The organism is Amycolatopsis thailandensis, from assembly GCF_002234405.1.
Lineage (GTDB): Bacteria > Actinomycetota > Actinomycetes > Mycobacteriales > Pseudonocardiaceae > Amycolatopsis > Amycolatopsis thailandensis.
In genome coordinates this window covers 1-56771 of sequence record NZ_NMQT01000024.1, presented here as the reverse complement: position 1 = coordinate 56771, position 56771 = coordinate 1, and the positions used below count along the sequence as shown (strand labels likewise).

Sequence of the window (56771 nt, the reverse complement as noted above, 5' to 3'; positions counted from 1 at the left end):
ATCCGCGCGGGGGTGTGGCCGTGGACGAAGTCGGTGACCCTGGCCCAGGCCTGTTCCTGTGCCGGGGTGTACATGCCGCCGCAGCCAGGGGTGATCCGGCCGGTCTCGGAGACGCAGACCATCTCCGTCATCACCAGCCCGGCGCCGCCGAGCGCCTTGCTTCCCAGGTGCACCAGGTGGAAATCGGTCGGGACGCCGTCCTCGGCGGAGTACATGTCCATCGGCGAGACGACGACCCGGTTCGGCAGCTCCAGGTTCCCGATCCGGAACGGCTGGAACATCGGCGGCCGGACCTCGCCGTCCACAGTGGACGCCAGCCAGCCGTCCAGTTCCGCGGTGAATTCGGGATCGCGCAGCCGGAGGTTGTCGTAGGTGACGCGGCGGCTGCGGGTGAGGATGTTGAACGCGAACTGCGCCGGGTCCTGATGGGTGTACTGGCCCATGTTCTCGAACCATTCCAGGCTCGCCTGGGCGGCGCGCTGGGTCGAGGTGACGACGGGGCGGCGCTCTGCTTCGTAGGCCTCCAGCGCACTGTCCATATCGGACTGTTCGTGCAGGCAGGCGGCGAGCGCGAGCGCGTCCTCCATGGCGAGTTTCGTGCCGGAGCCGATGGAGAAGTGCGCGGTGTGCGCGGCGTCGCCGAGCAGGACGACGTTCTCGTGCCGCCAGCTCGCGCAGCGCACGGTGGCGAACGCGGTCCACTTCGAGTTGTTGGCGAACACCTGGTGGCCGCCGAGGACGTCCGCGCACAGCTCGCGGATGACCTCGATGGACTTCTCGTCGCTCTCGCCAGGCGCGAGCGAGGTGGCGGCGATCTCGCCGAACGCGCGCTGCCAGACGTCCTCGTGCAGTTCGAGGATGAACGTGCTCGCCGTGTCGCTGTACGGGTAGCCGTGGATCTGCATGATCCCGTGCGGTGTTTCGAGGACGTGGAACTTGAAGGCGTCGAACACCAGGTCCGTGCCGAGCCAGATGTACTTGCAGCGGCGGGTCTGCGTGCTGGGCCGGAAGCTCTCGGCGAGAGCGGCGCGGGTCGGCGAGTTGACGCCGTCCGCCGCGACCACCAGGTCGTACCCGGCGCTCGCCTCGGCCACGCTCGGCGCCTCGGTGCGGAATCGCACGTCCACGCCGAGTTCCGCGCAGCGTTCCTGGAGGAGGCCGAGCAGCCGTTTCCGGCTCATCGCGGCGAACCCGTGCCCGCCGGAGGTGTGCACCGTGTCGCGGAAGTGGACGTCGATGTCGTCCCAGCGCGCGAACTCGCGCCGCATGGCCGCGTGGATCACCGGATCGGCGTGTTCGATCCCGCCGAGGGTCTCGTCGGAGAACACCACCCCGAACCCGAAGGTGTCGTCGGGCGCGTTGCGCTCCCAGACGGTGATCTCGTGATCGGGATGGAGCTGTTTCGCCAGCGTGGCGAAGTAGAGCCCCGCCGGGCCGCCGCCTAACACCGCGATACGCACTCGCTCAGGGTATGTCGCGGTATGTACGACCGTCAACGATGCGGGATATGCTGACCCGTATGGAGCGCATCAACCCGCCAGGACTCGGCCGCCCGTCCGGCTTCTCGCACGCCGTCGCGGCGAGTGGACGGTTCGTCTTCCTCGCCGGTCAGACGGCGTTGAACGAGGAAAACCGCATCGTCGGCGATGGCGTGGTCGAGCAGTTCGAACGCGCGCTGTCCAATCTGCTCACCGCGTTGCGCGCGGCGGGCGGGGAGCCTGCCGATCTGTGCAGCGTGACCATCTACATCGTCGACATGGACGACTACAAGGCGCACGGGCGCGAGATCGGCGCGGTATGGAAGCGGCTGGCGGGGAGCGAGTACCCCGCGATGGCGGGCATCGGCGTCAGCCGGCTCTGGGACGTCGAAGCCCTCGTGGAGGTGCAGGGCTTCGCGGTCGTTTAGAGGGTGCGCGAGACGTGCGCGGCCGCGGCCTCGCCCAGCCGCGAGTGCAGCGTGAAGAACAGGTCCGCGGCCCGGATCCCGGCCCAGCCGGACGGCAGCAGCTCGGCGGGCAGGCCCGGGTCGAGGTAGGGCAGGCGCCGCCAGTCGGTCAGCACCCGGACGTAGTCGGCGAACGCCTCGGCCTCGTCCGTGGTCTTGCGCCGCTGCCAGCGCCGGAGCGCGGCCGCGTGCTCGTCGAGGAAAGCGGTGTACAGCGTTTCCAGCTGGTCGAGGTCCCACCAGTCGCGGATCTTCGCCCGCACGTCGCCGAACGCGAGGTGCTCGGCGTGGAAGAGATCGGCGTAGCCCTCCAGTTCGAGCCGCCGGAGCATGTCGGAGGTCGCGTCGCGCAGATGCGCCGGCGCGATCCAGACGCCGGACGACGCGGTCCCGAAGCCCAGCCGGGCGAGCTGGGTGCGAAGAACGTGCCTTTTGTGCCGTTCGGCTTCCGGGACGGAGAACACCGCGAGCAGCCAGCCGTCGCCGGGGGTGGCGCGTTCCCGGCGGAAGATCCGCTCGTCGCCCTCGCGCAGGATCGCCAGCGCCGTTTCGGAAAGCTCGTATCCGGCCGCCCCGTTCCGGCGTACCGCGGAAAGGATGCCGCGCCGCTTCAGCCGGGAGATGGACGAGCGGACGGCGGGTTCCTCGATGGCCACGCCCGCCAGCAGGTCGATCAGGGAACGGACCGAGAGCCAGCCGCCCTCACCGCGTGAATAGAGGCCGTACACGGTCACGATCAACTGGCGCGGTTGCGCCGTCCGCCCCGCGCCGTCGACTTCGGTTGCCTCCGACACGACCGTCACCCGGTCACCATAACAACGACGGCGGGCCGACGTTTCGGTCGTGACCGAAGCGTTCCGCACTTAGCGTCACGGTATGGAGAATCCGCTCGCCGAAGCCCCCGTCCCGCCGGTGCCCCAGGACGTCGAACCGGGTGGTGTCCGGTGGCTGAGGGCGAACGTCGCCCGGTTCAGCCGCCCGGAGGACCACGCGCGCCGGCGGGCGCTCGTGGTCGCCGAACTCACGCCGATGACCGCCTTGCGGGAAAAGGCTTTCGAGCTCACCCGGGAATTGCGGGACGGGCCGGTGGAACGGATCCTGTGGACGGTCCCGGTCGCCGTCCTGGCCGCGGAACTCGGATTACCGGACGTTTCCCGCGACATCGCGACGGTTTCCGCCGCCTATCACCCGCACACCGAAACCGGGCCCGACGCCGAAAAGGCCATGCGGCGCTTGATCGAGGGCTGCGGTGGTGACGTCGACGAGCGGACGGCCGCGCGGATCGGGCTCCTGGTGCAGGCCTGCGACGCGACGGCGAAGCTGGTCGGCAAGGCACTGGAGGCCCATCGGCCCGGCGAAGACGCCGCCGGTCTGCTCGACCGGGTCCTGCGTGAGGACCCGCCCGTCCGCGTCACCCGGCGGTGGATCAACGGCGCCGTGGTCGAGGTGGACCTGACGGAACGCCCGTTCGGCGCAGGACCGAAGCGATGCCCGGGACAGGCGCACGCGATGGACGTGGCCAAGGGAATTCTCGACGTCCTCCTGTGCTAAGAATTACCCCGGCAATCCGGAACTGGGGAGATTTTCGATGCTGTATTTCAATGGTCTTTTCGGCGTTCTCACCCTCGGCCTGTGGATCTTCTGCATCGTCGACGTGATCACCACCGACGAGGGCTCATGCCGCAACATGCCCAAGACGATGTGGCTGCTGCTGGTGTTGATCGTGCCGCTGGTCGGCTCGATCGTCTGGCTCGTCGCCGGCCGTCCGCAGCACGCCGCCCGGGCCCCGCGCGGCCGCTACGAGCGCGAGTCGCCGTCGTTCCCGGAGTACGACCGGCCCGGTCGCTTCGCCGCGACGAGCGCTGAAGACGACGAGGAATTTCTGCGCAAGTGCCGGGAGCGCGCCGAGGCGCAGCGCCGCAAAGCCCGTGAGGTCTGAGTAGCCTCGGCGGCAGGGAGATCGACACTGGAGGAACAGATGTCCGAAATGCTCGACTGGAACAAGAACATCATCAAGGAGTTCCGCGAGAACGAGGGGAAGGTGGGCGGCCCGTTCGAGGGCGGTTCCCTGCTGCTCCTCACCACCACGGGGGCGAAGAGCGGCGAACCGCGCACCTCGCCGCTCGCGTACACGGAGGACGACGGCAAGTACGTCATCGCCGCGTCGTACGCCGGGGCGGACAAGAACCCGGCCTGGTACCACAACATCGTGGCGAACCCGAAGGTCACCATCGAGGTCGGCACGGAGAAGTTCGAAGCGACCGCGACGGTCGTCCTCGAAGACCGCGCCGAGCGTGACCGTCTCTACGCGAAGATGATCAGCACGATGCCGGGCTTCGCCGACTACGAGAAGAAGACCGATCGGGTGATCCCGGTCGTCACGATCTCGCGCTGATCGCCGCAATTAGTCCTCTGAATGCGGTACTTGCGTGGGCAACTACCGCATTCAGAGGACGAAACGCGAGGGATCAGCGCGCGCCGCTGGGAGCCTCGACGGAGTTCGGCGCCTCGAGTTCGGCTTCGGCCGCACGCAGCGCCTTGCGTTCCTGGCGGCGCGCGATCAGCTTCTTGCCGGTGAGGATCATCGGCTGCTCCACCCAGCGGTGGATCAGGTCCGCGATCCCGAGCCCGACGGCGAACACGGTCAGCGCGCTGATCATCCGGTTCTCGCCCAGCGGCGGGACGGCCTCGACGACGACGAAGTGCACCGGGCCTTGCAGCAGGTAGAGCGAGTAGGAGCGCTCACCGACGAACCGCATCGCCTTGGTCGCCAGCAGCCATCGCAGCGGACCCGGCGAGACCAGCACGACCAGTAGCAGCGCCGAGAGCACGCCGTAGGCGATCAGCAGGCCCAGGTTGGTGCCCGGCCGCCGCCACAGGCTCTCCATGTTGACGTGCAGCAGGGCGAACGCGCCGAACACCGGGATGGCGGCGAGCGGGTGGGTCAGCGGTTTGAGCACCGCGTAGGACCGGCGGTAGTGCATCGCGACCGCCAGCACACAGCCGATCAGCAGGATCGCGTAGTGCACCGTCGAGCGGTAGATCGGCACGTGCGGCCCGTCGAGCACCCAGCCGCCGGTGACCCCGACCAGCCCGGCCATCAGCGCGAACGCGGCGAACGCCAGTGCGAGCTTGCGCCAGGCCGCGGCCAGGCCCACGGCACCGGCGATCACCAGGAGGAACGGCCAGACCAGGTAGAACTTCTCCTCGATGCCCAGCGTCCACGAGCCGGTGAAGAAGTTGTCCTGGCCGCTCGTGTCGGACTCGCTGCCGGGCAGGAACTCGTTGAAGAAGGTCAGGTAGTACTTCAGCGCGTGCGGGAAGTCGCGGGCGAGGAATTCGCCGCGCAGCAGCACGAACACGACGATGCCGCCGAGGATCACCAGATACGGCGGCAGGATCCGGAACGCCCGGCGCAGGTAGAACGCCGAAAGCGAGATCCGGCCGGTCCGGTCCTGCTCACGAAGCAGCAGCGTCGTGATCAGGAAACCGGACAGCACGAAGAAGATGTAGACCCCGACCCAGCCGGAAAGCCAGCTCCACTTCGGACCCGCGAAGTGGAAGAGGATCACGATGGTGGCCGCGATCGCGCGCAGCCCGTCGAGCGCGGGGAACCGACGCATGGCGAGGAACTCGTCATGGTCCAAAGTGCGCACAAATGCTCCCAACGGCGGTGTCGGCCCGGAAGTATAGGCATGCCGTTCGCTACGTCTTCGCGCGGAGGGGAGCTTCGGTTCGGCGCTTTTCGTAGTTCACCCAGCGTCACGCGCGGGTTTGACGTTGTGGGTCAACCGGAACCGGTTCGCCGGGTCGACGGCCGCCTTGACCTGGGCGAGCCGGCGCAGATCGGCCGCGGAATACACCTTGGACGCTTCTTCGGCCGCGTCGCTTTCGCCGTAGACGAAGGTCAGCAGTTTGCCGGTCGACCAGGGCTTCAGCACGTCGAACAGCTTCCCGTGGGCGGCCTTGATCTCGGCGGGCGAGGCATCGTCCACTACGGACAGTGCACGGACGGTGAAGGCGGCTTCCCGGTCCCAGTCGACCCCGGGGTGTTCGGGCTGGTCGGACAGCGCGCCGCCCAGCAGGTCCAGCAGGACGACGGTCGGCACCGGGGCGCCCGGTCCGGCGTGTTCGAGGATCGCGTCGAGCATGGTGTCGTTGAGTTCGGACACGGTGACGTTGTCGGCGCGGTAGCCGTGCGGGAACGGCGGCTCGTTCGCGATCTTGCCCGATTCGGTGAACGGGATCTCGGCGAGCGTGTCCCCCAGCGGCTCGGCGGCGGCGCGCAGCGGGGCGACCAGGCGTTCGCCCTCGGCGGCGTCACCGAGGTAGGCGATCCGGATCTGCGCGACGTGCTGCCCGCGCAGCGGCTCGGGCACCATCGGCAGGTCCGGCATCGGGACCATGCCCAGCGACGACGTCATCCCGCGCGGCATCTCCGCCGCCCAGTCGCGCCAGGCGCGGAGCACCGTGGCCAGCGATCCGGTGCCGAATTGCAGGCTGCCGCCGTACAACCGGGTGACCGGGACGAGCCGGAACTCCAGCGCGGTGACGATCCCGAAGTTGTCGCGGCCGCCGCGCAGCGCCCAGAACAGGTCTTGCTCGGTGTCGGGGGTGGCGCGGCGGAGTTCGCCGTCGGCGGTCACGACCTCGATCGCGGTCACCTGGTCGGCGGCCAGGCCGTACTCGCGGCCGAGCAGGCTGAACCCGCCGCCGAGGGTGTAGCCGACGACGCCGACCCCGGGGAAGGACCCGCTCAGCGGGGCCAGCCCGTGCTCGGCCGCCGCTTCGATGACCGCACCCCAGCGCACGCCCGCGTCGACCCGTGCGATGCCGTCGTCGATCCGGATCCCGGTCATCAGGTGGGTGGTGACGAGGACACCGCCCTCGAAGGGGACGCCCACGCCGTGCCCGGTCGAGTGCACGGCGATCGGGAGGTCGTGCTCGGCGGCGTAGCGGACGGCTTCGACGACGTCGGCGGCCGAGGTGGCGGCCATGATGACGTCGGGGCGGCGGGAGACGGCGGTCTGGAAGCCGGCGAGTTCCTGGTCGTATCCGGAGTCGCCGGAGCGGAGCAGTGTGGTCATGACACCAGCTTGATCCCCCTTCGATCATAAGTCCAAGATCTGGTTTGTCTGGCAACTAGAATCATCAGTTATGGAACTGCGTCAGCTCGAATACTTCGTCGCGGTGGCCGACGAGGCGAATTTCACCCGGGCCGCCGAGCGGCTGCACGTCGCCCAGCCCGGCGTCAGCGCCCAGATCCGCCGCCTCGAACGCGAACTCGGCCAGCCGCTGCTCGACCGGTCGGCCAGGGCGGTGCGGCTGACCGAGGTCGGCGCCGCCGCGCTCCCGCACGCCCGGGCCGCGCTCGCCGCCGTCGCCGGGGTGCGGCAAGCGGTCGACGATCTCACCGGGCTGGTCCGCGGCCAGGTCGCGATGGGCATGGTGTCCTCGCGTGGCCCGGTCAACCTGCCGGATCTGCTCGCGCGTTTCCACGAGCGCCATCCCGCCGTCGACATCACGCTCGCCGAGGCGACCTCCGACATCCTGCTCGCCGGCGTCGCCGACGGCCGGTTCGACGTCGCGCTGATCGGGGTGTCCGGTGAACCGCCGCCGGGGATCGGTCTCGAGGTCGTCCTCGACGAGCCGCTCGTCGCCGTCTCCGGGCCGGAGGATCCGCTCACCGCGCGCGCCACGATCACGCTGTCGGAGCTGGAAAGCCGTTCGCTGGTCAGCCTGCCGAAGGGCACCGGCATGCGGGCGATCGTCGACGCGGCCTTCCTCGCCGACAGCGCCCAGCCGCGGGTGACGCTGGAAGCGGGCGACCCGAACGTCGTCGCCCAACTCGTCGGACGCGGGCTCGGCGTCGCCGTGGTGCCGATGTCGCTGGCGACGCACTACACGGAACTGCACGCCATGGAGATCACGCGCCCGGCCGGGCTGCGGGCGAAACTGGCGCTGGCCTGGCGGACGGAGGGGCCGGTCAGCCCCGCCGCCCGCGTGTTCATCAGTCAGGCGCGGGCGCTGCTCGGACTGTGAGCCGCCACAGCGAAGTCATCTCCTTCGAACGGGCGGCGTGCAGCGGATCGCCCGGATCCGTGGCCTTGGGATGCCTCGGCCGGACGTCCTCCCTGCCGCGTACTTCGAGCCCGGAACGCTCGAACGCTCCGAGGAGTCGCTCGCGCGTGCGCAGGCCCAGCAGTTCGGCGAGGTCGGACAGGATCAGCCAAGCCTCCCCGCCGGGCGTGAGATGCCGGGGCAACCGGTCCAGGAACGCTTGGAGCATCCGGCTTCCCGGGTCGTAGACGGCGCGTTCGAGCGGGGTGTGCGCCCTGGACGGCAGCCAGGGCGGATTGCAGACGACCAGCGGCGCGCGACCGGGCGGGAACAGATCCGCCTCGAGGACTTCGAGCCCTCGGAGACCGAGCCGGTCGAAGTTGTCGCGTGCGCAGGCGATGGCGCGTGGCTCGTTGTCGGTCGCCACCACGTGCTCGACGCCGCGACGGGCGAGGACCGCGGCGAGCACGCCGGTCCCGGTGCCGATGTCGAACGCCAGTTCCTTCGCGGGTAACGGAGTTCTCGCCACCAGGTCGACGTACTCGCCGCGGATGGGGGAGAAGACTCCGTGGTGCGGATGGATCTTCGCGCCGAGCGCCGGGATTTCGACGCCCTTCACGCGCCATTCGTGCGCGCCGACGACGCCGAGCAGTTCGCGCAGCGACACCAGCGACGCGGTTTCGGAAGGTCCGTAGACCTCCGTGCAGGCCACCCGGACGTCCGGTCCGCGTCGCAGCGGCAGGACGTGGCCAGGATCCAGCGGAACCAGCAGCCTGCCGAGGATCCGCGCTCGGCGTGCCTGATGGTTCCGCTGGTCCTGAAAGGGTTTCCCGGCCGCCGTGCCGCAGCGACGGGACAGCGCGGCGAGAAGGTTCCGCGCGTTCGGGAAGTCGCCGTGCCAGGCGAGGCCGGTGCCGGACAAGGCGAGCCGGAACGCCTCGTCGGCGGTGGTCCCGTCGTCGACGGCCACGACGTTCCGAGGTGGTTTCGAGCCGACGGTGGTCAGCCAGCGCCGACCACCGTCCTTTGTGGACTGGGGGTTCATGGTTTCCGTTCCTGTTTCCGCCCGCGGCGAAGAGACCCCGCGGACGTTGCTCCGTGGAGGGCGTTTTCAGGAACGGCGGCTAGTGGACCGCCGCGGCATGAACCGGTGTCGACACGAGCCCGAGTTTAGCGGAACGCGGCGGCGTGCTCGGCGGCCCAGACCTCGAAGTCCAGGCCCGGCCTGCCGGTGATGTCCTGGACGGTCGAGGTGACCGGACCCGGTTCCGTCAACAGGCCCCGCAGCCCGCCCAGCATGGTGTCGACGACGAAGTCCGGCATCTTCGCGAGCATGGCCGCCCGCGCTTCTTCGGGCGGGATCTCCTCCCAGCGCGCCGGGCGGCCCGCGGCCTCGCCGATGATCCGGACCTGCTCGATCTGCGTCATCGGCCGCGTGCCGGTGAGCGAGTACTTCGCCCCCGCGTGCCCGTCGCCGGTCAGCGCCTCGACGGCCACTGCCGCCATGTCCTTCTCGTGGATCAGCGGCATCGACGCCTCACCGTACGCGCCGCGGACGACGCCGTCCGCGCGGATCGACGCCGCCCAGCCGAGCGTGTTGGTCGCGAAGGCGTGCGGCCGAAGGAAAGTCCACTCCACGCCCGCGGCTTCGATCGCCTCCTCGACGACGCGATGCCAGGCGCCGATGGGATTGACCTGCTCCGTCAGGGAATCGTCGACGGCGCCCGAGGACAGGAACACCACGCGCTTCACGCGCTCGCCGAGCAGCGAAACGGTGGGGATCAGGGCTTCGGCGGATCCGGAGAGCATCAGGAACACCGTGTCGACGCCGTCGATCGCCGGCGCGATCGTTTCGGGTTTCGCCAGGTCACCGCGGGCACCGTCCGGCGGCGGGTTCCGGCTCAGCGGCCGGACCGGGACGTCCCTCGCCCGCAACTGGGCGACCACCTGCGATCCGACGTTGCCCGTCGCGCCGGCGACCAGGATCGGCTTCATGCCGCCACCTCCGCTTCTGTCGTCGACGACAGGATCGGGCGGTACCGCTTGACCGAACCGCCCGACATCCCCGGGTAGGTCTGCACTTTCTTCCACACGTCCGTCGTGCCGATGCCGTCGGCGCCGGGGGTCGCGAGCGCGGCGAGGTGGGCTTCGACGCTGGCCCATTCGGCGTAGTTCAGTACCCGGGTCCCGTCGGTGCTCACGTGGAAGTAGCCCGAGATCCCGCCGTCCGGCCGTGCCGGTTCCGAAGCCATCGCTTCGAAGACGAGGTCGATCCAGTCGCGTTGCCGCCGCTCGTCGGGGCCTTCGAACTCGACCGAGACGATCACGAGGCAGCCGGGCGTCCCCTCGCCGCGCTGCCCGCGGTAAAGGTGGAACACGGGAGCGCCGTCCAGGTCCTGGATGGCGTCTTCGCTGGTCCACTGCTCGTAGGTGAAGGCGCCGTCGTGGTCGATGCCTTCGTAGGCGGTGAAGGAGACGAGCCCTTCGTGACTCTTGAGCGCCGCCCGCGCCGCGTCGGCGTCCGGCCACTCCCGCGCCACCACGGCCGTCTCCCCGTTCGGTGTCGGCCAATGTCCCTTGTGGATGGTCGATTCGGAGGTCCCCTGTGCTGTCATGCCTCCAGCCTGAAACTTGAACAAGGGTTCAAGTCAAGGGAGGATCGTGTCCATGACCGAGCCGTCCGCCGAACTCACCATCGGGGAGCTGTCCCGGCGCAGTGGCGTCGCCACCTCCGCCCTGCGGTTCTACGAGCGCCAGGGCCTCATCAGCAGCAGGCGGACCAGCGGAAACCAGCGCCGCTACCCCCGCGCGACACTCCGTTTGGTCGCGTTCATCCGCGCGTCGCACCATCTCGGCATCCCGCTGGAGGTGATCGGCGGCGTGCTCGACCTGTTGCCGGAAGGCGCCGCGCCGGATCACGATTTCTGGCAGCGCGCCTCCGCCTGCTGGAGCGCGGAGCTCAACAAGCGCATCGAGCAGCTGGAGTGCATGCGCGACCGGTTCACCGAATGCATCGGCTGCGGTTGCCTTTCCTTCGAGCAGTGCGTGCTGGTCAACCCCGGCGACTTCCTCGCGGCGAAGGGGCCCGGCCCGGCACGGCTGATCACGGACTGACGGCGGCCAGCTTCCGCTCCAGCAACCGGCGTTCGGCGTCGTTCTCCGCCAGCCGGATCGCGGTTTCGTACGCCCGCGCCGATTCGGCCGAGCGGCCCAGCCGGTGCAGAAGATCGGCTCGGATGGCGTGGTACAGGTGGTATTCGGCCAGTTCCAAGCCGTCGATCACGTCGAGCGCGGCCCGTGGTCCGTCGACTTCAGCGACCGCCACCGCGCGGTTGAGCGCGACGATCGGCGTCGGATTCGTCGCCAGCAGCAGGTCGTACAGCTGGACGATCTGCGACCAGTCCGTGCTCCCCGCGTCGGCCGCGTCGCTGTGGACGGCGTTGATCGCCGCCTGGATCTGGTACGGCCCGGGCTGGTTCCGCCGCAGGCAGGCGCGGACCAGCGCTTGCCCTTCGGTGATCAGCTCCCGGTCCCATCGCGACCGGTCCTGGTGCGCCAGCAGGACGACGTCGCCGTCCGCGCCGGTGCGGGCGGCCCGCCGCGACTCGGTGAGCAGCATCAGCGCCAGCAGCCCGGTGGCCTCCGGTTCGTCGGGCATGAGATCGGTCAGCAGCCTGCCGAGCCGGATCGCTTCGGCGCACAGGTCTTCCCGCACCAGCCGTTCGCCCGAACTGGCCGTGTGTCCCTCGTTGAACACGAGGTAGATCACGGCGAGCACCGAACGCAGCCGGTCCGGCAGATCGGCGTCCTCCGGGATCCGGTACGGGATCTTCGCGTCGCGGATCTTGCCCTTCGCCCGGACAAGCCGTTGCGCCATCGTCGTTTCGGGGACGAAGAACGCGTGCGCGATCTCGCCGGTGGTCAGCCCGCCCAGCAGTTTCAGCGTCAGCGCGACCTGCGCGGTGACGGCCAGCGCGGGGTGGCAGCAGGTGAAGATCAGGCGTAAGCGATCGTCGCGCACAGGTCCCTCCTCGGCTGGTTCGTTGGTGGCACCGAGTAGCGCGGCCTCGGCGTGTTTGTCTTCGCGCGCGGCTTCCCGGCGCATCCGGTCGATGCCCTTGTTGCGGGCGGTCGTGATGATCCAGCCCGCCGGGCTCGGCGGCAGACCGGTGGACGGCCACCGGTCGACCGCCGTGGCGAAGGCTTCCTGGACCGCGTCTTCGGCGAGATCGATGCTGCCGAAGACGCGGACCAGGACGGCCACCGCGCGGCCGTACTCCTCGGTGAAGACCCGGCCGATCTCGTCGGCGGTCAGACGCACGAAGGGCCTTCCTCGCCCTGGAACGGCCGGACCTCGACGGGCAGGTAGGTGATCTCGGTGACCCGGCAGCCCCATTCGAGTGCGGCGTCCAGATCCGGTGCCTCGACGACGGTGAATCCGCCGAGGTGTTCCTTGCCCTCGACGTACGGGCCGTCCGTCATCGCGATCGCGCCGTTCTCCTTGGCCTGCAGCACGGTCGACGTGGTCGGCGGGTGCAGCCCGCCGGCGAACACCCAGGCGCCCGCGGCCTTCATCTCGTCGTTGAGCGCCTGGATCTTGCGCGCGATCGGCTCGAGGAACTCCGGCGGCGGGACGGGGCCGTCGGGCTGGTACAGGCTGATCAGGTACTGGGTCATGGCGTCCTCCTTGGTGTCACTGCCTATACGAAGGGCGTCCCGCCGATTCGACACTGGCTTGGAAATTTTTCCGGCGAACGCATCTTCGCAGGTCAGATCGACTTCAGCAGCCGCGTTGTTGCGGTGTGGAGGCGCTCTGCCTCTTTACTGTCGGCGTCGACCGTGAGCCGCTTGTCGCGCTGGTAAGCGCTCAGGGGCGCCTCCGGCCGGTTCGCGATGAGGTCGAGCATCGGCCGGATCGCCTTCTCCGGCGGCGTGCCCAGGAGCTTCGCGAGCACGCCGACCATCTTTCGTGAGGTCTTGCCGAGGGCGCCTTGGTGGCTGGTGCGGACGAAGCCCGGGTTGTAGAGGACGTACCGGACGTGGTCCGAAGCGAGCCGGGCCGCGGAAAGCAACCCCATCCGGCGGCTCTGCTGATTAGCCGCCTTCCAGGTGAAGCCTTGTGACAGCTGGAAGTCGTCCCAGCGGATGGCGTCCTTCGGCGCGCCGGGAACGGTGGTGTCGAGGATCAGCGGCTGCTCGGCGGCCCCGAGCACGCCTTGGAGTTCCGAGGCGAAGATGTAGCGGCTCAGGTAGTACAGCGCGAAGGTGTGCTCGAAGCCTTCGCTGGTCAACTGCCTGTCCCGGTGCACATACGCGGCCCCTAGGACCAGCGTGTCGACGACAGGGAAGTGCTCGGCGATCTCCCTGGTGGCGCGGAAGTTCTCCGACACTTCGCGCAGGTCGGCCTTGATGAAATGCGCGTCGCCCGTCAACGAACGGAACTTCGCCTCGCTCCGGCCGACCACGACGACGGTGTGGCCTTCGCGAAGTCTGTCGGCGGCCAGCGCGCGGCCGAGGCCGTCGGTTCCCCCGGTGATCACGATCGTGGACATGCTTTCCCTCCAGTTCCGGAACACGTGTTCCGGAACATCATCGTATCCGAAACGCTTGTTCCGGAAAAGGTAGGATTTCGGCATGACCACTTCGCGACGTCAACGCTGGGACGCTGCGCGGAACCGCGGCCAAGTGCTGGAAGCCGCGCGAGAGTCTTTCGCCGAACGCGGGCTCGCGACCGACGTCCGCGAGGTCGCCCGGCGAGCCGGTGTCGGCGTCGCCACCGTGTACCGGCATTTCCCGACGAAAGAAGACCTGGTCAAGGCCGTCTTGGCAGACGACGTCGCCGAGTGGGAGGCCGTCTCCGAAAGCGCGAAAGCGGCGGAGGACGCCTGGGAGGGGATCAGTCTCATCGTCGAGCGGACGCTGGCGATGATGGCCCGGCACCGGGCGTTCCTCGACGGGCTCACGGTCACCGAAGGCGCTCTCGAAGCCTGTCGCGCGCATCTCGCCGAGAGTCTCGACGGCTTGGTCGAACGCGCGCGGCGGCAAGGGCGGCTGCGGGACGACATCACCTCCTCGGACATCGGCCTGCAGATCCTCGCGCTCGGCCGGATCGTGGAGCTGACCGCCGGCCAGGGCGACGACGTCTGGCGCAAGCACGCCGGTCTCGTCCTCGGCGCGTTCGAGGCCTGACTGGTACCGCCGGACCCAGGTTGAGCAGGCCGTGCCATCTCTCCGCGCGAGCCGGTTACCTGGACTCCGGAACGAGAGTCCACAGAGGAGAGACAAATGACGAACACTTCGGCGCCGCACTCGGGCAGGGTCGCCGTCATCACCGGCGCGTCCAGCGGGATCGGCGAAGCGACCGCGCGGCGGCTCGCCGCCTCCGGTGCGGCGGTCGCGCTCGTCGCCCGCCGCGCGGACCGGCTGGAAACGCTCGCCAAGGAGATCGACCAGGACGGCGGTACCGCGCTCGTGCTCGCGGCCGACGTCGCCGACGCCGAGGCGATGCGCGCCGCGGCGGCGGAGGTCGAGGCGAAACTGGGTCGTGCGGACCTGCTGTTCAACAACGCGGGCGTGATGCTGGCCGCGCCGATCGACGAACTCGCGACCGGCGACTGGCAGCGCATGATCGACGTCAACATGACGGGCCTGATGAACACGATCGGCGCGTTCGTCCCGCATCTGGTCGCTTCGGCGGCCGAGAAGGGCGTCGCGGACCTGGTGAACACGTCGTCCATCGGCGCTCAGGCGATCTTCCCGTCCTTCGCCGTGTACGTCGCTTCGAAGGCGTACGTGACGCATCTGTCGAAGAACCTTCGCGCCGACCTCGGCCCGAAGAACGTGCGGGTCGCGGCGATCGAGCCCGGTCTCGTCGAAACCGAGCTGCAGGGCCACGTCACCGACGCGGGCGCGCTGGAGTGGCTCGACGGCGTGCGCGAAACGCTGACCTGGCTGAAGCCGGACGACATCGCCGCGACCGTGGCGTTCCTGACCTCGCTCCCGGCGCGGGTGAACCTCCAGCAGGTCACCGTCATGCCCACCGCGCAGGTCTGATCAGGGCCCGGGGAACAGAATCCGGGCGATCGCGCGGGCGGCGGTGTCCGGATCCTCGAGGTGCTCGGTGCGCAGGGCGCCGGTGAGCCACAGGTTGGCGAACCCGTGCATCAGCGACCACGCGGCGACTCCCGCCATCTCGTCGTCGCTGACCGACGACGCGCCGCTGGTCAGCAGGAGCCCCGCGCGATCGCGGGCGGCGACCAGCGCGGGGTCGTCCTGGCGCTGGAGTTCGGGGCGGAACATCACCTCGAAATGCGCGCGATGCTCGATCGCGAACCGCACGTAAGCCACGCCGACCTCGACGAAGTCCCGCTCGCCCTCGGCGGCCAGGGAGTCGGCGAGCAGGTCGAACCCCTCGGCGGCCAGCGCGGTGAGCACCCCGGCCTTGTCGCCGAAATGGTGCACCGGCCCGGCGTGCGAGACCCCCGCGCGCCGGGCGAGGTCGCGGAGGCTGATCCCAGCCGGGCCGTGTTCGGTGACGGCCGCGACGGCGGCGTCGAGCACGGCCCGGCGGAGGTCGCCGTGGTGGTACGGACTCATGAGCTCGAATCTAGTCATTGACAAGATGGCCTGCAAGCGCGCATCTTGTCAGTGGAAAGTTTCGCTGCTCGGAGGGCATGGTCATGGATCCCGGTCTCGTACCCGTACTGATGCTGGTCGCCGTCACGGTGACGTTGTTCCTGCTGGGCGCCGCCGGCGTCCAGCGGCTGAAACCCTGGCCGGTGGCCGTGCGCGGCGGCGTCGCGGCACTGTTCGTCACGACCGGGCTCGCGCACTTCATCGGCATGCGCGAGGAACTCGTCGCGATGGTGCCGCCCGCCCTGCCCGCGCCCGGGCTGCTGGTCACCGTCACCGGTGTCCTCGAACTGGCGGGTGCCGCGGGAGTGCTGTGGTCGCGCACGGCGCCGTGGGCGGCAGGCGGGCTGACGCTTCTGCTGCTGGCGATGTTCCCGGCGAATGTCCACAAGGCGCTGCACGGGCCGGTGGATTCGGTGATGGACGAACTGGTGCCGCGGAGCCTCATGCAGGTGGTCTTCCTGGCCGCGACCGGGTCGCTGGTGGCGTATTACGCGCGTACGCCGAACAGACCCTTTGCCCAAAGGAGACCTTAAGTCTTCCCCAAGTCCGGGCTCGGCCGTTGAAACGGGCCCTACGATCTGAGAATGAAGATCTCATTGTGGATCGGATTCTGTGGGCTGTGCATCCTCGCCGGGCACATGCTTCTCGGTGCTGTCGGTGTCGTACTGCTGATGAGCTGCCTCCCGGCGGGACGCGATCACGAATCCGTTGACAGAGCAGGGAAAGAGTCCGCGCGGCTGGCCTGAAGAAAGGGTCAGCCGAGGGTGCTCGCGAAAGCGAGCGCGCCCAGAACCGGAACGCTGATCGCCGCGAACAGTACCGATCGGCGGCTCGGTTTGGGACTTTCCAGTAATGCGCGAACACCGGCCGGAAGCAACGCGACACAAAGTCCGGCGGTACCGATGATCGACACGATTTCGGTACCCTTCAGCACTCCGAGTGGAAGAAGTCCCATCGTCGCCAGCCCGATCGACCCGACGATGCCCAGCGCTTTCGCGCGATAGGCGGCGAAGGCGAGCGCGTACCAGCCGAACATGATGGTGAACGACAGGAAACTGAACAGGTGCAGGTCCTGGTACGTCTCGCTGACGACGCTCTCGGCGAATCCGGCGCCGCGTCGCCCGGCGAGTCCCAGGGCGGCCTGGTCGATGCCGGCGTGAAAAGTCCGCTCGAAGAGTCCGATAAGGACGGACACGCCCGCCCAGGCGGCCAACGCCGGTCTGGTGCGGCCGATCTTCGTGGCGAGCCCGACGATCGCGGGCCACAGCAGGACGTTGCCTGCCAGGAAACATGTGTACGCGGCGGTCATCAGCGCCGGATGATCGCTCATCGCCTTGAGCTGGTCCGGGAAGAAGAAGTTGAACTGCGACCGCAAGAGCGTTCCGGTGAGTAAGAGGACCGGGCCGAGGATCATCGAGACCGCGGTGACGCGGCGGCCGGGGAAGACGTAGTCGGTTTCCATGCCGAGGAGCCTGCCGATCCTGACGCGTGCCCGGATCGGCTCACGGGCTGTACTTCCGGCTCAGCCCTCGGGTGGACTTCGGCCCGGTGTCTAAGCCTGTCGCCGGTTTTCGGTAGTGGGTCTGGGTTGCCGGTGGTGTGTGGCAGCCGAGGGGTGCCGTTTTCGACGACAGGGCATGGCGCGCCCTGAGGGCGCGTGGTTGCTGTGTCGCCGGTTTTCGGCAACGGGGCTCAGAACGGTGGCGGCTTGCTGGTGGGTGTGCAGCGATCGACGCCCGCTGGGCGTTGCGATATTTCGGCGATAGGGCACGGCGTGCCTGTGGGCGCGTGGTTGTTGGGGCGCGAGGACGGTGGCCGCAGGTCGGGGATCCGGGGCGAGGTCGGTTCGCGTGAGTGGGTCGCCGTTTTTCGGCAATGGCTTGCCGGTGGAGCGCGGGCGGGCTGACGCGTGCTGGTCGTAGCCGTTTTTCGGCAATAGTGCTCAGAACGGTGGTTCTTCTGGAGGGGTGCGAGGTGGGTGAAGTGGTGGTGGGGTGCTGCCGTAGGTCTGGCCGGTGGGGGTGGTGATGGTGAGGGCGCCGTCGGGGGTGAGGTGGTAGGTCCAGCCGGGTTCGTCTTTGAGGCGATGGTCCCGGCGGCAGAGGTCGATGAGGTCGTCGGCGCTGGTGTGGCCACCGTGTTGCCAGGGCACCGCATGATCAAGGTCGCAGGCCTGTGCCGGGCGGTGGCAACCGGGTCTTCGGCATTCGCGGTCCCGGACCCGGACGAACTCGGCGACACCCGCGGTGGGCCGGTACCGCTCCCGCCCCAGGTCCAGCACCTGCCCGGAGAGAGGGTCGGTGATGATCCGACGCAGCACGGTGTCCGGGCCACTCGCGATATGCCGGGCCAACGCGGCCGGGAGATGGCCATGCCCGGCCATCTCCGCCGGGTCGTTGTTGAGGCCGAGGTAGGTGTCCAGGTCCATGTAGAGGAACACCTCGGCGCGCTCACTCGTGCCGCCCTGCCCTCCGAGCAGGAGGTCGAGGGCGATGTCCGCCCGCAGCTGATCCAGGGTGCGGGTCTCGCCACCGGTTCTGAGGGCTCTGGCTTCGCGGTCGATGCGCTGGTAGGCGGCGGTGACCTTCTCGGCGGGGCCGTCCTCGACCTCGATCGACGCGACCCCGGTCTCCCCCTGCCGCAGGCTGAGACGACGGCCCTCGCGAGAATGCTCGGCACGCTTGTCGGCGCCCTCGCGGTCGACCGAGATCGCCGCATTACTCGCCGCTTTCCGCACCTGGGTCGAGTTTCTGTCCGGCAGGCGGTCTTCCAGCAGCGCATCGGCGGCGAGCGCGTTCTCATCCGACAGCCATGCCGTCGCAGCGGCGACTTTCTGCGCGTTGAAACCGGCTAACTTCCCCTCGTCCATCAGGTTCAGCGTGCGGGGCAGGCGGGTGGTCAACGCCTCCGCGGCGGCGACCATCGCCCCCGCATGATTGTCCACAAGGGACAACGCGAGCGCGACCTCCTGGACCACGCTCCGCGCACCCTCACGATGGCGGCTCAGCTGAGCCAGCGCCCTGAACCGGACCGCCTCCAACCGCGCGATCCCCGCCGACGCCGCCTGCGCCAGAGCGACACAATCGTTGTCCTCCAACGACAAGACAGCGGCATTCACCGAACCCAAGACAACCGGATCGGCGAGCTCTTCCAAAAGTGCCACAGCGGTGGCCGTAGATGTGTTCACCCGACGACCATACGACCGGCCACCGACAATTCCGGATCATCAGACGCCACAAAGCATTGCCGTTTTTCGGCAACGGTCTGGGCTGTCTCTGGTTCGTATCGCCATCGTGCCCTGCCTGCCGCTCCAGTTCTTCCAGATGTTGCCGTTTTTCGGCAATAAAGCCAAGGAGTGGGCCTGAGGTCTTCCGTATGGCGCTAGCCCGCAAGGTGTTGCCGTTTTTCGGCAACGGTCTGGGCTGTCTCTGGTTCGTATCGCCATCGCGCCCCGCTGGCCGCTCCAGTTCTTCCGGATGTTGCCGTTTTTCGGCAGCAAAGCCAAGGAGTAGCCCCGAGGTCTTCCGTGCGGCGATAGCCCACAAGGTATTGCCGATTTCCGGCAACGGCAGGGAACCCGGCCACCCGCTCCAAGACCCTCTCAAGTGCCACCGCCGGTGCGTCACCGACCTCCGGCAATAAAGCCAAGGGTGGCAAGTTCGTGATCTCGGCGACGGAACAAAAACCAGGAATAGGCCACGCTGTGGATCACGAAGACCGCGTACCGTGGCTCGGCGCGGTCTGATGGGTCGGCGGTGTCGCGAAAGCCACTTTCGGGACATCAGACGTCCCGGAAGTGGCTTTCGCGTCCCCTCCCCGAGGCCGACAGAGCCATTGCCGATTTCCGGCAACGACCGGCAGTAACCGAAAACGAAAGAGAACGAAAACCCGCCCGCCGAAAGAACGACCGCATGGCTGCCCGGCGTTCGGTCAGGACCGAGAACCGAAACACCGGACAGCCACCAAGCCCAGCCCGGCCCGGCCGGATCAGTACGTGTCGAGGGCGACCGCGACGTCCCCGATCGGCAGCGGGAAGTCGCCGATCTTGGTCGCCGCACCGGTCAGCAGGTTGACGTTGGAGAACGTCGACGGACCGGTCGCCGGATTGAGCACGGCGTACGCGGTCGCCGAAGTGGTCTTGCCGTTGGTCAGATCGCTGTAGATGTCGAGGCCCGCGACAGGGCCGGTGTCGACGCCGAGAGCACCGGTCGGGCTCAGGAAGCCGAGGTTGGCGGGCGACTGGATGAGCAGCTGGTCGGAGTTCGTCCCGATGTCGAACAGGGTGGTCGCGGTGTCGGGGTTGAGGTCGTTGTTCGTGTAGGCGGCGGCCGTGACTCCCCGGGTGGGGCCGCCCAGAGGTGGCGTGGTCAGGATGGTGTCTTCGGTGGTGACGTGGTCACCGAGATTGTGCCGCAGGTTCTGGCCGGTGTCGCTGATCACCCGCAGCCGGTCGGCCGCCGGGTTGAAGTCGACGCCGAAGTTCGTGCCGTACAACGGAACACTCAGTTGCGAAACCTTCGTGACGACGACGTCGGGTGTCGCCGGCGGGGTCTTGATCGTGTAGATGCAGCCCTTGTTCCCCACGCCGTACAGCAAGCCGTTCTGGACCCGGAAGTCGATCCCGATCAGGGCGGTCTCCCCGCAGGTGAGGCCCTGCACGAGCCGGACCCAGTCGAGCACCTGGGGTTTGTCGGTGGAGAAGTAGGCCATCAGCTTGCCGTCCGTCGAGATCGCGAACGCCTGCGGGGCGGCGGCCTGCGCCGCACTCACGTTCGCGGTCCCCACGACGAGCGCCGCCGCGACGGTCACCGTGGTGGCCGTCGCGACCATGGCTCTTTTCAGCTGTTCCTTCATCAGTACTCCCTCGCCGGAAACTGGTGTGATCACAAGCTATTCGGCGGCACTGGACGGCCATTGGACGTCGATTGGATACGGCGTCCGGCTTCTTGCGGCCGACGGGAACCGGCGGAACAGTGGAACGACGACGGATTCAGGGGGAGCGATGACGATCATGAGCGTTCTCGCCGGGTCGGCGGTCCTGTGCGCCGGGCTCACGTTCACCGCCACCGGCGAGGCGAACGCCGACCGGGAATGCGCGTCCGGTGTCAAGATCATCAAACCGGTCGTGCTCGAAGAACCGGGGAAGTGGACCTACACCTACAACCTTTCATGGTGCGCGGACGGCGGCGCGGTCGTCTGGGTCGCTCCCGCGGTGACCGCGAAGGTGCACACGCCCGCCTGCCGCTGGGTCGGCCGGATCGAGGAGGCGGTGCGGCCGATCAAGGACGAACGCGGCCGGTGGACCGCGTTCGACATGAGCGAGTTCTCCTGCGCCGACAGCGCGGGTAAGGAGCACGGCGTCAATCCGTGGGTCGTCGTCACCTTCGAGCCCGCGGGCGGCTACGACACCACCAGCGGCATCGCCGCGGCGTGACTCAGGAGCGGAGGATGGACTCGACGGCCGCCGTCGCCCGTTTTCGCAGTGCGCCGTAGCCCGCCCGGCCGGCCAAAGAAAGCGCCTGCCGGGCCTGGCCGAGGTCGCCGGTCGCGGTGGCGAGCCCGAGGAGCGCGTCGACTTCGGGATACCGGTCGCCGGTTTCCCGCAGCAGAGCCAAGGCCTGCCGATACCGGCGGACGGCGTCCTGCCGGTGTCCAGCGCGCCGATGCACGCTCGCGAGCGCGACGAGCGCTTCGCCCTCGCCTCGCGGTTCGCCGGTCTCCCGCGCGAGCCGCAGCCCTTCACGCGCGTGGTCGAGCGCGTCGGTCAGCCTGCCGAGGTCGCAGTACACCGAGGCGAGCCTGCCGAGCGTTTCCGCCTCGCCGGCGCGGTTCCCGGCCTCGCGGTGCAGGGCCAGCGCCTTGACGAGCAGCCCCGCCGCCTCGGTGACCCGGCCGCGAGCGTGCTGCACCTGGCCGAGGTTGGCCAGGTTGATCGCCTCGCCGTAGCGCGAACCCATCCCGCGATACCGGCGCAAGGCCTGGAGATAGTGCGACGCCGCCCCGCGCAGATCGCCCATCTCCCAGAGGACGAGCCCCAGATTGCCCAGCGCGACGGCTTCCCCGGCGGGTTTGCCCGCGCGTTTGCTCAGCTCCAGCCCCCGGGAGAACCGCACCGCGGCGGCCGGAAGCCGCCCGGACTGCCAGTACACACAACCCAGATTGCCCAGTACCGCGGCCTGCGCCTCGAGCCAGCCCGCGCGCCGGGCGAGCACGAGAGCGCCGGTGTAGTGCCGGACGGCCTCCCGGTACCGCCCTTGGCGGAAACTCAAGTCGGCGAGACTGAACCTGGCGGAGGCACGGGCGCGGCGATCGCCGTCCTCTTCGGCGGCGGACAGCGCGGCCCCGGCGGCCGCCCGCCATTCCACCTGGCGCAACGACATCCAGAAGTAGCCGCGCAGGGCGTCGGCCAGGAGCCAGGCCACCGGCAGCGGCCCGGTCCGCGCCGCGTCCTCGACGACGGCGACCAGGTTGCCCAGTTCGGCCTCCAGCCATTCCGCCGCGTTCTCCTTCGAGGCGGCGGGAACCGGGCCGTCGGGCACGGACAGCGGAAGCCGGAACATGTGCGGGTAAACGATCTTCGCCGCGTTGTCGGCGCCACGCAGGTACCACTCGTGGAACCGGAGGCGGGCGGACGCGCTTTCGGATGGGGATTCCGTCGACGTCAGGCGATCGGCGGCGTAGCGGCGGAGCAGGTCATGGAAGTGGTAGCGATCCGGCGCGTGCTGCTCGACGAGGTGCGCGCCCGCGAGCGTGTCCAGGATCGCGCCCGCCCGCTCCGCGCCGGTGAGGACCTCGACCGCTTCGGCGCCGATGTCGTTGCCCGGCACCAGGCTCAGCAGCCGGAACACCCGGCGCGTCCGGGCGGGCAAGGCCGCGTAGGACAGGTCGAACGCGGTCCGGACGGCGATCTGCTCGTCACCCGGCACCGTGAGCGCGGCCAGCAGATTGCCCTTGCGCAGCTCGATGGCGTAGTCCTCGACGCCCTTCCCGGGGTTGTCGGCGAGGTTGGCCGCGGCGATCCTCAGCGCCAGCGGCAGATACGCGCACAGCCCGGCCACCTCGGCGGCCGCTTCGTGCTCGGCGCGGACCCACTCGGGGCCGAGCACCCGCGCGAGCAACTCCAGCGCCTCGCCGGGATCCAGCATGCCCAAGGTCAGCCGCCGGGCGCCGTGCAGGGCGACCAGGGCGGTCATCCGGTCCCGGGCGGTGACCAGCACCAGACAGCCCGGTCCGGCAGGCAGCAACGGCCGGATCTGATCCAGGTCGACGGCGTTGTCCAGCAGTACCAAGGCCTTCCGGTCGGTCATCAGTGTCCGGTAGAGCGCGGACGCGGTCTCCGTGTCGGCGGGCAGGCGTTCGGCGGGGACCTCCAGCGCGGACAGGAACCGGGTGAGCACTTCGAGCGCCGTCGCGGGCGGGCCGGGCGAATGGCCGCGCAGGTTCGCGTAGAACTGCCCGTCGGGGAACCGGTCCTTGACGCGGTGCGCCCAGTGCACGGCCAGCGCGGTCTTCCCGGCACCCGCGGTCCCGGTGACGGCCGCGAGCGCCACCGTGCCGCCGGAACCGCCCGTCCTCGGCACCAGTTCGTCCAAAATGGACAGTTCGGTGGTCCGGCCGGTGAAGCCGGGCGGTTCGGCCGGCAACTGCCGGGGGACCCGGGCGACGGAACGCGGGACGGGCGGTGAAGACCCGTCGTCGAGTAGCGCGGCGTGCGCGGCGAGGAGTTCGGAGCCGGGTTCGACGCCCAGTTCTTCGACGAGCCTGCCGCGAACCTCCTGGTACAGCCGGAAAGCCGTCGCCCGCTGGCCCGCGCCGTGGTACGCGCGGATCAGCCTGGCCTGGGCGGGCTCGTCGAGCGGCTGATCCGCGGCGGCCTCGACCAGTTCGGTCAAGACCTCGTCGGCCGCGCCGATGGCGAGCATCGCGTCGCCGTATCTGGCGAGCAGCGCGCGGCGTTCCGCGACCAGGGCCACGACCTTCGGATGTGTTGCGAGCGAGGGGATGTCGGCGAGCGGTTTGCCACGCCACCAGCGCAGCGCCTCGCCGAGCAGGGCCGCGGCACGGGCTGTCTCGCCTTCGCGCTGAGCCTCGTTCGCCTCGGCGGCGAGCCCCCGGACGTGGGGAAGGTCGATCTCGACGACTTCCCAGCGCAGCGCGTACCCACCGCCGACGTACGGCAGGATCTCGCTCCCGGACCGGGACGGACGGCCGGGTTCCAGCAACCGGCGCAGGTGTTTGACGTGGGTCTGGAGGACGTTCACCGCGCTGCGCGGCGGCCGGTCACCCCAGAACGCGTCCACCAGGTCCTGCTTGGACATCGCCTCGCCGCCGGCGAGGACCAGCAACCCCAGGACGGCACGGCGGGCGGGTGGACCGAGGTCGAGTTCCACCCCGTCGAGCCATACGCGCAGCGAACCGAGCACTTGGATCCGCACAGCCGTCGGCGCCACTGGCAGGAACGTAGCGAGCCGTCCCGCGCCGCACAAGGAAGAACGGCGGAAAGGGGCCGCTCAGGCTAACGAGGTTCGGCGGGCAGGAGGTCGTGACCGTTCCAGGTGAACCGGGCGGTGGTGACCGCGTCGTCGCCGTCGCCGCCGGTGATGAGTTGATGGATCCCGACGCCGCCGAGTTCGGCGTAGGTGCACCACTCGTGGTCCGACGTCAGCATCAGGTCGAGGTCGAGCGCCGACAGCAGGCCGAACACCTGCCCCCGGTTGGTGGTGTCGACGCCGACGAACACCTCGTCGAGCAGGATCACCCTCGGCGCCTCGGGCGCGGCCTGGTAGTGCGCGGCGACGGCGGCGAAAAGCGGCAGATGCAGCGCGATCGCCTTCTCCCCACCGGAAAGCGCGCCGTGCAGCTTCTTGGTCAGCAGCTGCCAGCCCGCCCCGTTCGCGCGGTCCACCTTGACCACGAACCGGTGCCAGGACGTGTAGTCGAAGACCTGCGCGAGCTGCTGCTCCCAGCTGGTCGCGGTGTCGTCCGCCTTCGCCTGTTCGACGCGTTCGCGGAAGAACTTGTGCAGCGACGCGCGGTCCTCGGTGGTCAGCTCGTCCGGATCCTTCAGCAGCAGGTCCCGCGCGGTCTTGGTGCCCGGCGGCAGGTCCGGGGAGACCTGCCAGACCAGCCGGACGGCGACCCTGGACGCGGTCCGCACCCGTTCCAGCCGCGCGTTCATGCCGTCGACCAGGTCGTTGGCCTGGCGGATGCGGGCCGCGAGATGGCGGCGGGTCTCCCCGGTCAGCGTCTTGTCGAACAGGTCGCTCTCGCGGCCGCTGATCTCGTGCCTGCTCTGTTCCGCTTCCGCGTAAAGGATCTTCAGCAGTTCGGCCGCGCCGACCCGCAGCCCGTCGACGACCGCGGTGAAGATCTGGACGTCCTCGTCGGTCTCCAGATCGAGTTCCGCGCGCGAGCTGAGCGTGTTCCGGCAGGTGTGCACGGCCTCGGAAAGCCGGTGCAGCGCCTCGCCGAGGTTGCCCGTCGCGTGCGGCACGGACGGCCACGCCGCGGCCACCAGGCGGGCCGTGTCGAGCGCCGACCGCACCCCGTCGGAGGCGGACAGGGTGGCCTGGAACTTCGGCAGGTCCTCGATCCCGCCGTCCGCGGGGAAGATCCCGGTGGCGAGCTTGCGGAACCGGAGCGCGGCGGCGTCCTGCCGCTTGGTGGCGTCCTCGCGGGCCCGCGCGTCGGTCGTGCGCCGGACGCCGAGCGCGCCCAGCGACACGGCCAGCTCCTTGGCCCGCGCGTTCGCGGCACGCAGTTCGCCGAAGAGATCACGCAGTTTCGTGCGCAGACCGTCGATCTCGGCGAGCACTTCGCGCTGGCCGGTCCCGACGGATCCCTCGATCGCGTCGAGCATCGCGGTGAGCTTGGTGCGTTCGACCTCCGCTTCGGACGCCTCGTCTTCGCGGCGGGCCGCGTTCCCCTCGGACCGGTCGGCCTGTTCGGCGAACGTCTCCGCCCGCTGGGTCGCCGTGCGCAGGTTCCCGTTCTCGTACAACCAGTTCTCACCCTGGTCGGAGTAGGTCCGCAGGGCCGTGGCGAGCGCGGCCAGGGGCGCGCGCTCGGTCGGCAGGCCGCTCTCCGACGCCTGGCCGGTCAGCTCGTGCAGAGCGGTCTTGGCCTCGGACTCCAGCGCGGAGACGGTCGTCTCCAGATGCCGGACGGAGGCGTCGGCGGCGGTCAGATCGGCCTCGGCCGTGGTCATTTCCCCAGTCGCGACAAGGAGATCTTCGTGACCGGGGCGGGCGGCGCGTTCGATCTTGATCAGTTCGCGCCTGCCGCGCAGCGCGGCCAGATCGCCTTCCAGTTCGGCGATGGTCTTCTCGCGACCGGCGATCTCGTCCCGCAGTTCGGCGATCCGGCGTTCCCGGGCGCGCGACCGGGCGGACGCGCCGATGTACGCCGGGGCGTCCTTCGTCCAGCTGCCCGACAGGCTGCCCATCCGCCAGCCGCCGTCCGCGCCGATCGCGGCGGGCCCGGCGGGAAGGACGTCGTCGAACGCGATCACTTCCAGTACCCGCCGGACCTTCGCGGGGGAGAGTTCCGCGTCGAGCTCCGGCACGAGGACGTCGGCGAGCGAACGAGGGGAAGCGATCGGCAGCGACCCGGTCTCCAAGAGCACGTCGTGCCCCTCGACGACACCGTGGGAGTTCACCCAGGCGTCCAGGAGCCCGGCGCTTTCGAGCGCGGCCTCGATCCCGGCGCGCGAGCTTTCCGGGAGAGAGCCGGCGAAATCGACCAGCCGCCACAACGGCGCGCCGCTCATCTCGGCCCGGTCCGCCGTCCGGGTGTGCGGCGATTCGGGTTCGAGGACGTCCTCCGTTTCGAGGACGCCCGCCTCGACGAGGAGTTCGTCGTGCTCGGCGCGCGCGGTGGCCAGCGCGGCGCCGGTCGCCGCTTCCCGGCGGATGATGTCTTCGAGGACGGTCTCGGCGACCGCGCTGATCCTGCCCACCAGCGCGACTTCCGCCTCGGCGTCGCGCACGAGCGCTTCCACGTCGGGGAACCGCAGCTCGCGGCATCCGATCGCCCATTCGGCGAGCCGGGTGCGCAGATCGCTCAGCGCGAGCTCGCGGGTCGCCGTCGTGAGATCCAGCTTCTCCTGCGCGGCCGCGAAATCCGACCGCACCCGGTCCAGATCGGCCTCGGCCTGGTGACGGCGGCCGACGGCGCGTTCGTGCTTGTCCAGCGCCCGGCCGACCGTTTCGACCTGGTCGCGCTTGCCGCGGACGGCGGCTTGCAGCAACGGACGGAGCCGCGCCGGTTCGTCCAGCCCGGCGACGAGTTCGTCGTGCACCCCGGCCAGGTTCGCGCGGGTCGCGGCGGACCGGACCTCGGTCTCCTGCGCGCGGACGAGGTCGGCCTGCCGTTTCGCGACCTGCTTCGCCGCCCGCGCTCGCTCCTCGTCGGCGTCCGCCTCGGCCCGGAGACGGTTGGCGTCGGCGCGGAGCGTCTCCGCCTTTTCCTTCGTGGACAGGGCCCGCTGCCGCAGCTTGTCGAGCTCCTGGCCCTTTCGGTACGACTCGGATTCGGTCAGCCCGGAGAGACGGGCTTCGGTCTCCTCGACGTCCTTTTCGAGCTTCGCCGCCAGCTCCTCGGCGGCTTTCTTCTTCGCGGCGACCTCGTCGTGCTCCTCGGCCGAACGGCGGGCGGCCGCGGCGAGGTCGTCGAGTTCACCGGTCGCGGCGATGAGGTTCGCGGCGCCCGCGCGCAGGACACGCTGCGCGTAGGTCTTCTGCCGCGCGGCGAGCGCGCGGGTCGCGTCGACCTCGGTCTCCAGCGAGCCCAGCCGTTCGCGCTGCGCGTCGAGCCGTTCGAAACCCTCGGCGAGATCCGCGATCTCCTGCTGTCCCAACGGCGGGAGCGCGCGGGAGAGCAGGTTGGACAGCAGGCTGGGGTCGAGCCGCTGCGAAAGTTTGGGCATCCGCAACTGGAGCAGCGCGGTGATCAGCGCGTCGTAGCGCTGCTCGCTCAAGGTCGGGAACAACTTCGCGCGGATCTCCGCGCGGTATTCGGCCGCGCCGGCGTGCACGGTGCCGTGTTCGCCGAGGGTCTCCTCCAGCGCGTTCTTGGTCAGCGGCTGGCCTGCCTCGTTGACCAGCGGAAGGCCGTCGCCGACGCGCAGTCCGGTGGTGAAGAAGTCGGCGTGCACCGTACTGGTGTGCGTGCTGGCCTGAAGCCGCGCGCCGCAGGTGAACCATTTGTCACCGGCCATGCCGAATTCGAGCCAGACGAACCCGACGCGCGTGGCGCCGGAAGCGCCTTCGCCCATCAGGTTCCAGTGCATGCTGCGTTCGCTGGTGCCGAAGGTCGACAGCCGGTTCGCGCGCAGGCTCGCGTCGAACAGGAACGGCAGCAGCAGCTCCAGCGCCTTGGACTTCCCGCTCCCGTTCGGGCCGCGCAGCAGCAGGCGCCCGTCGTGGAACTCGAAGATCTCGTCGTAATAGCGCCAGATGTTGAGGATGCCCGCGCGGGACGGGACCCACCTCGTCACGGTCACGGCGCCTCCTCGTTTCGGTCGGTGTACCTCGCGGCGGCCGGGAGCGGCCGGACGAGTTCGGCTTCGGCGCGGACCAGCCCGAAACTCCTCAGCACGGCGAGCGCGTCGACGGTCAGCCGTCGCACGCCGTCCTTGCCCCGGTAGGTCTTGGCCCAGCGCGGGAACCGTTTCAGCAGTTTGGCCGTCGCGTTGCGCAGATAGTCGGTCGTCCGCGGCTCGTCCAGCGCGTCGAGCAGCAGGAGCGCGGCGACCTTGGCGTTGCTGCCGTCGTCCGGGAACCGCTCGTCGGTGGCCAGCCCGTCGACGTCGACGAGCAGCACGCCCTCCGCGCGTTCTTCCAGGACGAAACCGCCCTGCTCCGCGGCGCGGCGCAGCAACTGGCGCCCGGTCGGGGTGCCGAGGTACGCGCGTTCCTCCGCGGTCAGTTCGGCGAAGTACAGCACCGGGTCGTCGACGAGACGGCGGAAGACGGTGTGCCGGAGCCACAGGTTCCGCTGCACGTCGGACGCGCTCGGCGTGTCCTCGTGGCGGCCCGACGAGAGGCCGTAGCGCTGCTCGTGCGACACCGCCTCCAGCAGTTCCTCGAACCGCAGCGCGACGTCGTCGGCGGGCACGGCCAGCTGTGAAGGCCCGACCGGCGCGGCGAGCATCCGCAGCAACAGGGTCGCGTCGACCCGGAACAGCACCTTCGCGGTCGTGTCGTCCACAAAGGACTCCGCGTCCCCGTCGGCGGTTTCGAGGACGCCGTAGGACTCCAGCAGTTTGAGGACGTCCACGAACGCGAGACGCTCGGCCCGGGAGGCGACCTCGAACGTGGTCACCAGGTCGTCGGCCGCGCTCGCCCTCGCGACGCGGTCGGCGAGCAGGCCGATGGTGGTCACCGGCACCGTCAGGAGTTCGGCCGCCGCCACGCACAGCAGGACGTAGCGACGGCGGTCGAAGGCCGCGCGGCCGGACCGCAGCCGCCGGGCGGGACGGCTGGGATCGGCGGCGGCGCGGACCTTGACCAGCCGGGCGTAGCCGAGCCGGGGTTCGACGGTGAGGGTCCAGCCGCAGTAGTAGTCGAACCACTGCCGGATGGGCTCGCGGCGGCGGCGGATGAGGTCGAAGGTCTCGGGGGAGCCGCGTTCGCCGATGAGCGGGGTGGCCAGCAGGGCCCGGATCCCGCGTGCGACCTCTTCGCGCTCCGCGATGACCAGTTGGTTCGTAAGGCTCACGCACCGCCTCCGGCCGTGCTGATCTCGATCTCGTAATCGGGACCGCGGAAGACGCCGCTCGTGGTGGTCAGGCGCGCGACCGCGCCGTTGGGTGCCGGCCGCAGGACGATCTCGATCTGCCCGTCCGACGTCGTGCTCCGCCGGGTGCCGTCCGCGCCGACGGCGCTGCCCAGTGCCTGCCCCAGCAGGTCCAGCAGGCGTTCGAAAACGGTGTGGTCCAGCTTCTCGAACGCCGAAAGCCGCACGACTCCACCGGTGTCGAGCATGCTCCACGCGGCTTCGAGCTCGGCGCGTTCTTCCTGGGCTCGTACCGCTCTCGCCGCTCGGAGCGCGGTGACGTCGCGGACGCGTCCGGTCCTGGTGAAGCGTTCGGTGCGGCCCGCCGACCGGAGCAGCTCCGAGACTTCCACCGGCGGCGCGTCGAGCCACGACGCCGTCGTGCTGACCACTTCCGGGTCCGCGTGGGCGAGATGCGCGTGCCGCGCGGAACTGAGCCCGAACATGGTGGACCACAGGCGATGCAGGTCCTCCTGAGCCGGGACGACGGTGAACCAGCGCGCCAGCTCACGGAAATCGGCGACCGCGCTGCTCGCCCGCCGCCGCGACTCGGTGATCCGGTCCAGCACCTGAAGGAGCGTGACGATCGCCCGCCGCGAGACCTGGTGAAGGTCCTCCACCCGCGGCGTCGCCCCGTCTTCGGGCAGGAACCACGCGCGAAGCCCGTCCCAGCGGGCCTTGCGGACGGTGAGCCAGCGCTGATCCGGATTCGGCAGTGCCGCGCCGTTGAGCGCCCGCCGGTGCACGCGGTCGATGCCGTGGTCGTCGATCTCCTTGATGCGGGTGGCGATCGTGTGGGTGTGGTGCTCCAGGTCGTTCAGGAACTCCTGCAGATAGGCGACCGTGGACGCCTTGACCTCGTGAAACGTCGCGAGGTCGGCCTCGGCGTGCAGCAGGCGCTGGAGGTCGCCGTTGAAGCGCTTCGTGTTGTCGCGGAACGCCTCGAGGTGGCTCTCGACCTCGGTGAGCGTGCTGAACACGCGCCTGTCAGTGCCGTTTTCGAGCTGCTTCGCGAGCTCACCGAGCCGCTCGCCCAGCGCTTCGAGCGTCGCTGTCTGGAGCGCCCCTGTCGCGTTGAGCACCTCGTTCGCGCGGACCGCGCCCGCGTACGCCGCTTCGCCCAGCCTGGTCAGTGAGTACTGGAGATTGCGGCGCTCGTACTCGGACGCCGTCCGGTAATCGCCCGCGTGGTTCTGGACGACGTCGAGGAGCTTGTCGTTCCGCAGCTGGTCCAGCGCGCTGACCAGGCCTTCGTCGGCCAGCGTCTCCAGCCAGCCGACGCCTCGCAGTTCCGTGCGGACGTCGTCGATGCCGAGCGCCGTCTTGAGCCGCTCGTTCGCCTCGCCGAAGGCGTGCAGGATCGCCAGGGGGAGCCCGGATCTGCTGCCGTCGGTGAAACGAAACAGGTCGGGCGGTACACGGAACGGATCCATGCGTCCTCCGGCGAATGATGCGTGGGGTACCACGTTAGGGGGTCACCCAGGCGAGTCTGAACGGCCCATACTTTTTACGCTGAGTGCTCACGTGGTGAACATCTCGAGGCGCACCGTGGTCCCTTGCACGGTGACCTCGCGGTACACACGACGGCCGTCGACGAGCTGGTCGTCCTTGAGGACACCGGGTGCGAAGCGCGACGCTTCGAGCAGCTTGGGCACGTCCTCCGGCGGCAGGGTCAGGACGACCACGTAGCGCGCGTCGATGCCCCGGTCGTACTGCGTCTCCAGCACCTTGCCGCTCGCGGGCATCGAGATCCCGCCGAACTTGAAGGCCTCTTCGGCCTTCGGCGCTTCTGGTGGCGTCGCGCAGCCGGCGAGCAAGAGGAGGGCGAGGGCGGCGAGCAGGAGCTTCACCTAGCGTGAGACGCGCGGGGGACGTAAGCGTTCCGTCACACTTGGACGGGGATGACAGGGAGGGTGCGACACGTTGTACTGGGTGTCAACGACCAGAGGAGATCAACAGTGACGGAAAAGGCTGTTCTCGCGGGCGGCTGCTTCTGGGGCATGCAGGACCTGTTCCGCCGGCACCCCGGAGTCGTCTCCACCAGGGTCGGCTACACCGGCGGCGACGTGCCGAACGCGACCTACCGCAACCACGGCTCGCACGCCGAAGGCATCGAGATCGTCTTCGACCCGGCCCAGCTCTCGTACCGCCAGATCCTGGAGTTCTTCTTCCAGATCCACGACCCGACGACCCGTAACCGTCAGGGCAACGACATCGGCGCGAGCTACCGGTCGGCGATCTACTTCACCGACGACACGCAGAAGCAGGTCGCCGAACAGACGATCGCCGACGTCGACGCCTCCGGCAAGTGGCCGGGCAAGGTCGTCACCGAGGTGACCCAGGCCGGTGACTTCTGGGAAGCCGAGCCCGAACACCAGGACTACCTGGAGCGCATCCCGAACGGCTACACCTGCCACTACGTGCGGCCGGAATGGCAACTGGGCGAGCGCTGATCGTGTCCCGGCCTGCTCGTTCAGGGCAGGTCGGGATCCGGGTGTCCCGTGGCGAACCGGTCGGCGCTGCCCTCGTCGACGAGGGCGTTGTCGGCGAGCCACTCGACCGCGCGCCGCTTCGCGCGGTTGTCGCTGAAGGTGTTCCACACGGGAACAAGGTGCGGGTACCGGTCGTGCAACTCGTTCCTGAACCGGCGGAAGGCGCCCTTGCCCCTGAGGACCCTCGATAGCCGTTCGCCTGCTCGTTCGTCGCTGATACCCGCCGCGAAGTCCGCCATGTCCTCGTACCAGACCGAAGATGGCAAAGGCTCGATGACGACCAGGTCCACGTCGTCGAGGTCGATGGGATCCCTGCCGTCGATCCCGCCGTCCCGTGTCCAGTAGCCCATCTCGCCGGTCTATCGCCGCACGGCGAGGCGCTGATTCGTCTCTTCGAGGCTGAAGCGCGCAGGGTCGAATCGGCCCGGGTCATCGAGACCGAGCCAGCCGACTATGTCCTGGTGCTCCGGGTGCCCGGGATCGCCGAGGACCTGGAGCAGCCGGGCATACCCTCCAGTGCCGCCGACGTCCTCCGGCGGGCACGCCGCTTGGCCCGCGACGCACCGCGGGTAGCGCCCGTCAGCCGTGGCGACCGTGGCTTCCTCGACGAGGATCTCGTGGTCCCAGCTGTCGCCGAAGTCGTAGTTGTACAAGAGGCGGCCGCCGGGCTTCACGAGGTCGTCCAGCCGCACTTTCCGTTCGTCGCGGTACTGCAGCTCGGGCTCGGCTTCGCCGTAGTACGTCTGGCCATCGACGAAGTTGTGCAGGTGGTAGTTGTCCCAGCCCATCGCGGCCTGGATGACCACGTGCAGCCGGTCGAGCCGGATGGCCGCCGGAACCAGCACCCGCCGCCACACCGGGAGGCTTTCGATCTCGAGCAGAGTGATCTTGACCTGGTAGATCGGATCACCGGCCTCCGGCTCGCCCAAGAGCCGTCGCATTCCCGATCGGCCGAGTTCGGTCAGCTCGGCCGATTTGTCCCGGAGGGTCACGGCTCCCAGTCGTTGAAGGGCATCAAGTACCTGCTTGGTGTCGCGGTCGGTCGTGATGCGCAGGGTTTCGAGCTGGAATTCGGTGAGATCGTCGAGGACGTAAGGCGCACTCACCACGTTCCAGACCGTCGCGCACACGCTACCGATGTCGACGGCGCCCTCGGCGTCGTACAACGAGGTCAAGGCCGCACGACTACCGTCGGCGAACTCCGGCCGCAGCAGTGACTCGCCGAAACCCGGGTGCAGAAATGCTTCGCCCACCTGGTCGAATCCGGTGAACAGCGCGAGCCACAGCTTTTGCGGGTCGTCGAGCAGCGCCTGGTTCTTCTTCACCGGCACCAGCCGTTGCCCTGTCTTGCGGACCAGCCGCGCCGACTTGGCGCATTCCACGACGAGCATCAGGTCGGGCAGATGCTCGCTCGATCTGGTTCGGTACACGTGGTCGCCGATAGTCTTCTCGAGCACGTCGCCGGTCTTCAGCAACGGCACCAGAACTTTGGCGTCAGCCAAAGTGAGACGCCCGGTCTGAGTGAGCTTGCGCCCCGCGCCCACCCATTCGGTGAACGCGCGCACCTGCTCGACCAGTTCAGCCATGTCAAACCTTCTCAGCTCGTAGTCGTGCGGCACTGTCGAGAACATCGGCAACGGTTCGCCGTGGTGCGGCGGTAGTCGTCGTGTGAATGTCGCGGAACCGGCGAAGTAGTTCCATTCGCACGGTCGCGCCCGGCTCTTGAACGACTCGCGACAAAAGCTCGTTCTTCTCGGCGAGCGGCAGTTTTTTCACCCAGGCCGTGAGTCGGTCGAGGTCATCCGCGGTATCGGCGAATGGCGGACTGGTGCGGGCCGCGCTCGCGAGCAGTTCGTCGTCGAGGCGGAGGAAGTCGGCAAACGCTCGTTGCGGCGCGGTAAGCGTGCCCAGGCCAGGCGGCACGGGCGGCTCAAGCCTTTGGTCCGCGTCAGGCTCGAAGGCGTCTTCGTCCCGCTCCCAGGCGCCGTAGCCGGCCAACCAGGCGAGGTAGAGGGGACGGAGATCGCCCGCCGCGAGTTCGGCGCGGACTCCCACGGTGGCGGACAGTCTTGCTTCGGCCTCGTAGTTGAATTCGAAGTCTTCGTCGTCGTCTTCGCTCGTCATGTCGAGCACGAGGAAATCGTCCGCCGTCCAGGCCGACAGATGGTGACCGACGCGGTAGTCCGCGACCTTGTCGAGGTCCAGAACATGGCGTGGCAGCCGGAACATGAGCCGGCGTGTTCCCCAATTGGTCACATGGACGTGCGCGTCGTAATAGCGCTCCATCAGCCGGTTCGGGTCGCCGCTGAAGTCGCCCCAGTGGTACTCGTTGACGAAGCTGGTGGCGGTGATCCGCGCACGGGTGGACAGGGAACGCACGGCGGCTTGCTAACGTTCGTCCAGCGGGTGGTCGATCGCGAGGAATTCGTAGTACTGGTATTCACTCATCGTTTGACTTGGCCGATCCTTCAGGCTGTTGTCGTCCAGTCGACAGGTTAGTCACCAAGCCCGGTGGAGCTCTTTCAGCCCCGTCTTGATCTGCTTCGGTGTCATGCCGTTTTGCCGCTGGTAGACATACTGCGCAGCGGCGAGTGGTGCCAAGATCGCGTCCGCACGAAAGTGCGCGTCGACGTCAGGCTCGATCTCGCTGATCAACGCGACCAGGTGGCTGTGGTGCAGCCTGTACGCGCCGGTCACGAACCGCGCCATCGGCGTCTCGGTCTCCGCGACCATCAGCAGTTGCCCGTGCGTCTCAAGCCTGTCGACGTATGCGTCGGTAAACGCCTTCAGCCTTTGGCTCGCGGGGGCCCCCGGTCCGAGCGGCGGCGGCCCGCTGATGAACGCCTCCTGGAACTCACGCTCGTTCTCGTCGAGCAACGCCTGCGCCAACGCGCCCTTGTCCGGAAACCGGCGATACACGGTGCCGATCCCGACGCCCGCCTCCGCCGCGACCTCGTCCAGCGCGAGTCCGTCGATCCCTTTGGCCGCGACGAGCTTGGCCGCCGCGCGGACGATCTTCTGCCGGTTGCGAGCCGCGTCCGCCCGCTCTGCCGGTCCGGACCCTGCGATGGGAAGCACCTCGTGAGCCTAGTCGGTGGACAAGTGGAACTTTCTCCAGTTAACTAAGTGGAGGAACTTCCATTTAAGGAGACTCAGATGTCCGTCGAGCACTTCACGAGCGATGACGCTTCGACCTGGTTCCAGCGCCTTGACCAGCAGATCTTCCTGGCCGACGTCCTCTCGCAGGACAGCGGCGCGGCGGTGTCCGTCGGCTTCGGGCGCTATCGGAAAGGAGAGAAGAACCCGTGGAAGATGACCTACGACGAGGCTCTGGTGATCACCTCTGGCGTCTTCACCGTCGAGGGCCCGTCGGGCTCGGTGACCGCCCGCGCCGGTGAGGTGATTTACCTGCGAGCCGGGACCGAGGTCGTCTACGTGGCCGACGAAGACACGGAACTGGTCTACGTCACCTATCCGCACTGGCTGGCGGCTACGGAATCGTCCGTCGAAGCCCGCCGCCTCGACGACTTCCACATCGCCTGAAGCCATTTCGGCGAATCCGTTGTTCCGATAGATCAACCTCTTTCCCAGGCAACCTTCGGAACTTGTCGGACGTGTCTAGTCCGCTGGTTATCCGATCGCGTGGGTATCGGCGAACTGTTTGACGAGGGGTTGTGAATGGCGGAGAGCGGTGGGCAGCGGACGCTGCTCGACGGTCGAAAATCAAGCTGCGGAAGAAGGGCGCGGGCGCGACGGCCGCTGTCGCGACTGCGGTAGTGGTCGCCTGGGCGAGTGGCGTGTCGGGCGGCCCGGGAAGTGTCGGCGCGGGTGTTGGCCTCGCCGGACAAGCAGTGGAGGAAACCTGGCAGGCGGGATGTAGTCGACTCGTTAACCAGGGCGCTCAGTCAAGACTTGCAAGGCCGAGGCGCAGAAATCGGCGCGGCGGGGGACGCCTGACGAGGCCTTGAGTCAGATGAAGCTCAAGCAGTTGGGCCGTCGGGCTGAGCATGAGATAGATGCGTCGCTTCGTTGAGTGGGAAGGTTCGAGAGTTCCTGGTCCGTCTCTCTGTGCGTCCCTGGGGTGGATGTTGATGGCAGTGGGTGACGGTCACGGCAACGTGGCCGTCATCTCGGTCGTGTGCGTCAGGTTCCACAGCAAAAGCAGGCCGAGGCGTTCGAGAAGGTTGAGGCTGTCCAGGGCGGCGGTGACATCCGGTCGTTGGAGATCACCGCGGTGCTCGGTCTGGCCGACGTTCGTATCAGCGGTCTGCACTGCCGCCCGCGCGCGGAAGGCAACGGGATGATCGTGGCCGAGACCGGCACGGCGCCTGGTCATGTCGATGGTCCCACCCTGGATGCCCTCGCCGACATCGCGGTCTGCCTGCCGGTGCAATAGCCGAATCCGCGATGAACGAGCATGCGGACTACTGGATCATTTCCTCAGGAATTCCTGGGGTTTCGGGTTCTTCCGAGAAGATGGTGGTCCCGCGCATCCCGCGAGTGAGCAGGTCCTTGTACGTGTTCTTGATCAAGGCGCTAAAGTGCAGATCCTCGGCCTTCCTGGCCTCCGGCTCCTTGGAGTGCTCGCGTACCGCGTGCTACATGCCATCGCGGCGTACGAGATCTTTGCCGACGATCACGCCCGACCAGTCGTACTCGAAGTCCTAGGCGGTGTAGATGCAGCCCACTGGTCGAAGCCGCGTTCGTCCGCGGCCCGAAGTTCGTACTGTTTGCCCTTCGCTCCGGAGACTTGGATTGTTAGGAGCGCGATCCGGCAGGTGGCCCTCGCGGATCCTGATGGCGCATCGACAACAAGTTGGGAGCCCTGAGTTTGGAAGCTGGGGATTGCGGTGGGCTCTGGCTAGCTGTGTCACCTACGTTGAGTCGAGGCCTTCGTCTTCGGGGTTCGGACCCGGCGGACAGGCATGGCGGGTTGAATCTCCTTCCGGTTCGATCTTTTCCGTAAAGGCGGATTGATAGATGCTTACAGTCATGCCAGAGTTCTCGGGTTTGCTTCATCGTTTCTGCTCGATCCTCGCGAGTTCGAGTAGATCCCGGCGAACTGCGGTCGACTTCCTTGCGAACATGCTGCGCCAGATCATGGAGCCGATCCAAGGTGCTGCCCCGACGACGGCCGCGAGGCCGTACAGCCAGGGTGAATTAGTGGTGACGGCAGCGGTGATCAGCGCCGTGGACGACACGCTGCCGGTGGCCGCTTGTGGAATACGTGATCTCTTCATGGTGGGAAGAGTGCGCCCGGAACGGTGACCACTCTAAGGAGGTTAGTTATGATCTTTCGGTGGAGCGCCTGCGTGGTGCAAACCTGAATCTCAGAGGCGTGCTCATCGAGCGTTCATAACTGCTGTTCAGGTATGCTGAGCCAATGAGTTGCGAGATCGCGGGCCTGATTGCTGACTTCGAGGTGTCTATTCTCGGAAGAGCTCAAGTTCGGCGTCAGGATGGGACTTGGGCGAAGCTTCCGCCGCTGATCGGTGACATGTTGGCTGCCCTTGCTCTGGCTGGCGAAGCGGGGCGACCCAAAGAGTGGTTGCTCGAAGCCCTGTGGTCGAATGACAATCGCAGTGACAACGCGTTCGCGCAGGCGATCATGAAGCTCCGGAATTACGTCACTGTGCCGAAGCCTGGCGCAAAGGGTAATTATATTTTGCACGTTGCCGAAAAGCGTGTCGATGCATTGTTTTTCTGTGACCGATTAAAGGAGGTTGTCGCCAAGTCGGAGCAGTCCGTCGCCGAGCTCGACGCTTTACTTGCGCTTTGGCGTGACAGTCCTTGGTCGGACCGCTCCCGGCTACGCGCGAGCGCTTGGGCGGATGTTCGTTCGGCGCGTGACAAGCTCGTGGACGTGGTCCGCGGCCTGCCGGGCGAGCAACGGAGTGCGTTGACTTCGTGGAACCGGTTCTGTGAGACCTTTCCGTCTGAATCCGGCGGATGGCGAAGCCAGGACCGCCTTCCCAGCCCGCCGCGCAAGCGTGTGCTCGTCGTCGACGATAAGATCGCTTCCGAGCTCATCGCTGCCTTCGGTGGGGGTTACGACTGTGACAAGGTGACTTCGCTCGGTCAGTGGTCGGCCATGATCAAAGGAGGACATGCTCTCGACTACGACTGCGCGCTGGTCGACCTCCATCTCAAGGACAGCATGACGGACGCTGGCGGTGAGATCGTCCTGCAAGATCTGAAACGGCTCCGGCCGGACATGCCAACCGTGCTGATGTCGGCTGAATTGCCGTTCGAGGACTGGCACAGCATCCGGAAGCGGCTCGGCGTCAGCACGGTGATCGCAAAACACAACGATGAGAACAAGACCGTGGTCCCGCTCTACCAGACCGTGGCGAAGCTCATCTCAGAGGCCGGTCGCTAGCTCGACAACGGAAGCCAGATGAGCAGGTGTGCTCCACCGAGGCTGGAACGAGTTGCCACCCGCTCCAGCTTGCCGCGGCACGCCTCCAAGTTGCGTTGGACGTTCCGGAGTCCCTCTCCGCCAGGCATATCATTCTGCTTGCGCAGCTGGTCCAGGGCAGTGTTGTCGACGTTGCCAAAGCCCGGCCCGCTGTCCTCGACATCGATCACCGCGAAGCATTGATCACCCCGGTCGGCTTGACGGACGGTGAGCTGCATCTGCCGGTTCGTGACCTTCGCGGCGTCCATCGCCTGTGCCGCGTTCAGCGCCAGATCGACGAGCGCCAGCCGCACTAGCAACCTGATGGCCGACACCTCGGCCGTCGTGCCCACCTGATTGTTCACGTGGATCGCCAGCCGTCCAGTGTGACGCTCGCTTTGCGCGAAGTCGGAGACGAGCTCGGCGACGTCGAAAGTAGTGGTCCGTAGCAGCTGCTGGACGTCCCCCCGCTGGATCGCCTCGTATTCGTCGATGATTTCTTCGATGTGCTTGACCTGCTGGGTCAGAGTCCTGCGCTCATCTGGATCGACAGCCTGGTTTAACGCGTACTTCAACTGTTCCAGCGCGTATTTGTAGCCCTTGGTCGCGTGAAGGTTCTGTCGAGTCGTGCGATTGAGAAGAAGCAGTCGCGCGTTCTCTTCGAGCAGGTCATGAACGTCGTGGAGTCGGCGCAGCTCCGCGACCGACCATGCGATCAGATCGTCGTTCGCAAGGAGAGCCACCAGACCTTCTCCCGCCAGCACTATCTGGGTGCCTCCGGTCACCAGGCCGGCCGTTTCGATCCGGTCGATCGCGTCCGCCATGTCGACGCGTTCCGGCGGCAGCTCACGTCGACGCGCTTCATCGCGTTCGACCTCGTCACAGACGATGTCGTTGAGGCGGTCGACTTCGGCCGCCAAGTCGTTCGGGCTGATACGGCTCGTGCCGAGGGTTGCGGCGCGGGCAAGCAGAGCGCCGAACACCACCTTCGCGTGAAGGTCGACGTCGAGCGGGGCGAAGACCGCGTCTCGGATGGCCCGTACCGACTCGTGGTTGTCTCGTAGCGCGGTCAGGTGATCGTGGGTGAGTTGCGGGCGGCTGGTAACCGTCCGGCTCAGTTCGCGCACCAGCGCGGTGAGAGCGTCCGGTATGCCTGCGGTGTAGTACAGCACCATGTCCGGCACCTCTGGAGCCGGCTGATAGCCGAGCATGTCGAACATCCACTGCAGAGCGATCAGGATGTCGCCTTCCTCTCCGAGGTCGGTGCCGGAGGTGTCGGCGACCTGGTCGAAGGGCAGCTGCATGCAGAGGTGACGAAGGATGTTGATCCGCCGCCACTGCATGGTAGGGGCCTGATCCTGACCGTCCGGCTCCACAAGCGCGAAGAGGACATTAGGCTCGAGCAGTACAACGCTTTCGGGCAGGTCAGGACGGTCCTCGCCGATCGGCAACCAAATCCGCGGTTTGCCGCCCGCGGACGGCGGCGTCTGTCCGACGTGCAGACATACTCGAGCGGGGAGGGCCAGCCACGGCAGCCGAGGATCGTTGAGTCCGCACAGATCGACCTGGAAGCCGTTCTCCGCAGGACGCGGGTGATGGTTGATCGGCGCATCCTGGACGAACCCGTCGAGGGCCGCCGCCAAACTGGCCACGTGGTCAGCCGTCAGGCTTGTGGCCACGTCATGCAACGCGGTCACGAGTGCTCTGCCCTTGCTGTCCGATTTCGCGGGCAAGTAATCTTCGAAGTCTGAAGGAGAGGGTGCCTCCCCGGCGAACCAGCGCAGGACTTCCTCATTGGAGGTGTTCTGGAACGGCCACGTCTGCGGCCTCCGTACGGTCGTCGGACTGCTCAGCCAGGGCTGGAAGTCTGTTTGTTCGACAACTCGCTGCGCGACAGCGTATTCACCATTCGCCAGGCATGCCTTGGCCACTCGCGTACGCTCGTCGGGCAAGCCCGCGAAGCGGGATTCCACGGCGACTGCCCGCTGCTCGGCCTCTTTGTCGAGCTTGAACTGTATGCGGTCGAGGAGGTCAAGAGCTTCCTGTTTGCTATCCGTCAGGGCTTTCGCCCACTCCTCCGGATCCAGACGAATGCCTAAGGTCTCGGCACGCTTGACCAAACGGTGCGAGCGTGGCAGCAAGCTGGTCCGGATCGTCGCTATCGACCGGTTGATCTGTTCGTCCAGAGCGCTGCGCCGCTCGTCGGCCATTCCGGCGGCCGGAAGAGCCAGGAGCGCACGGCACGCCCGGAAGTCGCCCGCCTCCAACAGCCAGTGAAAGCTGTCAGCGACGTCGAAGACTTCGGTCTCCAAGCCCTCAAGGACGGCAGAGGCGGCGTCCAGTCCGCTCAGCGGCCCGGGGGCGATGGCCAGGCCGAACAGTTTCGGCTGGCGCCACACCTCCGGCCAGGCCCGGATCACGTCCTTGAAGTCATCTTGGTCAGTGATAAACATGGCCGCCCCATTCGCTGATGGTGGAGATGGCGCCCAGCCCGTGTTCGGTGAGCCGCCGTTCCAGGCGAGGGTGGTTGTCGAGGTCCGCGCAAAGGTTCGGCCAGAGCCCAGCGAGACGCTCGGCGACCGGTTGCGCCCGCGTCAGCAGGTACGAAGTGCGGGGATCCGCATGTTCATCGTCGAACGACGCGACGGTCAGTGCAGCTGCCCGCACGAGCTTGAGCCTATCGAGGTAGGCGCGACGTTTGCTGCTATGGATCACGTTGTTCTTGCGCCCAAGCATCACCTGTGCGGTGGTCTGGTCGAGGAATTCGGCGAGATCGTTGACTTCTTCCGCTCGGGTCCAATGCGTTAGGGCCGTGAGATCGCGATTGTCCACAATGGTTCGCAGTCGCCCGAAAAGGCCGTTCTCGTGCATCAGGCGGGCGTGGGTCTTGAGTCCGGCCTCGAAGGTGAAGGACGTGCCGGCCAGCGACCGCAGCGTCTCGTCGGCCCCGTCCCAGGCCTCCGCGACCTTTCCGTCGCGATGCCGATGGGCGAGCTGACGCCGGGCGATGGCGGCGAGACCGGGATCATCGATTTCCGGTGGGCACTGCACCACCAGGTCGGCGAGAGCTCGCCAGTCGTCGCTGAGCACTTTCAACCCGGAGAGGAGCACCAAAACCTCGCGCACCTCGTTGGCAACGAGCGGAGGCACGCTCGGCTGCTGAGGTAGCAGAGGCCAGGCGAGAACCTGCCGGGCTGCCAGGGAGACCAATGCGGCCGCTTGCGCGGTGGTGAGTTGATCCGCTAGCGACGCGGTGGCCAGAGCTTCCGCTACGTAGGGAGTTTCCGCTGCGGCTGCGGCTGCGACGATGGGCAGCGGCAACAGGCCATCCGGCAGGGACCTTCGAATGATCCACGCTTCTGCGAAACGGTAGTTTGCCCAAAGGTCGTCAACCAGCCAATCAGCCCAGACCTGCAGCTTGGGCGCCGTGTCGGCCAGGCGGTTGCGCAACGCCGAGGCGACGGCGACCCGGAGCACGTCGTCCGGCGCACTGGCTTCACGGAGGTCGGCCAGCAGGCGCAGGGAGTCACCCGTACGGACGGCCTGGCTGATCAACGCGTTCCGGTCGACCGGACTGACCTGACTTTCCAGAGCCAGCAGCAACTGATGAGAGTGGTGATCGACCTGGTCTAGTTTGTTTGCGGCAGGTCGCTGTCTCCGAAGAACGGGTGCGCCGAGCAATGCGGCGGTCTGCGCGGCGAAGCCTCCACCAGAGATTCGCAATCCGATCTCAGCCGCGGGGCGCCGTCCGGGCTGGCCGGTGTAGAAGCCTTCATGTGAGAGGAAGTCGAAGTTACCCACGACAACGTCATCGTCACAGACGAGGGCACGGGCAGCTGACTGCACACGCTTGAACGCGAAGCCGCTCGAGCCTTCGGTCGTGAGGGCCGCCAGCATACTGACAGCCTTGTCGGACCCCTTCCGCTGGTGATAATAGGACACTTGAATCTGAACACCGGCGCGGATTCGCTGTCGCAGAACCTCGACGAGCTTGGGCGTGACCACGCTGGAGGCGAGGAATTCGCTGGAAATCAGGACCTGTGAGGTCGCTGTACGCAAGCCGTCCCAAAGCGCCTCACGGTGGGCGGCGTTCTCGATCAGCGTCACCGATGGCCATCGTCGTGCTGCCAGCGTCTGCCGAATCTCGGCCGAGCAGCGGCGCCACGCCAGTGCCCAGCCGCGGACGGCGGCGTCGGAGACCGCGTCACGGCCAAGCGCGGACGGCAGGTCGGACCAATTCAGCCGGTCAGCCGCCGGTACAAGTTCTTCCGTGCCACCGACGAAGTCGCGACTACGGAAGAACACGCGTGCGGCCGTCGCGCCATCGGGCATCGAACGGCGTACCCAGCGCAGAAGTCCTTCGACGGGCTCGCAGCTGTCCTCGCCGACCGCTTCGACGATCACGCCGAGCTGCTGGACGTCATTGCGCAGGCCGAGGTAGCGAGATCCGCCTACAAGAGCTTCGCGATTGTCCGCGATGATCATGTCGACATTGGTGTTGGCCGATCTGCGAGCCACGACCAAGGTGGACGGATTGAACTGCTCCGCCTTGGCCGCTAAGCGGAGTTCTTCCAAGATGTTTTCCGCGCGGCTCTCGATGCGGTCGTCATGCCGCTGCCCCCAGAGCAGCACGATCTGGACGCCTCGCCGCGCGACGTCACTCAGCGCGGGCAAGAGATCGGCCAAACCGTCGTAGCGAACGGTGGATGCCACGAGGACGACTTGTCGTTCGGCGCGACTGATCATGGCCCTTGCTTCGTCGCGGCATTCTTTCTCCGTGCCCATCGGCTTAACTTGTGCCTCGCCAGACACCCGGAAATTGACCTGACCACGCGCGGTCTGGATCGCGTCGACGAGCTGTTCGTGGACCGCCGTACGGTTACCGGCCGCAGCGGTCAGCGCCTGTTCGGCCAGCGCCTCGAGCCTTGCCACGCTCCGTTCCATCGTCGGCGGGTTGGTGAGCCGGGTTTCGAGCGAGGCCTGAAGCCGGCGGGAGAACTTGTGGTTCGGCCGCTGTTCCACGAACTGCGTCAACAGGGAACTGATACGTTCACAGTGGACTTGACCCCGTCGCGAGTCCTGCACCGCGGTGACTCGCACAACATCGCTTTCTGGGTCCCGCCGTACGGTGATGTCCACTGGCAGATAGGTGGTCCGGGACGTCATCTGCGTATGCGAGGAGAGCGGAAGCTTCGTCTCCATCACCCGGAGCGCGCGGCCTCGCGCACTGAGACCGGTGGCGTCGTAGTGCTGCTGATCCTCGAGCATTTCCTGGACGGCGCGCACCACATCACTGCCGCGTACATCGTCCATGGTGGCCGCGAACAAGGTATCCGGCGGTACGACCAGATCCCGATCTGGTGGGCGGGTGTGCCCGGTGCGTCCCGTGAGGTGACCGCTCACCCGGTCCAACCACACGGTGACGTTCTCCAGCTTGTACTCGCCACCAGCGAGCTGGCTTTGTGCGCCGTCTCTGAACGCTTCCACAACCGCCGGAGAAGGCGCGACTGTGCCGGTGTATAGATCAAGGGTGATGTGCTCGCGCCGCCACAGGTCGAACACCAGGTCTAGGGTCATCCGCCGGCCCAGCTGCAGCAGGTAGTTCAGCCTGCTCAGGTTCACGCCCCTGGGCGCGCCTTCTGCGTCGTCGCCGGGCTTCCGCCATGTCTCGACCACGGTCCGCAGGACCATGATCTCCATCCGGGAGAGCTCGGTGCCGTAGCCGAGTCTCGCTCGTACCGGTACGGATTGGTAGGGGAGGTAGATCCGGATTCCGGGCATCAGACGTCCGCAGCCTGCGAGACAGGTACGACTTTGCCGAACTGGTTGACCAGCTGGCACACATCCGCCCACCGCGCTCCGCCGTAGTGCTGGAAGTGGCGGAACGAGCCGACGATCACCAGGTGTTCGCGGGCTCGCGAAAACAGCACGTTGACCAGTTCAGCCTCGCCAAGGTGCCCGATGCTGAGCGAGGGCTGACCGCTGGGGCCTCGTTGCTGATCACGGACGAGTGAGACGACCACGACGTTGGCCTCCCTGCCCTGAAATGCGTGGATCGTCGACGCGTAAGGGCGGATTTTGCCCCAACTCTTCAACAGATCCAGCTGTTGCCGGTAGGGAGTCAGAACGGCGAGCGGGTGCTCACTGTAGCCGTCCTTCTTCGGGTGGGGCTGCGGACGTAAGGTTTCGAGAAGTTCGTTGATGATGCGCACTTCGCCCGGATTCCGCCAGGCCGGCTCGTCGGTGCAGTCGGTGGTGCCGGTTGTGTCCAGCCACACCACGGCATGGTTGGCCAGGGTGCGCGGATGGCGAAGGACGGGGGTGTCGTCGCGGCCGGTGCTCAGCAAACCTTCGGCGGTGACGTCGACGTGCTCGTCCGGCTGGATCGGGGTCACGGGGTAGAAAGCCCGGCTGACGACCTGGCCGATGGCTTGCCGCATGCGGAACTGCTTCTGCAGCGTGTGCCGAGGTGGGTTCACCACCGTTTTTTCCAGGGTGACCTGGAACAGGTTGCCGAACAGGTCGAACACCTTGATGTACTCGTCGAGACGTTCGCCGTGCAGCTTGAGGTCGTCGTCGCTTGACGTGCTGCACCACTCGAGAAACCGCACGACCTCTCGCCGTCGGTGTGCGGGCAGCTGGCGGTGATCTCCGACGAGCGCCCAGCGGGTGCCACGGGCCAGCGGGATCGCCAGTTCTGTCGGCCACGCCTTGGCGGCTTCCTCGATTACCACCCAGTCGAAGGTTTCGGCGGCCACCGAACGCGCCAAGGCGGTCGGCGTCGCCGTGGAGCAGGTGGCGAAGACCAGGTTGGCCGCACGGTGAACACGGTCGATCAGCTCCGGCAGGCTGTCTTGCACGACTGCGGCCCAGTCCGCGAGAAGTGCCTGGGTATATCCGTCGGTTTCCTTGTCCTTCTGCTTCCTCACCTCTGAGATCACATGGTGCTGCTTACGCTCGGCAAGTTGGTTGATAAGGAAAGGTTCGACAACCTGGTCTACCTTGCTCTCGCCGCGAGCGCTCGTCGCGCGGACGGCGACCACATCTCCCTTCTCGTCTGCCACAGGTTTGTGCGAAGCGAGCAGGCCGAGTTTTCGCAGAAGCCGTTCGGCGATGTTGTCCAGGGCAAAATTCGATTGAGTGGACACCAGCACCCGGGCACCGGGTTCGTGCTTCAGGAACTCGACCACCGCGTCCGAGGTGACTTCGGTCTTGCCGGTGCCGGGAGGTCCTTGGAGGGCGAACAACGGCTCCGTCCCGCTGAGCGCCTCGGCAACGGCCTCCTTGGCGCTGGTCCTGGTCAGCCGCCGGGGACTCTCCCCGTTCGGCCGCGCCAGCTGATCGACCAGCACTCGGTTGCTGAGCATGTCCCACCGCGCATGTTCCTCCCGGTTCAATGCCACCCACGAACCGAAGTCGTCTGACAGGCTGATCCAACCGCGTTCCGGAACCGCGGCCGATCGTTGCCCCGCCGCCACTTCGACGTTCTCGTTTCTCGCATCCACGCAGTCGCCCAAGAACGCTACGCGCCGTGCTGGGGCACCGTCCTCGTCGGGACGCAGCGATACCGTGACAGAACCGTCTTCGTTGCTCGCGCCAGCGAAGAAGTCACCCATGCGTGGGCGCAACTGCCGATCGTTGGCGAACGCCGTCGCCATCGCCGAGCTGAACCGCCACCGGCGGTCGCGTTCCTCGTCGTAGCGCAGCACGATCCGGTCTTGTTCGCCCACCCCATCGGCTATGTACGGGTACTGCCGTGCCTCCAATTCGGTCCGCCGGAACTGGAGGAGCCAGTCGAACGCCTGCGTGAAGTCGCGTTCGGCTTTCGTCTGTGGCGCGGCGTCGTGGACCGCGGCCAATATGGGTTTCCAGGAAGGGCTGCGGTCGAGCCACGAGCTGAGCTCCGTTCTATGGATGTCGCTCGCGACGATCTCGACCTCAGGCGCCCATCGTCGTTTCTTCGCCCGCTCGACGGCTACCTGCAAGCTCCGCCCGCGGGCGGAGTCCAGACGAACGGGGAAGGCGAGCAGCAAAGCACGTTCGTCTGGTTTGCCCAATCGCCCGAAGCCCAGGTCGGGTGCATAGTACCGGCAGAACCACGCCACGTGACGGCCAAGCAGGAGCTGGTCCGCCGCGCGCATCTTCTCGACGTTGTTGCCGGGAGCGAACTGCGCGGCGCCGCCCGGCATGTGCAGTACGCGGGCTTCCTTGAGGTCCTTGAGGATGTACTCGCTGGTTTCGATCCGGCCTTGGGAAGTTGCCGGGTCCAGGTCGACCAGCTCCCATTTGAGCAGAGTTTCCCTGCACTCGCCCGGCATGAACACCAGGAGGTGCGGTGCGCCGGTGCTGTCGTCGTTCTCTACGGTCAGCCGCTCGTAATGATCGCTGAGGCGCCCGACCACCTCAGCGGCACTCGGCCGCGCGGTCGGCTTGTCCCAGGCGAGCATGTCCGAAAGGAGCGTAGCGAGAGGGCTGGGCAGCACTCGCAACGCACTGATCAGGTGCTGGTTGATCTGACGTGCCGCGGCCAGCAGGGCATCAAGGTCGGGGCCGGTCGCCAGCGCCGCGTGCACCGCGACAAGCAGCTCCTCGGGAATCGGTCCAGTCAGCCATTCGGCGACCATGGTGCCCAAGCCGTAGATATCGGACCGGTGGTCTTCCAATCGCGCGCCCTTGACCAGCAGGAACCGGATGCGTTCGGGAGAGAAGTAGGCCAGCGCATCACCGCCCTGAGTCAGAATCAGCTGCCGCGCCTGCTCGGCGCGCTCGTTGGCGTCGAGCAGGGAGGAGCGCAGCAGGTTCGACAGTAGGCTGCTCATCTCGAACCGGCTCAGCATGAGCTGGTCACCGCCGTCGTCACCGGCTGTCCGGGCGACTGTTCCTGGCCAGATGTTGCGGTGCACGATTCCCAAGTCGTGCAGCAAGAAAAGGGCGTCAGCGAGCGCCATAAAGTGGGCGACCGCGATCTGGCGGTGTTGTTGCAGGTATTCGACGACGGCGCGCAAGCCCGCGCGCATCCCGTACTCGGTGTCGGAGTCGTCGTACAGCTGGTTGGTTCCGGATCTGGTCACCACGAAGGCGCAGCCATGGATCCCGAAGTCCTTCGTCATCGCTTCATCGATGTGCCCGCCGCGGACCACCTCGGGCAAGGCGGGGTGCCGCAACGCGGCTACGCGTCGAAGGACACGCAATTCTTGCTTCCATAACCCTTCGCCCAGACCAGTCACGTCGGTGTAGAACTGAACTGTCATCGGCGTCAATGACGTCGCGTCCTCGAGGTTGTACCGATAGAGCGTGTCATCCAGCAGCTCGATGCCCTGCGCTTCGCCGTCGCCGGGAACTCGGAAGCCGCCGTAGCGAGATGTGCTGTCGCAGAACAGTTTGGTGACCAACCTGTTCATGTCCGCGACCGACATGGAACCTCCACGCTAGGAAAGTATGGCGGAGAATCAATCGGTGGAAGATGGGGTTGAGTTACACGGAGGAGGGACGGTATCACCCTCGCTCGTGCTCAATAGACTGCCCCCGCCGACTTCGCCGAGCTCTCCGGTCTTGTCCAAACTGGTGTCTTGCGTCGTGTGTGAACCAATAGCTGTTACTGGCCACTGGCCGTTCATGACAGACATGTTGTCGCTGATATGCGGAACGGCCGAGCCGGCAGTCGGTGCTTAGCGCGTTCTTGTAGATCAGATGTCGCGCGGGAGCCAATCCGCCACGTCAGTGTCGCGACCGGGCAGCGATTCCCGAGCTTGAGCGGGCCCGGTCGTGCAGACGCTTCGGCGGGTCAAGAAGCGATGATCGTCATCGCAGATACCAGATCTGTTTAGAAGTACGCGCGTCAGTTCGACGCCTAGTCTCTGAGTGTGCCCCCGGCAGGATTCGAACCTGCGACACCCGCTTTAGGAGAGCGGTGCTCTATCCCCTGAGCTACGAGGGCATGTACTGCCAGGCGCAGCCTACCGGGTGACCGGAGCGGCCCGAGCGTGAGGGCGCAAGTCGCATCCGGGCGGAGCAAGCGGCCAGCCCGGTGAAAGCCCGGAACCCCCCGAACGGCGGTTGCGCGCGAGCAGGCCGGGAAACCCGCGACCAAGAAGAGACACTGGCCGCCTAGTGACACTCGACCTGCGGATCCGTCCCCGAGGACGCACACTCACACGCAGGAAAACAGGGTCTGAATCGAGAGCTAGATCGACACAGATGACCCGGGAGGGTCACTCGTACGTGTCTGGTTTCGAAACCCTGAACAACAGTAGGTAATCTTCGTTAACGGGACGCGAGACGCCGCTCCCCCGGCTGCCGGAGGGCTTCGTTGATCAAGCTCATGTTCGCCGACGACGAGGAACTGGTCCGCTCGGGCCTGCGTGCCATGATGTCCGGCGCTGCCGACATCGAGATCGTGGGCGAGGCGAGCGACGGGAGATCAGCGGTCGAGGTCGCCCGGCGATACCACCCCGACGTCGCGTTGCTCGACATCAAGATGCGGGCGCCTGACGACGGCATTCGCGCGCTCAGGGCCATTCTCGCGTTGCCGGATCCGCCGACCGTGGCCATGTTGACCACGTTCGACATCGACGACTACGTCAGTCTCGCGCTCAGGCTCGGGGCCAACGGCTTCCTCCTGAAGGACATCGACCCGGCGGCGCTGCTCAGGGCCGTCCGGGACCTCGCGCGCGGGGGCGCGGTGCTCGACCCCGGGGTCGCGGCGCGCATGGTCCAGTCGCATCGGGACGAGCAGCGGGCCGCGCAGCCGGCGCGCAAGTTGCTCGCGTCGCTGTCCGAACGGGAGCGTGAGGTCGTCGGGCTGATCGGTCAGGGGCTGTCCAACGCCGAGATCGGCGGGCGCCTGCACCTGTCCGAGGCCACGGTCAAGGGCTACGTCTCGGCCGTCCTGTCCAAGATCGGCGCGGCGAACCGGGTGCAGGCCGCGCTGCTTGCCTACCGCGGTGGCCTGCTCGACCAGTAATGATCCTCACCGCGCTCGAGTTCCTCGGCTTGATCGCGTTCGCCGCTTCGGGGGCGCTCGCGGCGGTGCGATCCAGGTTGGACGTCTTCGGGGTGGTCGTCGTCGGGCTCACGACCGCGCTCGGCGGCGGGGTCATCCGTGACGTCCTGCTCGGGATCACACCGCCGACGACGCTGCGGACCTGGCCGTACCTCGCGGTCTGCGGCGGGACGGCGCTGGTCGTGTTCGTCTTCCACCCGCAGATCGCGAAGCTGCGGCGCGGCGTGCTGCTCGCGGACGCGCTCGGGCTCGGGGTGTTCGCGACGGCCGGGACCACCATCGCGTTGAACGCGGGCGCCACTCCCTACGCGGCGTGCCTGATCGGGATGACGACGGGTATCGGCGGCGGCGCTGTGCGTGATCTCCTCCTGCGGGAAATCCCGCTCGTGCTGCGGAAGGAGATCTACGCGGTCGCCGCGCTCGCGGGCGCCGTGCTCGTCGTGATCGGTCACGCTCTGCGACTGCCGCCGGGGCCGGTGACGGTGGTAGCAGCTGCCGTCGTGGTGGGGGTCCGAATGCTCGCTTTGTGGCGCAGATGGAACGCACCTGTTGCAAAAGGGCCCGAGACCGGCTGAAACGTCTTGTGGACCGCCGGATTTCCTTTGTTGGTTCTGTGTGTGTTCTTAGGCGAGTCTCAGCACTCTGCGTAAGACTGTCGCCATGCGCATCCTCGTAGTGGACGACGACAGGGCCGTCCGTGAATCACTCAGGCGATCCCTTGAGTTCAACGGGTACCAGGTGGAACTGGCCGGGGACGGCGCGCAGGCCCTGGAAGCGATCATCGCCAACAGACCCGACGCGATGGTCCTCGACGTGATGATGCCGCGGCTCGACGGCCTGGAGGTCGCCCGACGCCTGCGAAGCACCGGTGACGACCTGCCGATTCTCGTCCTCACCGCGCGGGACACCGTGTCCGACCGGGTGTCCGGTCTCGACGCCGGCGCCGACGACTACTTGCCGAAGCCCTTCGCGCTCGAAGAGCTTCTCGCGCGCCTTCGCGCGCTTCTGCGTCGCGCGATCCCGGACCCGCAGGCGGGACAGAACGCCGAGATCCTGTCGTTCGCGGACCTCACCTTGGACCCGGGGACGCGTGAGGTGCGCCGTGCCGGGCGGGAGATCAGTCTCACGAGGACCGAATTCGCCCTCCTCGAACTGTTCCTCTCCTACCCGAAGCACGTCCTGACCCGCAGCCGGATCCTGGAGGAAGTATGGGGATACGACTTCCCGACGTCGGGCAACGCGCTGGAGGTCTACGTCGGCTACTTGCGCCGAAAGACCGAGGCTGGGAACGAACCGAGGCTGATCCACACGGTACGGGGAGTGGGCTACGTCCTCCGGGAAACCCCGCCGTGACCGACCCGGTCCACGGCGTCGACGTGTCCGAAAAGGATCCGCGCGGCGACCGCTGGGGCGCGCGGCGCTTCTCGCTCCGCGGCCGGGTGACGCTGCTCGCGGCCGCTTCGGTCGCGGGCGCGGTGGCGCTGGTGTCCCTGGGCGCGTACCTCGTCGTGCGCGACAACCTCTACCAGCAGGTGGACGACAACCTGCTCGCCCGCGCGCGGGCCGCCGTCGAATCGCCGCAGGTCCAGACCGAACTGCAGCAGGTGCCCGGGGCCTTCCTGGCCAGCGCGGACCTGCAGATCGGGCAGCTGACGGTCGGGCAGAAGGTCCGGCTGACCTATCCGCAGTCCGGCAGCCGCCCGCCCTACGGCGACGACGAGATCGCGGTCGCTTCCGGCGACAAGCCGTTCTCCCTGCGCACCGACCCGAAGACCGACAGCCGCGTCGTCGCCCTCCCGCAGGGCGCGGGACAGGCGATGGTGCTCGCCCAGTCGCTCGGCCCGACCAAGCGCACCTTGAACGAGCTCTCGGTGGTCCTGTTCCTGATCGGCGGCGCCGGCATCCTGGTCGCCGCGGCCGCGGGAACGGCCGTCGCGAGAGCGGGCCTGCGGCCGGTCGACAGACTGACGTCGGCGGCGGAGCGCGTCGCCACCACGGGTGACCTGCGGCCGATCCCGGTCAGCGGCGACGACGAACTCGCCCGCCTCACCCAGAGTTTCAACACGATGCTGGGCACGGTCGCCGAATCGCAGGAACGGCAACGCCAGCTCGTCGCCGACGCCGGTCACGAACTCCGGACGCCGCTGACGTCACTGCGCACCAACCTGGAGCTGCTGCTGTCCGCGAGCAGGCCGGGCGCGCGCACGCTGTCCGACGAGGACCGCGCGGACATCGAGGCTGACATCCGCGGCCAGCTCGACGAGCTGACCCAGCTGATCGGCGACCTCGTCGAACTCGCGCGCCAGGACGAGCCGCGGATCGAGCACGAGCGGGTCGAGATGGTCGACGTCGTCGAACGCGCGCTGGACAGGGCACGCCGCCGCGCGGGCGAGATCGAGTTCGACGTCTCGCTCCAGCCGTGGGTGCTGACCGGCGACACCAGCGCCCTGGAACGCGCGGTGCTGAACCTGCTGGACAACGCGGTGAAGTTCTCGCCGGAGGGGACGACGGTCGGGGTCCGGCTGTACCCGGTCGGCGACGGCACCGCGGTGCTCGAAGTCGAGGACTCCGGGCCGGGGATCGCCGACGAGGACCTGCCGAAGGTGTTCGACCGCTTCTACCGTTCCTCCGAGGCGCGGACGCTGCCCGGTTCCGGGCTCGGGCTGGCCATCGTCCAGCACGCGGCACAGCGCCACGGCGGTGACGTCTACGCGGGACGCGCTCCCGAAGGCGGCGCGCTGATGACGCTGCGACTCCCCGGGGCCCCTGCCTGATGGGTGATCACGACAAGGGCCTCGAACTGCTCAGGCTTCTCGGCGGCGTCGAGAACCCCGCCGTGCTGGAGCTGTTCGAGGCCGTTCAAGCCACGGACTACGGCAGAGAAGCCGTCGCTTTCGTCTACGGCGGCGTCTACCAGCGGCCCGGGCTTTCGCTGGCACAACGGCAGCTGGTGACGGTCGCCGCGCTGGAGACCCTGGGCTACGCGGAGGCGCAGCTCGCGTTTCACCGTGCCGCCGTGACGAACGTCGGCGGTGACCTCGGCCAGGACGACGAAACGATCCGGCGGCTCAAGCGGATCGCGGTGTATACGGCGAAGGGCGGCGTGGGCCCGGAGCTGGCGGACGTCCTTCAGGAAGCGAAGGACGCGGGGGAGCTCAGGGAGGCCGTCGAGACGATCCTGCATCTCGCCGTGTACGTGGGCTTCCCCGCCGCGCTCAACGCGCTCGCCATTACTCTGACGGGTGATGAGCACCGAGAACGCGCCTGAGCTGCCGCCCCGCCGTCTGCTGTGGACTCTGCTGGTGGCCGCGGTGCTACTGGCCGCCGACCAGCTGACCAAATGGTGGGCCGTCGACGCCCTCACCGATCGCGCGCCGATCCCGGTGATCGGCGACTTCATCCGGTTCCGGCTGCTGTACAACCCGGGCGCGGCGTTCTCGCTCGGCGCCGGTTCCACCTGGATCTTCGCGATCGTGGCCGCGGTCGCGGTGGTCGCGCTGCTGTGGATCTCGCGCAAGGTCCGCTCGGCGGGCTGGGCGATCGCGCTCGGGCTGCTGCTCGGCGGCGCGACGACGCATCTGGGCGACCGCCTTTTCCGCGAGCCCGGGTTCGCCCGCGGCCACGTCGTCGACTTCATCGACTACAACGGCTGGTTCGTCGGGAACGTCGCCGACATCGCGCTGTTCTTCGGCGCCGTGGCGCTGTTCGTGTTGAGTTTCCGCGGGGTCCCGATCGACGGCGTCAAGCAGGCCGAGGAGACCTCCGCCGAATAAACCGGCCTCTCTGCCACACGAAGTCCTTGTTTGATCGTGTAGGATTTTGTGTAGTTGATCCAGTGCAGTCATCGGAGGCTTCGTGCTCGCGCGGCAACGACAGGCGGTGATCCTCGAGGAGGCGCGCCGGACCGGGGCGGTCCGGGTCAGCGACCTCGTCACGAGGCTGGGCGTTTCCGACATGACGGTGCGCCGCGATCTCGACGTGCTGGCCGCCCGCGGACTGGTCGAGAAGGTCTACGGCGGCGCCACCTCCAATGTCGGCAAGAGCACCGACGAGCCGGGTTTCGAGGCCAAATCCGTGCGCCAGCGCGCCCAGAAGGAAGCCATCGCCGCCCTCGGGGCCGGGCTGGTCCGGCCGGGCACCGCGATCGGCATCTCCGCCGGCACCACCACCTGGACGCTGGCCAGGGCGCTCGACGAGGTCCCCGGCCTGACGATCGTCACGAACTCCATCCAGGTCGCCGACGTGCTGCGCGGCGCGAACCAGCCGGATCGCACGGTGGTCCTCACCGGCGGCGTCCGCACGCCGTCGGACGCGCTCGTCGGGCCGGTCGCCGTGCAGAGCCTGCGGTCGCTGCATCTGGACGTCGTCTTCCTCGGCGTGCACGGGATGGCCGACGGCCCCGGGTTCACCACGCCGAACCTCACCGAATCCGAGACCGACCGCGCGCTCGTCGAAGCGGGCCGCAAGCTGGTCGTGCTGGCCGATCACACCAAATGGGGCATCGTCGGCATCTCCACCATCGCCGGGCTCGAAGAGGCCGACGTCGTCGTCTCGGACGACGGTTTGTCCGACAACGCAAGGGAAAAGCTCACCGAGCAGGCAGGTGAGCTGATGATCGCCGAAACGGCGGAGACGGCTGAGGCTGAAGAAGCGTGAAGCGCACGGTTAGGCACCTGGCCGACGGCCGGGAGATCATCTACTTCGACGCGCCCGGAGCGCCCGAGCGCACCGCCGAGGACACGCGAGACCTGCCGCGGGTCGCGGCGGCGTCGGAGATCCGGCGCGACCCGCTGACCGGCGAATGGGTCGCGATGGCCGCGCACCGGCAGACGCGGACCTACAAACCGCCCGCCGACCTTTGCCCGCTGTGCCCCACCAAACCCGGGAAGCCCAGCGAGATCCCGGAGCCGGACTACGACGTCGCGGTGTTCGAGAACCGCTTCCCGTCCTTCTCCCGCAACGTCATCGGCGAATCGTCCACAGTGGACGGCTTGGGGCTGGTGCCGATCGCGCCGGGTGTCGGCCGCTGCGAGGTCGTCTGCTTCACCAGTGATCACGACGGTTCTTTCGCCGGGCTGACTTCGAAGCAGGTCCGCGCGGTCGTCGACGCCTGGGCCGATCGCACCGCCGAACTGTCCGCGATGGACGGTGTCGAGCAGGTCTTCCCGTTCGAGAACCGCGGCGAAGAGATCGGCGTGACCCTGCATCACCCGCACGGTCAGATCTACGGCTACCCGTTCGTCACGCCGAAGACCGAGCGGATGCTGGAGGTCGCGCGCGTCTACGAGGCCGAACACGGCCGTCCGGTGATGGGCGACGTCCTGGCCGCCGAGCGGGAGTCCGGGGCGCGGGTCGTGGCCGCGGGCGAGCACTGGACGGCGTTCGTGCCGCCCGCCGCGCGCTGGCCGGTGCAGGTCCAGATCGTGCCGCATCGCCAGGTGCCCGACATCCCCGCGCTGTCGGACGCCGAGCGCGACGACTTCGCCGACGTCTACCTGGAAGTCCTTCGCCGCTGCGACGGGCTCTACGACCGGCCGCTGCCCTACATCGCGGCCTGGAACCAGGCGCCCGCCAAACGCGATCGCGGGCTCGGCTGGCTGTACCTGGAGGTCTTCTCGGTCCTGCGGTCCAAGGACAAGCTGAAGTACCTGGCGGGCTCGGAGTCCGGAATGGCCGTGTGGATCAACGACGCCACGCCCGAGCAGATCGCGGACAAGCTGCGCGCCACCCGCTGACGGGGCCATACTCATGTGCGATGCACAGCTTTGGCTCAGGAACTTCTCAGGACCATCCCGCAAGGTGAGGACATGACCGAGAACGACCCCAGCGGCCAGGACGCCGAGAAGGCGCGGCCCGCCGGCACCCAGCCGGACGCGGAGCGGAGCGCGAGCTGGGCCGCACAGCCTGCGCCGCAGCAGCCTGACGCGACCGGCCTCGGCGGCCATGCCACTCCGCAGACCGGAGCGCAGCAGGCCTACCCCCCGGACCAGCAGTACAACCCGTGGTCGCCCCAGGCCCAGCAGGCGCAGACCCAGACCCAGCAGGCGCCCGCGCCGGAGCACCAGAACCCGTACACCCAGGGACACCAGATCCCCGGCCAGCAGCCGCCGTTCACCCAGCCGGGTCCGTCGGTCTACGCGGTCCCGCAGCAGCGCCAGGCGAAGAAGTCCACCTCGGGCAAGCTGCTCGCCGGTGTCGCGGCGATCGCGCTGGTGGTCGGCGGGGTCGCGGGCGGCACGGTCGGTTATCTGACCGGTGACGCGACCGGCGGCTCCTCCGTGAACGCCCTCGACGCGCCGAAGCCCGCCCAGCAGACGGGCAACCTGCCCGCCGGTTCGGTGGAGTCGGTGGCGCAGAAGCTGTCTCCGAGCGTGGTCGAGCTGCAGGTATCCGGCCGGTCCGGCGCGGGCGAGGGCTCCGGCTTCGTGCTCAGCACCGACGGCTACGTCCTGACCAACAACCACGTCGTCGAGGTCGCCGCCGGTGGCGGCGGGCAGATCCAGGCGGTGTTCCAGGACGGCAAGAAGGGCACCGCGACCGTCGTCGGGCGTGACCCCACGACGGACATCGCCGTGGTGAAGGTCAGCGGTGTCAGCGGCCTGACCCCGGTCGAGCTCGGCCGCTCCGACGACCTGCGGGTCGGGCAGCCGGTGGTCGCCATCGGTTCGCCGTTCGAACTGGCCGGCACGGTCACTTCGGGCATCGTCAGCGCGCTGAACCGGCCGGTGAGCGCCGGTGGCGGCGGCGACCAGACCACGGTGATGTCGGCGGTGCAGACCGACGCGGCGATCAACCCGGGCAACTCCGGCGGCCCGCTCGCGAACATGGCGGGCCAGGTCATCGGCATCAACTCGGCGATCTACAGCCCGAAGTCCGCGCAGGGCCAGGGCGGCGAAAGCGGCGGCAACGTCGGCATCGGCTTCGCGATCCCGATCGACCAGGCACGCCGCACGGCCGACGACATCATCAACACCGGCCAGGCGACGCAGACCTTCATCGGCGCACGAGTGCAGACCGCGCCGACCGGCGGCGCGCAGCTCGGTGAGATCTCGCCGGGCAGCCCCGCGGAGAAGGCGGGCCTCAAATCCGGTGACGTCGTGACGAAGCTGGACGAACGGGCGATCCCCAACGCGGACGCGCTCGTCGCCGAGATCCGCACCCGGGCGCCGAACGACAAGGTCAAGTTCACCCTCAACGGTGGCAAGGTCATCGAGGTGACCCTCGGCGGTCAGCCCGTCACGCCGAACTAGTTCCTTCCCAGACGCTCGGCCGCAGTGCGCGGCCGAGACCAAACCCCGGCTCGAACCCCCAGCGGGCCGGACCTGAGGCCACGCGCGACCGGCTGCCAATCCCGGTCGCGCGTGGCCCTTTTTTGTGTAGTCAGGCAAAGGTGTCGTGCTTGGCTGCTTACGCGCGTGTCGGCTTCGGGCGTTGTGAAAGCCACTTTCGCAACGTTGAAGGTTG

At 67.9% G+C, this 56771-nt stretch carries 51 protein-coding genes and 1 tRNA gene (1 of these 52 running past the window's edge); 25 read left to right on the top strand and 27 right to left on the bottom strand.

Annotated elements, in window-relative coordinates; translation table 11 throughout:
• Positions 1-1460, bottom strand: partial view of a bifunctional salicylyl-CoA 5-hydroxylase/oxidoreductase gene (locus tag CFP71_RS07855; RefSeq protein WP_093933162.1) — the 5' portion only. It extends 892 nt beyond the left edge of the window; 1460 of the gene's 2352 nt are visible here — the first part of the coding sequence; the start codon lies at positions 1458-1460; the stop codon falls past the left edge of the window.
• 47 nt (positions 1461-1507) lie between these two features.
• Here CFP71_RS07855 and CFP71_RS07850 point away from each other — a divergent pair, with 47 nt between their 5' ends.
• Positions 1508-1906 carry a RidA family protein gene (locus tag CFP71_RS07850; RefSeq protein WP_167406036.1) on the top strand — a complete coding sequence of 133 codons (399 nt, stop codon included), beginning with the start codon at positions 1508-1510 and terminating at the stop codon, positions 1904-1906.
• Here the strand turns inward: CFP71_RS07850 and CFP71_RS07845 are convergent.
• Positions 1903-2748 (bottom strand): PaaX family transcriptional regulator, encoded by an 846-nt coding sequence (locus tag CFP71_RS07845; RefSeq protein WP_093933160.1) that lies wholly within the window; start codon positions 2746-2748, stop codon positions 1903-1905. The two genes, CFP71_RS07850 and CFP71_RS07845, sit on opposite strands and share 4 nt — an antisense overlap.
• 73 nt (positions 2749-2821) lie before the next feature.
• Here CFP71_RS07845 and CFP71_RS07840 point away from each other — a divergent pair, with 73 nt between their 5' ends.
• Genes CFP71_RS07840 through CFP71_RS07830 form a run of 3 tightly spaced genes read left to right on the top strand, consistent with a single transcriptional unit; the run spans position 2822 to position 4340 of the window.
• Positions 2822-3496 carry a cytochrome P450 family protein gene (locus CFP71_RS07840; protein WP_093933159.1) on the top strand — a complete coding sequence of 225 codons (675 nt, stop codon included), beginning with the start codon at positions 2822-2824 and terminating at the stop codon, positions 3494-3496.
• Between the two features lie 37 nt (positions 3497-3533).
• Entirely contained in the window at positions 3534-3884 is a 351-nt protein-coding gene (locus tag CFP71_RS07835; protein ID WP_093933158.1) for a PLDc N-terminal domain-containing protein, read from the top strand.
• Between the two features lie 39 nt (positions 3885-3923).
• Positions 3924-4340 (top strand): nitroreductase family deazaflavin-dependent oxidoreductase, encoded by a 417-nt coding sequence (locus tag CFP71_RS07830; RefSeq protein WP_093933157.1) that lies wholly within the window; start codon positions 3924-3926, stop codon positions 4338-4340.
• A gap of 73 nt (positions 4341-4413) precedes the next feature.
• Here the strand turns inward: CFP71_RS07830 and CFP71_RS07825 are convergent, their stop codons facing one another.
• Both CFP71_RS07825 and CFP71_RS07820 read right to left on the bottom strand, forming a co-directional pair.
• Complete coding sequence (locus CFP71_RS07825) at positions 4414-5601, bottom strand: acyltransferase family protein (protein ID WP_093933156.1); 1188 nt, start codon at positions 5599-5601, stop codon at positions 4414-4416.
• Between the two features lie 96 nt (positions 5602-5697).
• On the bottom strand, positions 5698-7032 hold the full coding sequence (locus CFP71_RS07820) for an FAD-binding oxidoreductase (protein ID WP_093933155.1): 1335 nt from the start codon (positions 7030-7032) through the stop codon (positions 5698-5700).
• A gap of 70 nt (positions 7033-7102) precedes the next feature.
• Between CFP71_RS07820 and CFP71_RS07815 the strand changes: the two genes are divergently transcribed.
• Positions 7103-7987: a LysR family transcriptional regulator gene (locus CFP71_RS07815; protein ID WP_093933154.1), complete on the top strand. Its 885-nt coding sequence runs from the start codon at positions 7103-7105 to the stop codon at positions 7985-7987.
• Here CFP71_RS07815 and CFP71_RS07810 read toward each other — a convergent pair.
• The 3 genes from CFP71_RS07810 to CFP71_RS07800 all read right to left on the bottom strand — a co-directional run bounded on the left by CFP71_RS07810 (position 7956) and on the right by CFP71_RS07800 (position 10620).
• On the bottom strand, positions 7956-9050 hold the full coding sequence (locus CFP71_RS07810) for a methyltransferase (RefSeq protein ID WP_093933153.1): 1095 nt from the start codon (positions 9048-9050) through the stop codon (positions 7956-7958). The genes CFP71_RS07815 and CFP71_RS07810 overlap by 32 nt on opposite strands.
• A gap of 125 nt (positions 9051-9175) precedes the next feature.
• Positions 9176-10000 carry an NAD(P)H-binding protein gene (locus CFP71_RS07805; RefSeq protein WP_093933152.1) on the bottom strand — a complete coding sequence of 275 codons (825 nt, stop codon included), beginning with the start codon at positions 9998-10000 and terminating at the stop codon, positions 9176-9178.
• The gene (locus CFP71_RS07800) at positions 9997-10620 is read right to left on the bottom strand and encodes an antibiotic biosynthesis monooxygenase family protein (RefSeq protein ID WP_093933151.1); all 624 of its coding nucleotides are present in this window, start codon (positions 10618-10620) and stop codon (positions 9997-9999) included. Before CFP71_RS07800 ends, CFP71_RS07805 begins: the two co-directional genes overlap by 4 nt.
• Positions 10621-10672: 52 nt before the next feature.
• On the opposite strand from CFP71_RS07800, the gene soxR reads away from it, so the two are divergent.
• A complete protein-coding gene (soxR, locus tag CFP71_RS07795; RefSeq protein ID WP_093933150.1) occupies positions 10673-11119 on the top strand; it encodes a redox-sensitive transcriptional activator SoxR in 447 nt (148 codons plus the stop codon).
• Here soxR and CFP71_RS07790 read toward each other — a convergent pair.
• From CFP71_RS07790 to CFP71_RS07780, 3 genes are all read right to left on the bottom strand, one after another.
• Positions 11109-12326: an RNA polymerase sigma factor gene (locus CFP71_RS07790; RefSeq protein ID WP_093933149.1), complete on the bottom strand. Its 1218-nt coding sequence runs from the start codon at positions 12324-12326 to the stop codon at positions 11109-11111. The genes soxR and CFP71_RS07790 overlap by 11 nt on opposite strands.
• Complete coding sequence (locus CFP71_RS07785) at positions 12317-12682, bottom strand: YciI family protein (protein WP_093933148.1); 366 nt, start codon at positions 12680-12682, stop codon at positions 12317-12319. Before CFP71_RS07785 ends, CFP71_RS07790 begins: the two co-directional genes overlap by 10 nt.
• Positions 12683-12774: 92 nt before the next feature.
• Positions 12775-13557, bottom strand: coding sequence for an SDR family NAD(P)-dependent oxidoreductase (locus tag CFP71_RS07780; protein WP_167406035.1), 783 nt, complete (start codon positions 13555-13557; stop codon positions 12775-12777).
• An 82-nt stretch (positions 13558-13639) separates the two neighbouring features.
• On the opposite strand from CFP71_RS07780, the gene CFP71_RS07775 reads away from it, so the two are divergent.
• Together CFP71_RS07775 and CFP71_RS07770 are read left to right on the top strand one after the other, a co-directional pair.
• Complete coding sequence (locus CFP71_RS07775) at positions 13640-14194, top strand: TetR/AcrR family transcriptional regulator (RefSeq protein ID WP_093933146.1); 555 nt, start codon at positions 13640-13642, stop codon at positions 14192-14194.
• A 96-nt stretch (positions 14195-14290) separates the two neighbouring features.
• Positions 14291-15058 carry an SDR family oxidoreductase gene (locus CFP71_RS07770; RefSeq protein ID WP_093933145.1) on the top strand — a complete coding sequence of 256 codons (768 nt, stop codon included), beginning with the start codon at positions 14291-14293 and terminating at the stop codon, positions 15056-15058.
• Here CFP71_RS07770 and CFP71_RS07765 read toward each other — a convergent pair whose 3' ends face one another.
• Positions 15059-15601 (bottom strand): TetR/AcrR family transcriptional regulator, encoded by a 543-nt coding sequence (locus CFP71_RS07765; protein WP_093933144.1) that lies wholly within the window; start codon positions 15599-15601, stop codon positions 15059-15061. It abuts the gene before it with no gap.
• Between the two features lie 77 nt (positions 15602-15678).
• Between CFP71_RS07765 and CFP71_RS07760 the strand changes: the two genes are divergently transcribed.
• Together CFP71_RS07760 and CFP71_RS44075 are read left to right on the top strand one after the other, a co-directional pair.
• Entirely contained in the window at positions 15679-16173 is a 495-nt protein-coding gene (locus tag CFP71_RS07760; RefSeq protein ID WP_093933143.1) for a DoxX family protein, read from the top strand.
• Between the two features lie 51 nt (positions 16174-16224).
• A complete protein-coding gene (locus CFP71_RS44075) occupies positions 16225-16386 on the top strand; it encodes a hypothetical protein (protein ID WP_167406034.1) in 162 nt (53 codons plus the stop codon).
• An 8-nt stretch (positions 16387-16394) separates the two neighbouring features.
• Here the strand turns inward: CFP71_RS44075 and CFP71_RS07755 are convergent, their stop codons facing one another.
• The 3 genes from CFP71_RS07755 to CFP71_RS07745 all read right to left on the bottom strand — a co-directional run bounded on the left by CFP71_RS07755 (position 16395) and on the right by CFP71_RS07745 (position 20494).
• Positions 16395-17102 (bottom strand): hypothetical protein, encoded by a 708-nt coding sequence (locus tag CFP71_RS07755; RefSeq protein ID WP_093933142.1) that lies wholly within the window; start codon positions 17100-17102, stop codon positions 16395-16397.
• A gap of 480 nt (positions 17103-17582) precedes the next feature.
• Positions 17583-18767, bottom strand: a complete 1185-nt coding sequence (locus CFP71_RS07750; RefSeq protein ID WP_244199596.1) for an HNH endonuclease signature motif containing protein — start codon at positions 18765-18767, stop codon at positions 17583-17585.
• Between the two features lie 860 nt (positions 18768-19627).
• The gene (locus tag CFP71_RS07745) at positions 19628-20494 is read right to left on the bottom strand and encodes a DUF4394 domain-containing protein (protein WP_093933140.1); all 867 of its coding nucleotides are present in this window, start codon (positions 20492-20494) and stop codon (positions 19628-19630) included.
• A gap of 148 nt (positions 20495-20642) precedes the next feature.
• Between CFP71_RS07745 and CFP71_RS07740 the strand changes: the two genes are divergently transcribed.
• Complete coding sequence (locus CFP71_RS07740) at positions 20643-21074, top strand: hypothetical protein (RefSeq protein ID WP_093933139.1); 432 nt, start codon at positions 20643-20645, stop codon at positions 21072-21074.
• 1 nt (position 21075) lies between these two features.
• Here CFP71_RS07740 and CFP71_RS07735 read toward each other — a convergent pair whose 3' ends face one another.
• The 5 genes from CFP71_RS07735 to CFP71_RS07715 form a co-directional block, all read right to left on the bottom strand.
• Entirely contained in the window at positions 21076-24090 is a 3015-nt protein-coding gene (locus tag CFP71_RS07735; protein WP_244199595.1) for an AfsR/SARP family transcriptional regulator, read from the bottom strand.
• A gap of 65 nt (positions 24091-24155) precedes the next feature.
• A complete protein-coding gene (locus CFP71_RS07730) occupies positions 24156-28142 on the bottom strand; it encodes a TIGR02680 family protein (RefSeq protein WP_093933138.1) in 3987 nt (1328 codons plus the stop codon).
• On the bottom strand, positions 28139-29359 hold the full coding sequence (locus tag CFP71_RS07725) for a TIGR02678 family protein (RefSeq protein WP_093933137.1): 1221 nt from the start codon (positions 29357-29359) through the stop codon (positions 28139-28141). The genes CFP71_RS07730 and CFP71_RS07725 overlap by 4 nt, the downstream gene beginning before the upstream one ends.
• Positions 29356-30849, bottom strand: coding sequence for a TIGR02677 family protein (locus CFP71_RS07720; RefSeq protein WP_093933136.1), 1494 nt, complete (start codon positions 30847-30849; stop codon positions 29356-29358). Before CFP71_RS07720 ends, CFP71_RS07725 begins: the two co-directional genes overlap by 4 nt.
• A gap of 87 nt (positions 30850-30936) precedes the next feature.
• Positions 30937-31266, bottom strand: coding sequence for a hypothetical protein (locus tag CFP71_RS07715; RefSeq protein ID WP_093933135.1), 330 nt, complete (start codon positions 31264-31266; stop codon positions 30937-30939).
• Positions 31267-31374: 108 nt separating this feature from the next.
• Here CFP71_RS07715 and msrA point away from each other — a divergent pair, with 108 nt between their 5' ends.
• Entirely contained in the window at positions 31375-31869 is a 495-nt protein-coding gene (gene msrA / locus CFP71_RS07710; protein ID WP_208635905.1) for a peptide-methionine (S)-S-oxide reductase MsrA, read from the top strand.
• Positions 31870-31889: 20 nt separating this feature from the next.
• On the opposite strand, the gene CFP71_RS07705 is transcribed toward msrA, so the two are convergent.
• From CFP71_RS07705 to CFP71_RS07690, 4 genes are all read right to left on the bottom strand, one after another.
• A complete protein-coding gene (locus CFP71_RS07705; protein WP_093933133.1) occupies positions 31890-32258 on the bottom strand; it encodes a UPF0158 family protein in 369 nt (122 codons plus the stop codon).
• Positions 32259-32267: 9 nt separating this feature from the next.
• A complete protein-coding gene (locus tag CFP71_RS44605) occupies positions 32268-33494 on the bottom strand; it encodes a plasmid pRiA4b ORF-3 family protein (protein ID WP_208635904.1) in 1227 nt (408 codons plus the stop codon).
• Position 33495: 1 nt separating this feature from the next.
• Positions 33496-34287 carry a hypothetical protein gene (locus CFP71_RS07695; protein WP_093933132.1) on the bottom strand — a complete coding sequence of 264 codons (792 nt, stop codon included), beginning with the start codon at positions 34285-34287 and terminating at the stop codon, positions 33496-33498.
• Positions 34288-34407: 120 nt separating this feature from the next.
• The gene (locus tag CFP71_RS07690) at positions 34408-34986 is read right to left on the bottom strand and encodes a TetR/AcrR family transcriptional regulator (protein ID WP_093933131.1); all 579 of its coding nucleotides are present in this window, start codon (positions 34984-34986) and stop codon (positions 34408-34410) included.
• A gap of 78 nt (positions 34987-35064) precedes the next feature.
• Here CFP71_RS07690 and CFP71_RS07685 point away from each other — a divergent pair, with 78 nt between their 5' ends.
• The 4 genes from CFP71_RS07685 (at position 35065) to CFP71_RS43400 (ending at position 38287) form a co-directional block, all read left to right on the top strand.
• Positions 35065-35451, top strand: a complete 387-nt coding sequence (locus CFP71_RS07685; protein WP_093933130.1) for a cupin domain-containing protein — start codon at positions 35065-35067, stop codon at positions 35449-35451.
• Positions 35452-36046: 595 nt separating this feature from the next.
• The gene (locus CFP71_RS43405; protein WP_143267050.1) at positions 36047-36304 is read left to right on the top strand and encodes a hypothetical protein; all 258 of its coding nucleotides are present in this window, start codon (positions 36047-36049) and stop codon (positions 36302-36304) included.
• A 596-nt stretch (positions 36305-36900) separates the two neighbouring features.
• Entirely contained in the window at positions 36901-37176 is a 276-nt protein-coding gene (locus CFP71_RS07675; protein ID WP_143267049.1) for a hypothetical protein, read from the top strand.
• Positions 37177-37291: 115 nt separating this feature from the next.
• Positions 37292-38287: a DNA-binding transcriptional response regulator gene (locus tag CFP71_RS43400; protein WP_143267048.1), complete on the top strand. Its 996-nt coding sequence runs from the start codon at positions 37292-37294 to the stop codon at positions 38285-38287.
• Here CFP71_RS43400 and CFP71_RS07665 read toward each other — a convergent pair.
• The 4 genes from CFP71_RS07665 to CFP71_RS07650 all read right to left on the bottom strand — a co-directional run bounded on the left by CFP71_RS07665 (position 38284) and on the right by CFP71_RS07650 (position 48242).
• Positions 38284-40758 (bottom strand): ATP-binding protein, encoded by a 2475-nt coding sequence (locus CFP71_RS07665; RefSeq protein ID WP_093933127.1) that lies wholly within the window; start codon positions 40756-40758, stop codon positions 38284-38286. The genes CFP71_RS43400 and CFP71_RS07665 overlap by 4 nt on opposite strands.
• Positions 40745-44005 carry a phospholipase D-like domain-containing protein gene (locus CFP71_RS07660; protein ID WP_143267047.1) on the bottom strand — a complete coding sequence of 1087 codons (3261 nt, stop codon included), beginning with the start codon at positions 44003-44005 and terminating at the stop codon, positions 40745-40747. The genes CFP71_RS07665 and CFP71_RS07660 overlap by 14 nt, the downstream gene beginning before the upstream one ends.
• A gap of 80 nt (positions 44006-44085) precedes the next feature.
• Entirely contained in the window at positions 44086-47721 is a 3636-nt protein-coding gene (locus CFP71_RS07655) for an AAA domain-containing protein (protein WP_093933125.1), read from the bottom strand.
• 448 nt (positions 47722-48169) lie between these two features.
• Positions 48170-48242 (bottom strand) — tRNA-Arg (locus tag CFP71_RS07650).
• 372 nt (positions 48243-48614) lie between these two features.
• Between CFP71_RS07650 and CFP71_RS07645 the strand changes: the two genes are divergently transcribed.
• From CFP71_RS07645 to CFP71_RS07605, 9 genes are all read left to right on the top strand, one after another.
• Entirely contained in the window at positions 48615-49268 is a 654-nt protein-coding gene (locus CFP71_RS07645; RefSeq protein WP_005155565.1) for a response regulator, read from the top strand.
• Positions 49268-49882, top strand: coding sequence for a trimeric intracellular cation channel family protein (locus CFP71_RS07640; RefSeq protein ID WP_093933124.1), 615 nt, complete (start codon positions 49268-49270; stop codon positions 49880-49882). Before CFP71_RS07645 ends, CFP71_RS07640 begins: the two co-directional genes overlap by 1 nt.
• 85 nt (positions 49883-49967) lie before the next feature.
• The gene (locus CFP71_RS07635) at positions 49968-50660 is read left to right on the top strand and encodes a response regulator transcription factor (RefSeq protein WP_020631674.1); all 693 of its coding nucleotides are present in this window, start codon (positions 49968-49970) and stop codon (positions 50658-50660) included.
• Complete coding sequence (locus CFP71_RS07630) at positions 50657-52081, top strand: HAMP domain-containing sensor histidine kinase (RefSeq protein ID WP_093933123.1); 1425 nt, start codon at positions 50657-50659, stop codon at positions 52079-52081. Before CFP71_RS07635 ends, CFP71_RS07630 begins: the two co-directional genes overlap by 4 nt.
• A complete protein-coding gene (locus CFP71_RS07625) occupies positions 52081-52575 on the top strand; it encodes a carboxymuconolactone decarboxylase family protein (RefSeq protein ID WP_093933122.1) in 495 nt (164 codons plus the stop codon). The genes CFP71_RS07630 and CFP71_RS07625 overlap by 1 nt, the downstream gene beginning before the upstream one ends.
• Positions 52553-53080 carry a signal peptidase II gene (lspA, locus tag CFP71_RS07620; protein WP_093933121.1) on the top strand — a complete coding sequence of 176 codons (528 nt, stop codon included), beginning with the start codon at positions 52553-52555 and terminating at the stop codon, positions 53078-53080. The genes CFP71_RS07625 and lspA overlap by 23 nt, the downstream gene beginning before the upstream one ends.
• A gap of 82 nt (positions 53081-53162) precedes the next feature.
• On the top strand, positions 53163-53963 hold the full coding sequence (locus tag CFP71_RS07615) for a DeoR/GlpR family DNA-binding transcription regulator (protein ID WP_093933120.1): 801 nt from the start codon (positions 53163-53165) through the stop codon (positions 53961-53963).
• The gene (gene galT, locus CFP71_RS07610; protein ID WP_093933119.1) at positions 53960-55042 is read left to right on the top strand and encodes a galactose-1-phosphate uridylyltransferase; all 1083 of its coding nucleotides are present in this window, start codon (positions 53960-53962) and stop codon (positions 55040-55042) included. Before CFP71_RS07615 ends, galT begins: the two co-directional genes overlap by 4 nt.
• A 72-nt stretch (positions 55043-55114) precedes the next feature.
• On the top strand, positions 55115-56557 hold the full coding sequence (locus tag CFP71_RS07605) for a S1C family serine protease (protein ID WP_093933118.1): 1443 nt from the start codon (positions 55115-55117) through the stop codon (positions 56555-56557).
• Positions 56558-56771: the final 214 nt, after the last annotated feature.

Excerpts from the sequence above, each read along its gene's own strand:
- CFP71_RS07850 (WP_167406036.1), top strand. The coding sequence starts at position 1,508 with ATGCTGACCCGTATGGAGCGCATCAACCCGCCAGGACTCGGCCGCCCG.
- CFP71_RS07840 (WP_093933159.1), top strand. The coding sequence starts at position 2,822 with ATGGAGAATCCGCTCGCCGAAGCCCCCGTCCCGCCGGTGCCCCAGGAC.
- CFP71_RS07835 (WP_093933158.1), top strand. The coding sequence starts at position 3,534 with ATGCTGTATTTCAATGGTCTTTTCGGCGTTCTCACCCTCGGCCTGTGG.
- CFP71_RS07830 (WP_093933157.1), top strand. The coding sequence starts at position 3,924 with ATGTCCGAAATGCTCGACTGGAACAAGAACATCATCAAGGAGTTCCGC.
- CFP71_RS07820 (WP_093933155.1), bottom strand. The coding sequence starts at position 7,032 with ATGACCACACTGCTCCGCTCCGGCGACTCCGGATACGACCAGGAACTC.
- CFP71_RS07815 (WP_093933154.1), top strand. The coding sequence starts at position 7,103 with ATGGAACTGCGTCAGCTCGAATACTTCGTCGCGGTGGCCGACGAGGCG.
- CFP71_RS07810 (WP_093933153.1), bottom strand. The coding sequence starts at position 9,050 with ATGAACCCCCAGTCCACAAAGGACGGTGGTCGGCGCTGGCTGACCACC.
- CFP71_RS07805 (WP_093933152.1), bottom strand. The coding sequence starts at position 10,000 with ATGAAGCCGATCCTGGTCGCCGGCGCGACGGGCAACGTCGGATCGCAG.
- CFP71_RS07800 (WP_093933151.1), bottom strand. The coding sequence starts at position 10,620 with ATGACAGCACAGGGGACCTCCGAATCGACCATCCACAAGGGACATTGG.
- soxR (WP_093933150.1), top strand. The coding sequence starts at position 10,673 with ATGACCGAGCCGTCCGCCGAACTCACCATCGGGGAGCTGTCCCGGCGC.
- CFP71_RS07785 (WP_093933148.1), bottom strand. The coding sequence starts at position 12,682 with ATGACCCAGTACCTGATCAGCCTGTACCAGCCCGACGGCCCCGTCCCG.
- CFP71_RS07780 (WP_167406035.1), bottom strand. The coding sequence starts at position 13,557 with ATGTCCACGATCGTGATCACCGGGGGAACCGACGGCCTCGGCCGCGCG.
- CFP71_RS07775 (WP_093933146.1), top strand. The coding sequence starts at position 13,640 with ATGACCACTTCGCGACGTCAACGCTGGGACGCTGCGCGGAACCGCGGC.
- CFP71_RS07770 (WP_093933145.1), top strand. The coding sequence starts at position 14,291 with ATGACGAACACTTCGGCGCCGCACTCGGGCAGGGTCGCCGTCATCACC.
- CFP71_RS07765 (WP_093933144.1), bottom strand. The coding sequence starts at position 15,601 with ATGAGTCCGTACCACCACGGCGACCTCCGCCGGGCCGTGCTCGACGCC.
- CFP71_RS07760 (WP_093933143.1), top strand. The coding sequence starts at position 15,679 with ATGGTCATGGATCCCGGTCTCGTACCCGTACTGATGCTGGTCGCCGTC.
- CFP71_RS44075 (WP_167406034.1), top strand. The coding sequence starts at position 16,225 with ATGAAGATCTCATTGTGGATCGGATTCTGTGGGCTGTGCATCCTCGCC.
- CFP71_RS07755 (WP_093933142.1), bottom strand. The coding sequence starts at position 17,102 with ATGGAAACCGACTACGTCTTCCCCGGCCGCCGCGTCACCGCGGTCTCG.
- CFP71_RS07745 (WP_093933140.1), bottom strand. The coding sequence starts at position 20,494 with ATGAAGGAACAGCTGAAAAGAGCCATGGTCGCGACGGCCACCACGGTG.
- CFP71_RS07740 (WP_093933139.1), top strand. The coding sequence starts at position 20,643 with ATGACGATCATGAGCGTTCTCGCCGGGTCGGCGGTCCTGTGCGCCGGG.
- CFP71_RS07720 (WP_093933136.1), bottom strand. The coding sequence starts at position 30,849 with ATGGATCCGTTCCGTGTACCGCCCGACCTGTTTCGTTTCACCGACGGC.
- CFP71_RS07705 (WP_093933133.1), bottom strand. The coding sequence starts at position 32,258 with ATGGGCTACTGGACACGGGACGGCGGGATCGACGGCAGGGATCCCATC.
- CFP71_RS44605 (WP_208635904.1), bottom strand. The coding sequence starts at position 33,494 with ATGGCTGAACTGGTCGAGCAGGTGCGCGCGTTCACCGAATGGGTGGGC.
- CFP71_RS07685 (WP_093933130.1), top strand. The coding sequence starts at position 35,065 with ATGTCCGTCGAGCACTTCACGAGCGATGACGCTTCGACCTGGTTCCAG.
- CFP71_RS07675 (WP_143267049.1), top strand. The coding sequence starts at position 36,901 with ATGCCAGAGTTCTCGGGTTTGCTTCATCGTTTCTGCTCGATCCTCGCG.
- CFP71_RS43400 (WP_143267048.1), top strand. The coding sequence starts at position 37,292 with ATGAGTTGCGAGATCGCGGGCCTGATTGCTGACTTCGAGGTGTCTATT.
- CFP71_RS07665 (WP_093933127.1), bottom strand. The coding sequence starts at position 40,758 with ATGTTTATCACTGACCAAGATGACTTCAAGGACGTGATCCGGGCCTGG.
- CFP71_RS07660 (WP_143267047.1), bottom strand. The coding sequence starts at position 44,005 with ATGGAGATCATGGTCCTGCGGACCGTGGTCGAGACATGGCGGAAGCCC.
- CFP71_RS07655 (WP_093933125.1), bottom strand. The coding sequence starts at position 47,721 with ATGTCGGTCGCGGACATGAACAGGTTGGTCACCAAACTGTTCTGCGAC.
- CFP71_RS07640 (WP_093933124.1), top strand. The coding sequence starts at position 49,268 with ATGATCCTCACCGCGCTCGAGTTCCTCGGCTTGATCGCGTTCGCCGCT.
- CFP71_RS07635 (WP_020631674.1), top strand. The coding sequence starts at position 49,968 with ATGCGCATCCTCGTAGTGGACGACGACAGGGCCGTCCGTGAATCACTC.
- CFP71_RS07625 (WP_093933122.1), top strand. The coding sequence starts at position 52,081 with ATGGGTGATCACGACAAGGGCCTCGAACTGCTCAGGCTTCTCGGCGGC.
- lspA (WP_093933121.1), top strand. The coding sequence starts at position 52,553 with ATGAGCACCGAGAACGCGCCTGAGCTGCCGCCCCGCCGTCTGCTGTGG.
- CFP71_RS07605 (WP_093933118.1), top strand. The coding sequence starts at position 55,115 with ATGACCGAGAACGACCCCAGCGGCCAGGACGCCGAGAAGGCGCGGCCC.